Raw genomic sequence first — 52,431 nt, 5'->3', positions numbered from 1 at the left:
ATCTGAATATTTTTAATTTCCATTTTTAGGGTATTGACATATTACCGTGAGTCTTAATTAAATTATTAAAAAAAGAGAATAGGATGTCCCTATTCTCTCTTTTAAACATAATTAAATATTTCCTTTTCAATCAAAACTTCAATAAAAGCCTTCTGGTTAATTTCACAAAGAGACTTTTCCACATGTTCCTTTATTTTATTAAGCACCACCTTCTCTGTAGCTGAATGCCCGGCATCAATTACCGCAATACCCTGCATAAAAGCATCTAATGCGTCGTGATATTTAACATCGCCAGTTACAAAAACATCCGCATTTTTAAATATTGCAGCATTAATTAAATCAGATCCGGAACCTCCACATACAGCTACTTTTTTAACAATTTTTGAAAGTTCTCCTACCACTTTTAAATTAGAAACATTTAATTTATTCTTGACCAATAATGCAAAATCCTCTAAAGGCATCTCTTGGGATAAATATCCCACACGCCCAATACCGTATTTTTCACCTTCATTATCTAAAGGATATACATCATAGGCTACTTCTTCGTATGGGTGGATTTTTAACATTGCGCTTATTATATTTTTAACCCGGCTTTGAGGTGCAATTGTTTCTATTCGAAATTCATTTACTTTTTCCAACTTTCCAATTTTGCCTATAAATGGATTTGCCCCTTCTTCAGGCTTAAAGGTACCTTCGCCCCTTATTTTGAAAGTACAATTGCTGTATTTGCCTATAAAACCTGCTCCGGCATTACCCATAGCCTCTATTATTTTATCTTCATACCCTTCCGGAACAAAAACCGTAATCTTTTTTAATGGCTCTGTATAGGTTTCTCTTAAAACCTCAACCTTTTCCAACCCTAGCAATTGGGCTAAAACATCGTTGACACCATCCTTTGCTACATCTAAATTTGTGTGTGCAGAGTATATTACTAAATCCTTTTGAATAGCTTTATATATAACCCTGCCAATCGTAAGGTCTTTTCTTATAGCTTTTAAAGGTTTAAATATTAACGGGTGATGGGCAATTATCATTTCAAAGCCATTATTTAATGCATAATCTATTACATCTTCAGTCACCGTTAATACTATTAATATTTTATTAACCTCTTTATTATAGTCGCCTAATTGAAGACCCGTATTATCCCAATCAAAAGCCAAATTTTTTGGAGCAAATTTTTCAAGAATGTTAATTATTGTTGCACAGGAAGGCATCTGCGTAAACCTCCATTAAAATCTTTAATTTTTTTAATGTTTCTTCTTGCTTTAGTTTGTTTTGGCCTTTAATACTTAATCTATAATTTTCTTCCAATTTATCAATTCTAAACTTTAAATACTCTTTTATAATCTCTTCCCTTTTATTTTTTAAAATTGGCCCTACTATAATATCTATATCATCAAAGCTCTTACTTTTACCCTTTTTTTCAACTTTCCAAATCTCATAAAATTTTTCTTCTTCCTTAACTACCACTTCATCCTTAAATTCAAAATAATTTTCTAATAAATACTTTCTCAGTTTACATAAGTTTTTCATAGGCTGGAGTATAAAACTTTGTATTATTTCTAATTTTACCTTTGATTCCATTAAAATTTCCTTTATGGTTTCTCCCCCCATACCTGCAATAACTGCTAAATCTATTTCGCCAGGAAGGATAGGCTCCAATCCTCTACCCAGCCTAACTTCTATCTTTTCTTCACATTCATATTTTTGTACATTATTCAGTGCTCTCTTGTAAGGCCCCCATTTTGCTTCTACGGCGATTACATAAGGAGAAATATTGTTTTTTACAAGAAAAATTGGCAAATACGCGTGATCAGCACCTATATCTGCAACTTTTGTATTTAACGGAATGATTTCCGCAATTTTTCTTAACCTTTCCTTCAAAATAATATTTTTCATATTTTGCACCTTATTTTATTTATTTTATTTTAAATTTATGCTTTAACAAAAAAAGGGGAATATCCCCTTTTATTCAAGAAAGTCTTTTAATTTTTTGCTCCTGCTCGGATGTCTTAGCTTTCTTAAAGCTTTTGCCTCAATTTGGCGGATCCTTTCTCTGGTAACACCAAATACCTGCCCTACTTCCTCTAATGTCCTCGGTTTTCCATCATCCAAACCAAATCTTAATCTTAAAACCTTTTCTTCTCTCGGCGTTAAAGTTTCCAATACATCTTCCAATTGTTCCCGCAAAAGTTGAAAAGCTGCCGCATCAGCAGGAGCCTGAGCTTCTTCATCGGGTATAAAATCACCCAAATGGCTATCTTCTTCTTCACCTATAGGGGTTTCAAGAGATACAGGTTCTTGAGCAATTTTCATTATTTCCCTTACCTTTTCAACAGGCATTTCCATTTCTTCGGCAATCTCTTCAGGTGTAGGATCTCTACCTAATTCCTGTAAAAGCTGTCTTGATACCCTTATCAATTTGTTGATAGTTTCAACCATATGCACAGGTATCCTTATAGTCCTTGCCTGGTCGGCTATTGCTCGCGTAATGGCTTGTCTTATCCACCAAGTCGCATATGTGCTGAACTTATAGCCCTTTCTGTAGTCGAACTTTTCCACAGCCTTCATTAAGCCTAAGTTGCCTTCCTGAATTAAATCCAGGAAAAGCATACCCCTACCCACATACCTTTTTGCAATACTTACTACGAGCCTTAAGTTTGCTTCAGCCAATCTCCTTTTTGCTTCTTTATCTCCCTTTTCTATACGTTTTGCAAGTTCTATCTCTTCTTCGGGAGTAAGAAGCGGTATCTTACCAATTTCCTTTAGATACATCCTTACTGGATCATCTATTGCAATCCCTTCCGGTATAGAAAGATCCAATTCCTCTTCCGGAAGGTCTTCTATCAAAGATTCCGGTAGCTCATCAGCGTCATTTACAATCTCAATTCCCATTTCTTCGAAGGATTCATATATTTTATCAATAGCATCCGTATCTAAATCTTCAAATTCACTGAGAGTATCCATGATTTCTCTGTAGCTTAGGACCCCTGCTTTTTTCCCTTTTTCTATAAGTTCTTTTACTGCTTTAATCTTATCATCTTTTTTTTCTTTTTCCTTTGTTTCACCTTTTATCTTGTTTAAATCTTCTTTATCCTCTTTGTCCTTTTTAGCCACAATTGCTTCTTCATTCAATTCACTATTGCTGTTTTCTATTTTTTCCTTTGCCATTTACATTCCCCCTTTCTCAGCAGATTCTTCTTTTAATAGTTCCATTTCCTTTCTAAGTTTTTGGTAGTAGTTTAGCAAATTTATCGCTGTATTGTACTCGCCAATGGTTTCTGCTTTTTTTATCTTTTCCTTGATTTGTTTCATAGCAAATTTAAGATAATTCTGTTTTATTTTTAATACCAATTCTTCTATATGCTCCTCCTTTTTAATAAATTCACCTTCCATTAATAATTTTGTAAAATCTGAAGCGGCTACTTCGTCTTTACTCAAAGCCAATAATACTTTATCCTCTGTTATTACCTCACCCTTTTTTACAAGTTCTAAAATCGCACTAAATATCTTTTTATGGTTTTTATAAAGAAAATATATAGGTGAAAGCTTATAAGCAGCTTTTTTTCCAGATTCAGGGTAATTTATCAGTGCTTTAAGAACTTCTCTTTCTGTTCGAAAAATACCGTTAACAAGGGCCTTATTTGGAGATTGTTCCCTCAATTCTTTATTATTATTTCTAAATTGGCTATTTTTATACTTAAAACCAATCTCTGGAATGTCTTCAATTCTTTTTTTGTGTAAAGCCTTAAGTAATGTATTTTTAGGTATTTCATACTGTCTATAAAGCCTATCTATATAAAAATTTCTCTCTATTTCATCTTCTATTTGTGACAGGATTTGGACCGCTTTTTTGATGAATTTTAATTTATCAACACTTTTATTTAAATCTAATTTCTCCCTTTGCTGATCTAAAAGATATTCTATAAAATTTTTTGCATTATGAAGCTGATTTTCAAAGGCTTCTTTGCCGTATTTCTGTAAAAACTCATCAGGATCTTTGCCTTCTGGAAGTGTCAAAATTCTTATATTTAAGCCTTCCTCTCTTAAAATTTCAAGCCCTCTTAAAGTGGCATTCCTCCCAGCTGCATCCATATCATAGGCTATCACAACTTCTTCCGTGTACCTTCTTAAAAGCTTTGCCTGTGCTTCGGTAAGTGAGGTTCCTAAAGAAGCAACAGCCCTATTAATACCTGATTGAAAAAGGCTTATCACATCCATATATCCTTCAACAAGTATTATCCCTTTTTCATCTTCCCTTGTTATCTTATCAATTCCATATAACAAAGTGCCCTTTGTAAAAACTGGTGTATCGGGTGAATTTAAATACTTTGGTTCTCCCTGGCCTATCACTCGACCTCCAAATCCTACAAAGTGTCCATATACATCTTTTATAGGGAAAATTATTCTGTCCCTAAACCTATCGTAATACGAACCTTTTTGCCTCCCTGGAATAATAAGCCCTGACTTAACAATAAGTTCCGGTGAAATATCTTTTTTTGTTAAGTAGTTAAAAAGGCTATCCCATGAAGGCAGTGCATACCCTAAAAAAAATTCTTCGGCTGTCTTTAAAGAAATCCCTCGTAATTGCAAGTATTCCCTTGCTCTTTCTCCTTCTTTTCTTGACAGATTCTCATGGAAAAATTCTGCTGCCATTTTATTAATGTTATAAATCTCTCTTTTTAATTTAAATGAGTCGCTCAAGCTCTCTTCATTTTCCCTTATTTCTAATCCGATCTTTTCTGCCAAAAATCTCACTGCTTCAGGGAAGCTCAAATTTTCTTTTTTCATTATAAAATTAAAAACATTACCACCTGTTCCGCATCCGAAACAGTAAAAAAGCTGTTTTCGGGGACTAACCGTAAAAGAAGGAGTTTTTTCGCTGTGAAAGGGACATAAAGCTACATAATTTTCTCCCCTTCGCCTAAGTGAGACGTATTCCGACACTATATCCACTATATCAGCTTTACTCTGAACCTCTTTTATAAAGTTTTCAGAAAAAAAAACCATCCTTACACCTGCCTAATTCAAAAAAACTCCTCCAATAACCTTTTGAGAGGAGTCTAGCTGCGAAAAAATAAATAATTAATAAGCTACATTTTTCATAAATGAATATTCTACATCAACATTAAATATTCCTTCTTTATTTATTTGAATCAAAAATTTTTAATAAAAATTTAACCTGCTTTTAATTTTTTAAAGGCCATGATGAAGGGACGAATATTTCCCTAAATTTATAAATGGCATAGCTGTCCGTCATCCCTGCTATATAATCGCAAACCCCTCTCTCCTTTCCTTCTTTTTCTACAATTTTTTTATACTCATCCGGAAGTTTATCAACATTTTTGACAAAATATTTAAACATCAATTCCAGCATTATTTGAGCCTTATCTTCTTGAGATTTTGCCTTAGAACCTATATATACCCTTTCAAACATAAATTCCCGCAATGCATAGGTAGCTTTGTAAACCTCTTCGCTCATTTTAATATAGGGTTTTTCATAACTTTCAAGAATAATATCTTTTATCATTGTATCTATTCTTTTAGCATGCTTATTGCCTAATATATCTATAGGCCATTTGGGGAGGTCTTCTTCTTTTAAAATCCCAGCTCTTAGAGCATCATCTATATCATGATTTATATAAGCAATCCAGTCAGAAATTTTTACTACTTGGCCTTCTAAGGTAGAAGGATTTCCTCTGCTCGTGTGATTTAATATTCCATCTCTTACTTCGAAAGTAAGATTAAGGCCTTTCCCCTGTTCTAATTTGTCAACAACCCTTAAACTTTGTTCTTCATGCTTAAAACCACCGGGCATAAGTTCATTTAAAACCTTCTCCCCTGTATGCCCAAATGGGGTATGCCCCAAGTCATGGCCTAATGCTATAGCTTCAGTTAAATCTTCGTTCAATCTCAAAGCCCTTGCAATTGTGCGTGCTATCTGAGAGACTTCAAGGGTATGAGTTAAACGGGTCCGGTAATGATCTCCCTCAGGAGAGATAAAAACCTGAGTTTTATGTTTCAAGCGGCGAAAAGCTTTAGAGTGAAGGATCCTATCCCTATCCCTTTGAAAATCCGTCCTAACTAAGCACTTCTCCTCGGGAATTATTCTGCCCCTTGAACTTTTACTTTTAAAAGCATAAGTAGAAAGATTTTTTTCTTCAAATTCCTCGGTTTTTTCTCTCAAATTCATATAAAAATCCTTCATTTTTTGTGCCTCCTTTGCTTATTCTTTTACACGAAAAAAGAGGCATCTCCTGCCTCTTTTAACTTTCTATATAACCTGTTCTTCATTTTTTCTTATAATCTCCATTATTTTGGCCGCCGTTTCTTCTACAGCCTTATTTGATACATCTATTTTGGGGCATCCGATTTTTTTCATTATTTCATCAGCATATTCTAATTCTTTTAAAATTCTATCCATACTGGCATAAGCAGCTTCTCCGTTTAATCCCAATGCCTTTAATCTTTCTTTTCTAATTTCATATAATTTTTGTGGGTTAATTGTTAGTCCTATTATTTTTTTGGGAGAAATTTCAAACAATTCCTCTGGAGGGCTTACTTCAGGCACCAAAGGCAAATTTGCTACTTTAATCCTCTTATGGGCAAGATACATCGCAAGAGGAGTTTTTGAAGTTCTGGATACACCTATCAGCACCACGTCTGCTTTTGACAGTCCCCGAGGATCTTTGCCGTCATCGTATTTTACCGCAAATTCAACAGCCTCCACCTTTTTGAAATATTCCTCATCCACCCGTCTTGCCAAACCGGGTTCTAACTTTGGCTTTAAAGGAGTAATCCTACCTATGGTTTCAATGAGCGGACCCATTATATCAACAATAGGTATTTCGTTTTCTCTTGCTTTTTCTATTAAATATTCTCTTACTTCAGGGAGTACAATTGTACAAACTATGGCACAGTTGGTTTGTTTTTTTGCCTCTTCTATGACTTCTGAAGCGTATTCCAAATCGGTTACGTAGGGAAATCTTACAATTTCAATATTTCCGGAATCAAACTGAACCGTCGCCGCTCTTGCGACAAGCTCGGCTGTCTCCCCAATAGAATCTGACACAGCAAATATAATTGGGATTGCTTCTTTCTTTATTTTAAATCCCTCCTTTAACTCAATTACTGCCTAATTCAACAAAAAGTTTTGTTATAATTGTCTTTGTTATTCTACCGATAACTTTATATTTAATTTTGCCATTTATTTCCTCAGCTTTTACTACAGGCAGTGCATCAACTTGATGAGCAACTATTTTTCTTGCAGCGTCATATGCAGATTCTTCAGGAGTACATGTGATTAAATTAGGCATTCTCGTCATTATTACACTTACTGGAATTTGCCTTATATCCGCATTTCCGATAGCTATTTTTAAAAGGTCTTTTCTTGAAATAACACCAGCAAGGCTTCCATCCTCATGGACAACAAAAAGCGTCCCCACATCTTCAACAAATAAAGTGACTATTGCATCATATACCGATGCATCTTCTTTGACAACAACCGGTACAGATTTAATATCATTCACCTTAATTTCGCGTATTTTTTCAGCTATTAGATTTTTTGTATGTTTTCCCGCATAAAAATAGCCCACCCTGGGCCTTGCTTCTAAAATGCCAGCCATAGTAAGGATGGATAAATCAGGCCTTAAAGCTGCCCTGGATATGTTTAATTTTTCGGCAATTTCTTCACTTGTTATAGGTTCATTTTTTTTAACTATATCGATTATTTGTAATTGTCTTGGAGTTAATTCTATCGAACTTCACTCCCTTCTAAATGTTTATGCTGTACTATTAATTTTTAGTATAGCACATTTTTTCTAAAATTCATTATTAAAATTTTTTAGATATATTTAAAATAAATTTGCAAGATAAGGCGTTATAAGGGTTTCAATTACTGCTGCAATATAAAGTATGGGAACCAAAATACCCATAGATAAAACCGAGTTTTTTAAATTTTCTTTTAAAATCTCGAATTTATTTTTATCACGTTTGGGAAATAAAAGGTCGACTCCTGTTTTTAAACCAAAGGATGCACCTAAAATAATTGCAGGAAGTTCTAATATGCCGTGAGGTAGCATGGCGGCTAAGAAAAATCCCAACGACTTCCCTTGGGAAAAAACAATAGCCATCATGATACCAACCAAAAAACCGTTAAAAATCATTCCTATTAGAGGTATAATGCCGAAAAATATTCCACCAAACATCATCAATAACAATGCTTTTACATTGTTTTGAAATATTAACCCAATTGCATAAAGTTTCTTTTTGCCAGCAATTTGCTTTCCGATATTAATAATGTTGCCCATTAATTTTTCTAAATTGGAAAGTATAAACTGTGGATTTTCTTTGAACACAAAATACCCTATAATTACACCCAACATAAAAAAGATAACAGAAATAATTATAAAACCTTTTTTGTCTTTAAAGGAATTTAATATGGGATCCATATTTTTCCTCCTTATGCTTTTAAGTTTCTTACAGCATCTAAAAACTTGTAAGTTCTAATTTTTTTATCAAAAATATCCTCGATAAAACTGGTTAAAGCCTCTTCAATTTCTTTTAAAAAACTATAATCAATTTTCAAAAATTGTGTTTTTTCAATAGGAGAGTATAATAACGCCAATAGAAAAGAAATGGATTCTCTACTCAATTTTTTGCTATTTTTATCCTTTTCCTTACAGTTTTCACAAATAAGTCCACCGAACAATGAGCTCAAATAAAATTGCATAGATTTGTTAGCCCCGCAGGTAACACATTGGGTCAATTGGGGTGTGTAACCTTGAATTGATAATAATTTTACTTCAAAGCATCTTGCTAAAATCTCCAGTTCTTCATATTCCTCTAAAAAATTCAGCATTTTTAAAAAAAAGTTGAAGAGTTTTTCATTTTTATTCCTTTCCGGAGTAGAAATCCTTATGAGTTCACTAAAGTAGGCACCATATGCCATCCTTTTTAGGTCTGACCTAAGCTTAGAATGGGAATCTATTATCTCCGATTGGACAAGGATATCCAAATTTTTCCCTTCAACTATTAAAAAATTGCTGTGGGAAAAAATTAAAGTTCCTGCTATTAAAGGATTACGAGGTCTCCTTACACCCCTTGCCACAGCATGCAATTTCCCCTTTTCCAGTGTAAAAAGGGTTAAAATCTTATCTGTCTCCCCCAATTCTCGATGGTTTAAGACAACTCCCTCAGCTTTATAAAGGGCCATATTTTTTACTCCTTTTTAGTCCTTAATGTATCAAAAAACTTTTACCTTTGCATTTTGTGGGACAACTTGTATCCATATATTCCCTCTTCTTAATTTGAGAACTTTATTGTCCTCTGTCAATAATTCTATGTTCCTATTCTTTCCCTTTTTCCATTTTATTTTTAAAGACTCGCCCTCGGTAATATAAAATCCATTGCCTGTTCCGAAGGTATTAATCTCCAAACGCCCTTCCTTATCCATAACCTTGGCATTCATGTAAAGTATTAAAAGGTTTTTTGTAAAAAGAGGATTTTGGGTATTCCTATCAATGTGAACATCGTCGTTTATATACCTTTTATATACTTTTTGGGAACTTTCATAGCGGTAAGTAACTTTGTAATTATTATTATAAACTATTTCTACTTCCTGTGCTGTTTCAGTTTTATACCCTCCAAAAGATTCTTCATCAGAAAATTCAAAGGTCTTTATATCCACATCCTTATAGTAATTTGATTTATTTGCCGTAGTTAGCAGTCTTTTTATAGAAGTATATGCATTATGAGGCGCCGACCTTTCTTTATCCCTATAAAAGGTTATATTATCATAAATTCCGTCTATATGAGAAAACTTTTTATCTTCTTTAAAATAACTGTAAGCCTGTGGACTACCTCCATAATGTACAAAAATAGCGTTATAATTTTTAGCAAAGTCAATTAAGTAAGGCCTTGCACTTCTTATTGGTCCCACTTCAAAATCTTTATCAGGGTCATAATTCATATATATAGCAAGAAAACGAGTTATTCCACCTTCAGCCAGGACTTCAAATACTACATCTGCTTTGTCCAAACCCGATTGAGGCCTTGCCTTTTTTTCATTTTCCACTACCAAAGCAAAAGGCCTTTTTAATAGGTTTTGCTTTGGTATCAATAACCCAGTAAGCGGATTTAATATAGTTTCGTTTTGTGTATTGTCATTTTGGGCAGTATCTTTTTTCGGTTCAATTGTTTTTTCACTTTTTTCAGCGCTGTTATTATCATAACTTATTTGGCTGCTGCAGGATGCTGATATTGTTGTAATAAAACAAAGTATTAATAAAAATATCATAATCTTTTTTTTGCTAGACATATTTTTTCTCCCCAAAATAAACTTTTTATTTTTAAAACAATACTTTTTGTATTTTTTGAAAAAATACAAAATAAGCAACAATTACGGCATTTATTGCCGTAATCAGTACAGCACCTGCTGCTACATTTTTTGCAATACGTGCAAGGGGATGATAATCCCTTGTTATAAGGTCAATAGTTGCTTCAATAGCAGTATTTATCATTTCAGCAGTAATGACCAAAGTAATGGATAAAATCACTGATAAAAGTTCAAAATTTGTAAGATTTAAATAACGCGAAAAAATTAAAACAACTATGGCGATAAAAAAATGGATGCGGATATTTCTCTGGGTTTTAAAAGCATAAATTAATCCGCTGATTGCATAAAGAAAACTTTCAAACAAATTCCTTGATTTCTTCATCACAAATTATCCTCTCTTTTTAAACCAAGGGCTAATAATACTTCCTCTTCTTTTTGCCTCATTTCCTTCCTTTCTGCCTCTGTTTCGTGATCATAACCCAAAAGATGAAGTATTCCGTGAACAGCAAGATACCCAATTTCCCTATTAAAAGAATGGCCGTATTCTTCTGCCTGAGATTTTGCTTTTTCACAGGAGATTATAATGTCACCCAATAATTCTTCTTCCTCTATTTCTTCAATTTCATCATCAAAATCGCACTCGCCTTCCCGCATTGCAAAAGAAAGTACGTCTGTAGGCTCATCCTTGCCTCTGTAATGCTTGTTTAATTCCCGGATGTATTCATTATCTACCAATACAATACTTACTTCTACCTTATCCTCTCCATGCATTTCTAATGCCTTTTCGACCACTTTTTTTATCATTTCTTCGGTATCTTTATCGATTTCAATTTTATCCTGCAGATTGTTTATTACTACTGTAGACATTTTTACCCTTCCTTTCCAATTCCTTTACTTTTTCCGGATATTCTATACGATTGTGGAATATGCCTGTTAAGACCTTTGAAAAAGCATTGGCAATTTTGTCTAAATCTTTTAATGTCAGGTTGCTTTCATCCAATTGCCCATCAGCTAATTTTTCTTTAATTATCTGCCTAATAAGCCCTTCTATTTTTCCAGGTGTAGGTTTGTTCATAGAACGAACCGCCGCTTCCACCGAATCGGCAAGCATAACTATTGCTATTTCTTTTGTTTGAGGTCTGGGCCCATCATATCTAAAGCTTGCTTCTTCTGCATTTTTCTCCTGGTTAAGCGCCTTATTGTAAAAATAACTCATAAGGGATGTGCCGTGGTGCTGTGCTATAAAATCCATTATTACAGGCGGCAATTTGTACTGTCTTGCTATTTCCAAACCGTCTTTTATATGAGAAACTATTATCAGTGCACTCAAGGTTGGATTGAGTTTGTCGTGAGGATTTTCCTGTGCAAACTGATTTTCAATAAAAAAATAGGGCCTTTTTAGTTTGCCAATATCATGATAAGTAGCGCCAACCCTTGCAAGAAGGGAATCTCCGCCAACCGATTCGGCAGCAGCTTCCGATAAATTTCCAACAATTATTGAGTGGTGGTATGTTCCTGGGGCTTCTACAAGCAGTCTTCTCAGCAAAGGTTGATTGGGGTTGGAAAGTTCCAACAATCTTACAGATGTGGTAACTCCAAAAGCATTTTCAAAAAAGGGCAGGGTACCAACCGTCAATATTGAAGATAATATACCGTTTAGCATACCCCAGAAAATATCCTTTGTAATTTCAATCCACGGCAAATGATCTAAAAGCCCCAAACTTAAAATAACAAGGCTGTTTACAAACCCTACTATACCTCCTGCTTTTGTCAAATCTGGGCGCTGGGAAATCCTGGAGGTAAATAATATGCCTATTATACCTCCAAATAAACCCATTATTGAATAGGTAAATTCATTACCCATTATTATTCCTGTTAGTACGCTCATTATAAACAATGCAACAATGGCTATTTGAGGATTTAATAAAATGGTAATAAGCATTCCACCTGCTGCCAAGGGAACAAGGAAAGGAGAAATATGCTTAAAAATTACCGATATGAACAATGTAGAAAATATTACGATCGTTATCAACATCAAATCTATATTGTTTTCAAAATAATTGCGGAAATAATAAAAAATATAATATCCCAAAAGGAATTCCAATAACAAAATAAACAAACAAATTCCCAATATAATTGTTATATTAACCTTGTTGTCCTGTGCCAAAAGTCCAAGTTCCTTTAAAAGCTCTATCTGTTCAGCAGTAACAGGTTTCCCCTTCTCAATTAAAACTTGTCCCTTAGATATTTTTACGGGTTCAACAGCCTCCATAGCCATTTTTATACCTTTTTCGGTGGCTTCTCTGTCCAATACCATATTTGGCTTTATCACTGTAATAGCTATATCTATTCCTACAGACTTGATATTTTGCGGAAGATTAATTTTTTTAAACTCATCCAATACAAAGGCCTTTGCCCTATCTATGGAGTCATCCTTGATACCATTATCCATCACTGTTTCTATAACAGCCTTTGTTACAGTTTCTAACTCCTTTAATTGAACCGAGTCCATATTTACACAAGTTAAATAGGACTCATTAGATAAAGAAATAGATAAACTATCTTTTAAAACTTTGGCCTTTTCTTTCACATCTAAGTAGTCTTTAGACCGTACTTCCCTTATTGTTTCAAAAATTTCAGTAATTTGATTCTTTACCTCTTTTACAACCGTTTGATCTAAGGTGTACTTTTTGGGCACGGCTTCAGCCGCAGCCTCCTGCAGTTTTTTTGTAGCTATGGTATCTATGGCTTCTTTTTCTGCTACAATATCCTCCTGCAATACATCTCCAACTTTTAGATCATACTTTTTTGGAAGAACATTAGAAATTACAAGGGATGTTATTGAAACAAAGAAAACTAAACCTAATATAATTCTCTGAACCTTTTTGTCTTTAAAAAATTTATATTTTAAAAAACTCCTGCGATTTTCTCGCTTCACCTCAAAGGACACTTATTCTCAGCTCCCTATGAAGTCTTTTTGCTCCCTTCGTATTTTTCATAAGCCTTAATGATCCTTTGAACGACTTCGTGCCTTACTATATCCTTATCATCAAGGTAAATAAATTCTATACCTTCTATACCTTTCAATATTTTTTGAACAACATCAAGACCTGAATCTACACCCTTTGGAAGGTCTACTTGAGTAATATCACCCGTTATAACTGCCTTGGATCCGAATCCCAATCGGGTCAAAAACATTTTCATCTGTTCTGCTGTGGTGTTTTGAGCTTCATCCAAGATTATAAAAGAGTCATCAAGGGTCCTACCACGCATATAAGCCAAAGGTGCCACTTCTATAATGCCTTTTTCCATGTACCTCTGAAAGGTTTCAATACCCAATATATCGTAAAGGGCATCATATAAAGGCCTAAGATACGGGTCAACCTTTTCCTGTAAATCACCGGGCAAAAAGCCGAGCTTTTCGCCAGCCTCGACTGCTGGTCTTGTCAGAATAATCCTGCTTACTTCCTTTTCTTTAAGAGCAGTAATTGCCAATGCCATTGCAAGATAAGTTTTACCCGTACCTGCAGGCCCTATACAAAAAACAATATCATTCTGTTTTACAGCATTTACATAAAGTTTTTGTCCCAAGGTCTTGGGCTTTATATACTTTCCTCTATGAGTTACGCATATTACATCATCAAATAGGTCTTTTATTTTCTCCTCCTGCCCTTCTTTTGCAAGCCTTGAAAAGTATTTAATATCGGCAGAAGTTATATAATTTCCTTTTTTTATTATATTTATCAAATTTGAGAGTAGTTTTTCTGCAGAATTCACATCATCTTTGTCTCCCAAAATAGTTATTTCCCCATCTCTTGTGACAACCCTTACGTTAAATTCTTTTTCAATGTATTTAATATTTTCGTCTCTATTTCCGAAAAGACTCAACATGTTTTGAAAATTATCAATAACAAACCTGGCTTGTGCCAAATTTTTACCCAAAAAAACATTCCTCCCTGATTTAATTAATTTAATTTTAATTTTATTTAATTAAAATCTATTGAATTATTTCCTTTTGGCCAATGTCTTCAATTAGTTCTAAGTTAAGGATCCCAATTACAGAATTATCTTCATTATCCACATAAAATTCCATATTATGTTTTACAATTTCCTTATTTTTTGATAACTCCTTAATTTCCTGTTCGAGTAGTTCCTGTGCTTCCTCCTTTGCCCCTTCTACACCAACAAACTCTTTTTTGTCTTTATATTCTCTATATATTATTAAATCACCTTTTACATCTCCCAAACCCTTTGGCAGAAGCGTTATGCTTTTTAAATTAATTTCATCAAATTTATTAAAATCTATATCCTTAAAATATATATATAACTCATTATTTTTTATTTTCAATCTCAAAATTTTTCTTTCCCTACCTGTATATTCCTTTGTTATTTTCACTATTGGAACCTTTACTGAACGCTGATACCATACCTTAGCTTTAACAATGCCTTCTGCAGGAACTAATATTTCTCCTTTTCCTTCTCCAAGGGGTATTCGTCCTGAAATAAGAATATCCCCTTTTGTGACAAAATCTTGACGCTTGACTTTGGGTTCCCCATTCAATGTAATGACCTCTTCAATTACTCCGTCTTTTGATGCAACTATATTGCAGGGTTTGGTATCTTTCAGTAAAGGTGGTGGTTCTTTGGGCACTACTTCTACAACTACTCTTGTGCCTTTTACATATAACTCTACCCATGAAATATTTTTGTAGTTTAAAAGTATTTTATCAATAACGTATTTTTTGTCAATATTGTATTTGATTACCCCGGGCTTTATGCCCCACTCTTGTAAATCTTTAATAATCTTCTGCTTCAATTCATCGTCGTTTACATTAACCTGAACTGCCCAAATAAAAGAGGATAAAACGTATAACAATATTATGAAAATAACAGTCCCTGCCGCAAAAAGACTTCTTTTTTTTAAACGAAGGATTGAAAAATAAAACCCTACCTTCTTTACAACAATTATCCTGCATTTTACTTTCTTTGAAAGTTTAACAAGCTCAAAAAAACCCCTTACATCTATCTTTGCCTCCAATTCCTGTTCATTTTTCTTTTTAACATCCCAAAGTAAAATATTGTTTAATGAAGCCTGATTTAGAAGCCTTTCTACATACTCTCCCTTTATTTTTATAATAACATAACCGCCGAAACAATTCCACAATCTAAATAAAAACACCGGGTATCCCCCTTATTTTTTCAATCTTTAAAAATTATTTTTTTAACCTTTCCTTCAACCCTTACTTCATCCGAAACCAAATATTTAATAAAAAGGTTTTCACCCAGAATCTCTATTTCTCCTATACTGCTGTTTAAAACTATTGAATCTACTTCATATCTGATAATCCCTTTAAAATTTTCTACGCTCAATGCTAAATCCCCTGTTAAGGTAATAAGGGGAAGATTTATCAACACCTCTTTGGGCAAATCCAATTTTTCCGCTAATTTATCCTTAAAATCGTTATAATTCATGATATTCCCTTCTTTTCTAATTTTTTAAGCCCTCCTCTTTTCTAAATTTATTCTTTGTTTAAACAGAAAATTACAAGAAAAAATAAATAATAAAATTAAAAAACCCCACAGTTTGTTTAACTGCAGGGTTTTATACTTTTTTAAAATTTACTCAAGCAATTTTTTAACTATTTGATTTACTACCCTACCATCTGCTCTTCCTTTTACCTTTGGCATGATGGCGTTCATAACTTTTCCCATATCTTTTATACTGTTTGCGCCTATCTCATAAATTATTTGACGGGCTATTTCCTCTATTTCTTCTTCGGTTAATTGCTGAGGGAGGTAACTTAAAAGAATTTCTATTTCCCTTTCCAGTTGAGCTGCTGCATCGGGCCTATTAAGGCGCTCATATTCTTCTTTATTTTCCTTTAATTTTTTAACTTCTCTTGATAATACTTCTATTACTTCATTATCATCCAGTTCATGCATCCTGTTTTTTTCTTCATTTATTATTGCAGCTCTTGCCATTCTTATCACTGAAAGTTTTTCTTTTTCGCCTTGCTTTAAAGCCCTTTTCATATCTTCATTTAATACATCCTTTATTGACAAATTTTATACCTCCTCAATAAAACTACTTAAATTTTCTGCGACGTGCTGCTTCAGATTTTTTCTTTCTTCTTACGCTGGGCTTTTCATAGTGTTCTCTTTTTCTTAATTCGGAGAGAACACCTGCTTTCTGGCATTCGCGCTTGAAACGCTTCAATGCACTGTCCAGCGATTCATTTTCACCTATGCGCACTTCCGTCATTGAACTTCCCTCCCTCCGCTTAGCGTAAAAAAATCAAAGGCCCTTTATTATCCTGGAGGCCATGTCATGAATCTGCCACCCAGCAAGTGAAAATGAAGATGGTGTACGGTTTGTCCACCCTCATCTCCGGTATTTACTACAACTCTAAAACCTTTATCGTCAATATTATTAGCTTTTGCCAGCTCCTTTATTATCTTTATTATTTCAGTTAAAAGGTAACTATCTTTTTCCTCAATTTCTAACAAGGAAGGTATATGTTTCTTGGGTACAATCAGGAGATGGATAGGTGCTTGAGGATTTATATCCTTAAAGGCAATTACCTTCTCATCTTCGTAAACTATGCTGCTGGGTATTTCTTTGTTAATTATTTTACAAAAAATGCAGTCCAATATTTCCACCTCCTTTGAACGAAAATAGCAAGAGCTATTATTTTCTTATTCCACATAAATTGTCAATTTCCTGCTTGAAACAAAATTTTTTATTTGGAAATTATTTCGCCTAATATATATTCTTCTTCATTATGTTTTAAAATTACATCATGAATTTTATTATGGAGCTCTTCCTTTGAAAAAACTGCCACGCGAATATAATTATCTGTTAGGCCCTCGTATAAATCTACTCCTATTTTTTCTTCAAACAATACCTTTAATATTTTACCTTTAAATTTCTCTCTAAAGCTTCTTTCCAATTGATGGCTCAATGATATTAATCTATGGCTTCTTTCTTCTTTAATTCTTTCAGGTATCTGTCCTTTCATTTCGTATGCAGGGGTTCCTTTTTTGGGAGAAAATTTAAAAACATGAAGCTTGCTAAATCCTACCTTTTTTATAAAATCTTCAGTTTCTATAAAATTTTCATCGGTTTCTCCGGGAAAACCAGTAATAACATCAGTAGTTATGGAAACATCAGGAATCTTTTCGCGAATAAGCTCTACTTTCTCCAAAAATTCCTCAGCAGTATATCGTCTGTTCATTTTTCTTAATATTTCATTGCTTCCGCTTTGAAGGGGAATATGAAAGTGCCTGCAAAAGTTTTCTAACTTCGAAACGGTATCTATAAAATTTTCATCAATCTCAAAGACTTCAATAGAACTCAATCTAATCCTTTCAATACCCGGTATCTTTGAAATCTCTTTAATAACATCTAAAAGATTGGGATTTCTTTTAAAATCTTCACCGTAAAGGCCTAAGTGAATCCCAGTCAAAACCACTTCTTTAAAACCATCTTTTGCAAGTTCCTGTGCTTCTTTTATAATACTTTCCAGTTTTCTGCTCCTCAAAGGTCCCCGTGCATAAGGAATGATACAGTATGAGCAAAACAAATTGCAGCCTTCCTGTATTTTTAAAAAAGCCCTCGTTTTCTGCCTGTAACCCCTAAAAGCAATTTCTTCAAAGGACTTTACTTCCATTATATTCCCAACATCGACTATTTTTTCTTCATTATATAAAGCCTTTTCAACCATTTCTACAATTTTTTTCCTATCTTTGGTCCCTATTACCACATCTACCCCGGGAATTTTCATTATTTCATCCGCAGCAAGCTGGGAATAGCACCCTACTACAGCAATTACCGCTTGAGGGTTTTTTCTGATGGCTCTTCTTATAATTTGACGAGATTTTCTTTCACTCTCATTCGTTACCGCACAGGTATTTATTACATAAATATCCGCAATTTCATCAAAATCTACGGTTTGATAGTGCTTTTCCCTGAAAAGCTCCATCATTGCTTCCGTTTCCGCCTGATTAACCTTGCAACCCAAGGTATAAAAAGCCACTTTTGGCATTCATTAACCTCCTAAGTCTGAAAGTTCATACATCAATACCGCATTTACTACAAAACCCGCAGTTTCAGTCCTTAATATCCTCTTTCCCAAAGTTAAGGGTATAGCTCCTTTTTTGATACAAACTATTATCTCCTCTTCTTCAAAACCACCCTCAGGACCTATAAAAACCGCAATATTTCTTGCTTTATTATTTTTAAGCTTATTCATCATATCTTTTAATGTCATGCTCTTCTCATCTTCCCAAGGAATTAAAAAAGCATCAAAAAGGTTTATCCGGTCCAATAGCTGAAGAAAGTTCAGTGGCATTTCTACTATAGGTATATCCTTTCTCATGCACTGTTTTGCTGCTTCTTTTGCTATCTTATTCCATCTTTCAATTTTGCTTTTAATTTTTTCCTCTTCAAAACGAGGAATAGATCTTTTAGTAAAAACCGGAACTATTCTTTTCACTCCAATTTCAACATTTTTCTGTATAATCAGGTCGAACTTCTGTCCTTTTGGTATACCTTGAAATAAAGTAATTTCAGGAAAAGTCGATTTTTCTATTTCTTCTTTTATTATTTTTATCTTAATTACATTTTTTTTATAATCAATATCTTCTATTTTCCCCTCTCCTGAGGAAAAAAAACCATCTGATATCTCTATAATATCCCCAACTTCATATCTTAAAACCTTTGATATATGATGAGCATCTTCACCGGTAATTTCGATTATTTTCCCCTTCTCAAGTTTTTCATTTATAAAAAATACGGGCATACAATATCACCCCCATCCTTAAGCGACGGGGGCCTTATTAAAAACAAACGCGACCCAGTCTCCTTTAATTTTTTCTTCAAGGACCACAAACCCTCTTTCGCTCATGGCTTTTTCTACCAATTCTTTTTTATCTTTTACAATTCCTGATGCTATAAAAATACCATCATCTTTAAGCAAAGTCAAAGCATCCTCTGAAATATTTATTATGACTTCTGCAATGATATTTGATACCAATATATCCACCTTTTCCTTTACTATTTTCAGCTCATCTCCTAATATTACCTCTATAATATCATTTAGATGGTTTCTCTCCACATTCTCTTTTGCAACTTTTACTGCCAATTCATCCTTATCAATTGCGATTACTCTTTTTGCGCCTAACTTGGCAGAGGCTATGGAAAGTATTCCAGAACCGCATCCGAAGTCAACAACATGAAAGCCATTTCTAACAAATTTTTCGATAAACTCCAAACACATAGCCGTTGTTTCGTGCGTCCCCGTACCAAAAGCCATTCCAGGATCTAATTCTATGACTACTTCTCCTTCTTTTTCGAAGTACTCCTTCCATGAAGGTTTTATTACTATTTTCTTGCCTATATGAATTATATCGTAATATTTTTTCCATTCATTAGCCCAATCAGCTTCTGATACAGAATTAATTGTAATCTTCCCCTTTCCGATATTTAAACCGTATTCGGGGAGTTTTTTAATTTTATTTTCTATCTCGTTTATAATATCATAAATTCCTACTGTTTCCGGTAGATATGCCGTAACAACTGCCTCCTCAAAATCCAAGCCCTCCGGGATTTCTAAATAATCCCAATCACTTTCTTCCTTAGGCCGTATAAAATCCTTTGGATCCTCAATGACAACGCCCTGTGCGCCTTTTTCATAAAATATTCCGGTAATTGCCTCTACAGCCTCGGTTGAAGTTTTCACTTTAATTTCTATCCAATCCATTATTTTCCTCCTTAAATTTTATACACCAAAGGCATCCTTCATTTTATCAAAAAAGCTTTTTTGCTGTTTTGTCAGCTCTTCACCACTAATCTCGGCAAATTTTCTCAAAAGCTCTTTTTGTTTTTCATTCAACTTTTTAGGAATAACCACGTTAACCTTTACATGCAAATCCCCTCTACCATAACCTTTGAGATGGGGTATACCTTCACCTTTTATCCTAAATTTAGTATTGGGCTGGGTGCCTTCCGGTATTCTCAATTTTACCTTGCCGTTTAAAGTAGGAATTTCTATTTCATCTCCTAAAGCAGCCTGGACAAAGGATATTTGTGCTTCGTAGATTAGGTCATCACCCTGCCTTACAAAAAGCTTGTGCGGCTTTACGTGAATTACTACATATAAATCGCCCGGAGGTCCTCCCCTAATTCCCGGTTCGCCTTCTCCGCTAATCCTTAGTTTAGATCCTGTATCCACTCCCTGAGGAATTTTGATTTTTACTTTTCGCGGGACTTTGACATAACCTCTTCCATGGCATACCGTGCAGGGCTCTTCAATTATTTTACCACTTCCACCACATCTTGAACAGGTAGTGATATTTATATACCTTCCAAAAGGAGTAATTTTTTCTTGTTTTATTTGACCCGATCCATTACATGCAGGGCAGGTTCTCAATGAGTTGGCTTTAGCACCCGTGCCGCCACATTTTGCACATGTTTCAGTGCGTAGAATTTCTATTTCTTTTTCCGCACCAAAAGCAGCCTCTTCCAGTGTGATTTCAAGGTCGTATCTTACATCCGCCCCGCGAACAGGCCCTTTGTTTTCCCTTCTGCCAAAACCTCCAAAGAAACTTTCAAAAATATCTCCAAAAATGTCACTTCCAAAATCAAAGCCTTTAAAATCTCCAAAATCAAAATTGCCTTGGCTAAAATCAGTACCAAAACCACCCGCAGAATTCGGATCAATACCCGCATGCCCGAATTTGTCATATAGGGCTCTTTTTTCAGGATTGCTCAGAACCTCGTAAGCCTCGTTTATTTCCTTAAACTTTTCCTGAGCATCCTCGCTTTTATTTACATCAGGATGATACTGCCGCGCAAGCTTCCTATATGCCTTTTTTATTTCTTCTTCCGTAGCATCCCTTGAAACCCCAAGTATTTCGTAATAATCTCTTTTTGTCAAAGGCATCACTCCAACAAAAGTCAGCCCTTTAAAGGGCTGACTTTATTATTTTTTATCGTCATCGTTTACAAATTTATAGTCTGCATCGAAAACCTTTTCGTCTTTTTTATTTTCATTACTACTGTTATAACCAAAGTTTTGACCAAAACTTTGGTTTGTTCCTGCTTGAGTTTGCGTATCAGCCTGGCTGTAAAGCCTTGAAGATATGTCATAAAATGCTTTTGTTAAATCATCAGTGGCTTTCCTTATTCTATCTATATCATCGCTTTCAATAGCCTTTTTCACATTCTCAATTTCTTTTTGTATCTTTTCCTTTTCTTCAGGACTTATTTTGTCCTTTAGATCATTTAACATTTTTTCAGACTGATATATTAAGGAATCAGCGTGATTTTTAGCTTCTGCTTTTTCCTTCCTCTTCCTATCCTCTTCAGCAAATTTTTCTGCTTCTTTTATCATTCTCTGAATTTCCTCTTCTTTAAGATTGGTAGTCGAAGTTATGGTAATTTTCTGTTCTTTACCCGTTCCTAAATCCTTTGCAGAGACATGAACAATACCATTGACATCTATGTCAAATTTTACTTCTATTCTCGGTACCCCCCTTGGAGCAGGCGGAATACCTGTGAGCTGGAACCTGCCTAAGGTAACATTATCAGCAGCCATAGGTCTTTCTCCCTGCAAGACGTGAATATCAACAGTAGTTTGGCCATCAGCAGCAGTAGTAAAAATCTGACTTTTTGAAACAGGTATTGTGGTATTTCTTTCTATTATCTTTGTAAATACACCTCCAAGGGTTTCAATACCTAAGGAAAGTGGGGTAACATCGAGCAATACTATATCCTTTACCTCACCGGCAAGTACACCAGCTTGTATTGCTGCTCCCATTGCAACCACTTCATCGGGATTTACGCCTTTGCAAGGTTCTTTCCCTATGAACCTTCTTATTGCCTCTTGAACTGCAGGAATCCTGGTAGAACCACCAACAAGAATAACTTTATCAATGTCTTGCGGGGTTAATCCGGCATCTTTCAAGGCTTGCTGTGTTGGGCCCAATGTAGCTTCTACCAAATCCCTCGTCAATTCCTCAAATTTAGCCCTTGTTAAAGTCATTTCAATGTGTTTGGGACCTGTAGCATCAGCTGTAATAAAAGGTAAGCTTATAGTGGTTTCAAGCATGCTGGAAAGTTCAATTTTTGCCTTCTCCGCAGCTTCCTTCAATCTCTGTAATGCCATTCTGTCCTTTCTAAGATCAATTCCATGTTCTTTATAAAATTCATTGGCGATATAATCAATTATTCTCTGATCAAAGTCATCTCCACCCAAACGATTGTTACCGCTGGTTGCTTTTACCTCAAATACTCCATCTCCAAGTTCAAGTATAGATACATCGAAAGTACCTCCACCTAAGTCAAAAACAAGTATTATTTGATCTTCTCCTTTGTCAAGACCGTACGCCAATGCGGCAGCCGTTGGCTCGTTGATAATCCTTAATACTTCAAGGCCAGCTATTCTTCCGGCATCCTTTGTTGCCTGCCTTTGGCTGTCGGTAAAATACGCAGGCACCGTTATAACAGCTTGGGTGATTTTTTCGCCTAAATAGCTTTCCGCATCCTGTTTTATTTTCTGCAAAATCATTGCTGAAATTTCCTGAGGTGTATAAGCCTTTCCGTCTATATAAACTTTATAATCAGTCCCCATATGCCTCTTTATAGAAAGGATAGTCCTTTCTGGATTGAGTATTGCCTGGCGTTTTGCAAGCTGTCCTACCAATCTTTGACCGTCTTTTGTAAAAGCTACAGCAGACGGTGTTAGCCTTGAACCCTCTGCATTAGGGATTACAACGGGTTGCCCTCCTTCCATGTAAGCAGCTACTGAGTTTGTAGTACCAAGATCGATACCTATTATCCTACCCATATCATGCCACCTCCACAATTAATTATTTTTTACTACTTTTACAAGGCACGGCCTTATAACCTTAGAATGTAATTTATATCCCTTTTGAAGAACTTCTAAAACAATATTATCGTCATAGTCGGGATTTTGTACCTGCATCACAGCTTCATGGTAATAGGGATCAAAAGGCTTTCCCTCTGCTTCTATCTCAGAAACGCCGTATTTTACTAGAAGGTTTTTCAATTGATTGTAGATCAGTTTTATACCTTCTACGGTAGAATTTGGGTCATTATCAGCTGATTTCAGGGCTCTTTCGAAGTTATCGAGAATCGGCAAAATTTCTTTTATGAGTTGCTCGCCCGCATACAAATTTGCCTCTTTTATTTCTCTTTCCATTCTTTTTTTAAAATTATCGTAATCAGCTAAAGCTCTAAGCCATCTTTCTTTATAATCCTGAATTTGCTTTTCTTTTTCTTCTAACTTAATAATCATATCCTCATTATCGGATAACTGATTGTTTTCCTCCGAAATCTCATTTTCTTGTTCTTCCGCATTATCTTCTTTTTGTTCGGCAATCTCCTCTTTTAATTCAATTTCTTCTTTTACCTCTTTTTCTTCTTTTTTTTCCAACTCTTCCACCTTCTTTCTAAAAGTCCAAATCCTTTAAGCCTTGGGAAGCTTCTGCACTCATTTTCCCACTATCTTCATCTTTTTTCTTAATTATGGTGTCAATCCTTAAAATAGCCTCGGCAATTTCTCCCGCAGCTTTTATTGCATGAATTTTCACTGCTGCAGGATCAAGTACCCCGAGTTCAAACATATCTGAAAGTTCACCGGTATCACAGTTGACACCAATAGAATCAATGTTCTTTTCTGCTTGAGTAAATATTACCTCCTCTACCTTTTCAAGAGGATTAAATCCTGCATTGTAGACAATTTGGCCAAGTGGCCTTTTTAACGCAGAAATAACACAGTCTATACCGTAAGATGCCATGCCCTTTATCTTTTCTTTTTCTCTTTCCAATTCTCGTGCAACAGCAATTTCTACTGCTCCCCCTCCTGCAACAATACCTTCTTTTATAGCTGCCTGGAGTGAAGACGCAGCATCCTTTGCTATTCTTTCCCTTTCACCCACAATCTCAGAGGTTGCTGCCCCAACTAAAATTGTTGCCATTCTCTTTCCACTTCCGCCAATTATTCTAATATGCTCTAATTTTTCATCTTCATACACCTTGTTTGCATAACCTATATAATTTTGTATTTCTTCTACAGACTTTTTAAGTCCTGTTCTTTTTATAACTCTTGCTCCCGTATGTTCTGCGATCTTTTCTAAATCCCTTGCAGACACCCTCTCTACAGCTATTATCCCGGCATCAACAAACATCTCTTCCGCTTCATCACAAATGTTTTTCCCAACAAATACCACATTTATTCCCATCTCAATAATCTTTGCAATATTTCTTTTAAATTCCTCCCGTAGCTCTAAATAGCGCGCAAAACCTGCTTCTGTTCCGAGAGCTTCTTCTTCGATTTGCTCAGGTTCCAGTGCATCATCAATTAACAATATTTTTGCATCACATATTTCCTTCGGCATTTGCTTATTTAATTTTTCCCTATCAATTATTAATCCTAAAAATACTTCGTTTTCAGCTCCTGCTTTTGCAATGATAATATCCCTCAACTTAAAATTCTTTTCTTTTAATTTTTCCTCTCCGATCAATTTAGCAGCTTCAGTAACCAAATCTGCAATATCATCATGCTCCCTGCCTGCAATAAAAGCAATTTTCCTTAAATTTTCATCATTTATTCCCTTTACAGGTATAGCTTTTGATTTCATTATTTCTTGAGCCTTTTTTACCCCATATTTTATTCCTTCGATTACCCTTGCAACCGGAACACCTCGAATTATTTGATTTACACCTTCTGTCACCAAAGCACCTGCCATAATAGTAGCAGTAGTTGTACCATCACCAACTTCTTCTTGCTGTGCTTTAGCGATGTTAATAAGCATTTTTGCTGCAGGATGATTGATATCCATCAATTTCAAAATAGTAACACCATCGTTTGTTATAGTGACTTCTCCAAATCTATCTACAAGCATTATATCGAGGCCTTTAGGCCCTATCGTGCCTTCCACTGCTGACGCTACTGCTCTTACCGCATTAGCATTTGTTATATATGCGGCAAACCTTTCATCAATTTCTTGCCCGCTGTTGTTTTTATAGCTCAATATTAAAACCTCCTTTATTTTCTTAAAAAATATTTATAAGCCTTTCTCTTAAAGATTCTACTATCTCCTTTAATATGGTTACTACTCTTGAATAGTCCATTCTCGTCGGTCCGAGAACTCCTAATATGCAAAGATTATTATTGTCTATAGCAAAATTTGTCGTAATAATACTGTACTCCTGAAGTTCCTTCCATGGATTCTCATTACCAATGCTAATTGTTATTTTATTAGGCTTTGTAATAGATTTAAGAATATTGGAAATAAAATCTTCCTCTTCCAATAGAGAAAGAAAATTCCTCGCCTTTTCTAAGTCCCTAAATTCCGGAAAATCCAGCATCTTAGAACTCCCGAAATAATATACCTTTCCTCCATCTTTAAATTGGTTGAGAGTTTCTATTAATATATTTATGAGTATAGATATAACCTCTTCATGCTCTATCATCTCATGTTTAATATTTTCCATAAGTTCGGGAGTTATTTCCTCTATGGTTTTGTACTTTAAAAAGGTATTTAGCAAATTAGTAATCCTGATAAGATCCGAATCCTTTATGCCTTCAGGAATTTCAATTATTTGATGAACTACATTTCCTAAATTAGTAATAATAACCACAAGCCCTTTTTTGTCTTCTATTTTGATAATCTCAATGTGTTTTAAATAGCTTGAAGTAAGCTCCGGGCCTAAAATCAGTGCCGTATAATTAGTAAGGTTTGAAATGGTTTTGCTGGTTTCTTCAATAAAATCTTCAACCTCTCGTATCTTTTTCTTTAATAACTGATTTATCATAAATATATCAGATTCATTTAATTTCTTACAGTTCATAAGAAAATCCACGTAAAACCTATAACCTTTGTCGGAAGGTATCCTCCCTGCAGAAGTATAAGGCTGTGAGATGTATCCCAATTCCTCTAAATCCGCCATTTCATTTCTTATAGTCGCAGGGCTAATACCCATCCTGTATTTTCTGGCTATAGTTCTCGAACCGACAGGCTCTGCAGTCGCAATATAATCATCAACTATTGCCCTTAAAATTTTAATTTTCCTTTCGTCGAGCATGACAAACACCCCTGTATTAGCACTCTCAGTTGGAGAGTGCTAAAATCCTACTTTAAAAAATAGCACTCCCAATTTTCTTTGTCAAGATAAGGCTACTTTATGAATTCCATAAAAACAAGGTTTGCAAAATCAAGCCCCTTTGTTGTAAGCCCAATACTTTGGTCATCTTCAAAAATAAGGCCCTGCTCTTTTAATTGTTCTATTTGTATAGAAAAAATCTCTTTTATATCCCTATTAAATCTACTTTTGAATTCATCTTTTGATACCCCTTTAAGCATTCTTAGGCCCATAAACATAAATTCTGACATTTTTTCTTCTACATTAAGAATATGAATCTCATCATATCTTATAGAATCTCTATTATATAAACTTTCAATATATTCCTTTATGTCCCTTTTATTGCTAAATCTTAAATTTCCAATAAAAGAATGGGCTCCCGCTCCGAAGCCCAGATATTCATCACACTTCCAGTAAGTAATATTATGTTTGCACTCTTTACCGGGTTTTGCAAAATTTGATATTTCATAATGAACGTAACCTTCTTTTTCAAGCAGTTTTTTTGCGGTATGATACATACATCTTTCTTCATCTTCATCCGGCAGTTTAATTTCTCCTCTTTCTTTTTTTTCATAAAGGACTGTGTCTTCTTCGAGGCTTAAACTGTAACAGGATATATGGGTAGGTCCTAACTTTATTAATTTTTTCAGCTCGTTTTCAAATTTTTCCTTTGTTTGGCCGGGAATACCGAATATCAGGTCCACATTTATATTTTCAAAACCCAATTCTTTTGCTTCAAAGAAGGTTTGTTCAAATTTCTTTACATTGTGGATTCTTCCTAAAACCTTTAAAAGTTCATCATCGTAAGTCTGCAAACCTAAACTTAATCTATTTACTCCAGTCCTTTTAAGCACCTTAATTTTTTCTTTCGTCATAGTCTCCGGATTTGCTTCCACCGTAAACTCCGCATCTTTAATTATCTTAAAGTTTTTGTATAAAGTATCTATAAGTTGATACAATTTTTTTTCACTTAAAACTGTAGGCGTACCGCCACCAATATAAAGGGTTTTAATAGGCCTTTTTAAATCCTTATAACGCCTTATTTCAAAAAAAAGTGCATCCAAATAATCATCTACCATATCTAAATAAGGGTAGGAATTAAAGTCGCAGTAAAAACATTTCTTTAAACAAAAGGGAATATGAATATATATTGACAAATCTTTTATATCTCTCATACCCTTTTACTCCATTTTTAATACTGACATGAAGGCCTCTTGTGGAAGTTCTACCTTCCCGAACTGCCTCATGCGTTTTTTCCCTTCCTTCTGCTTTTCTAACAATTTTTTCTTTCTCGTAACATCGCCACCATAGCATTTTGCTAAAACATTTTTCCTTAAAGCTTTTATGTTTTCCCTTGCAATTATTCTTCCACCAATTGCTGCCTGAATGGGTATCTCAAAAAGCTGCCTTGGGATAACCTCCTTTAGCTTTTCAACTATTTGCCTCGCTCTGTAATAAGCTTTATCTTTATGAACGATAAAAGAAAGAGCATCAACAACCTCACCATTGACAAGGATATCAACTTTGCATAAGTCGGATTTAAAATACCCTATAAACTCATAATCGAGGGAAGCATAACCTCTGGTCCTTGATTTTAACTGGTCAAAAAAGTCGTAAATGATTTCAAGCAAAGGCATATGATACCTTAATATGACCCTTTTTTCATTAATATACTGCATGTCTTTAAAAACTCCCCGCTTATCTTGGCAAAGTTCCATTACTGGCCCCACGTATTCAGTAGGAAGCATTATCTGGGCTTCAACATAGGGTTCTTCAATGTATTCAATTTTTGAAGGATCTGGGAAATTAGTAGGATTGTCTACCATTATCTCCTCGCCATCGGTCTTTTTTATCTTGTAAACAACACTTGGTGCGGTCGTAATCATGTTTATACCATACTCTCGTTCTAATCGTTCCTGAATTATCTCCATGTGTAAAAGTCCCAAAAATCCGCACCTGAAACCGAATCCTAAGGCTGCAGAGGTTTCTGGCTCAAAGTAAAGTGCCGCATCATTCAACTGGAGTTTTTCCAAAGCTTCTTTTAATTTTTCGTAATCTTCTCCATCTGCAGGGTACATGCCTGCAAAAACCATTGGCACCGCTTTTTTATAACCGGGAAGGGGATTTTGTGCAGGCCTTTCTGCATCCGTAATGGTATCTCCTACCCTTGTATCCTTGACATTTTTTATACCTGCAACCACATACCCTACTTCTCCTGCTCTAAGGCAGTCCGTGCTTACCATATCAGGGCTGAATATCCCTACCTCGGTTACTAAAAACGTTTTACCTGTTGACATCATTTTTATGGTCTGCCCTGGTTTGATATTGCCTTCCATTACTCTCACAAAGGCAATTGCACCTTTATAGGAATCATACAGTGAGTCAAAAATAAGGGCTCTTAAAGGCTCCTCTTCTGACCCTTTGGGCGAAGGTATCCTTTTAACAACAGCTTCTAATACTTCTTTGATTCCTATTCCTTCTTTAGCAGATATCAAAAGGGCATCATCTGCGGGAAGACCTATTACCTCTTCTATTTCCTTTTTAACCTCTTCGGGATGTGCGCTGGGCAAATCGATTTTATTAATAACCGGGATTATTTCTAAATTATGCTCTAAAGCAAGATAAGTATTAGCAAGGGTTTGAGCTTCTATTCCCTGCGTTGCATCTACAACCAGGAGAGCACCTTCACAGGCTGCAAGGCTTCTTGATACTTCATAATTAAAATCTACATGTCCCGGAGTATCAATAAGGTTAAGCAAATACTCAAGACCATCCTCGGCTTTGTAAATCATCCTGACGGCTTGAGCTTTGATAGTAATTCCTCTTTCTCTTTCTATATCCATTCTGTCTAAAATCTGTTCTTTCATTTCTCTTTGTGAAATAGTTCCGGTATATTCCAATAGTCTATCTGCCAAAGTAGATTTACCATGGTCTATATGTGCTATAATACAAAAATTTCTAATCCTCTCCTGGGGTATTGGCATCCATTCTCCTCCCTCATTAACACAAAATCAAAATAAATATTATAACAGTTAGTTTAATTATACATTCACTTATTTTTTTTATCAACCTGCTGAGAATCTCAGTCGCATTATCTAAATCACATATGTTAATGAGGGGTGAAAATGAATATTCCTTTCCTCCCTTTGAAATAATTATATTTTTATTTTCAGTATAAAAATCACAGATTTTTATTTTTTTATTGAATTCAAGATCTTCTCCTAAAATTTCTATTTTATAATTTCCATTACCATATATTTTGAAATCAAAGGTTTGAGGAGAAGAATAAATACCCATAATGTCCATAACACCTTTTTCTGCAAATCTCAAAAACATTATTAATAAGATTACAAAAACAATGATTATTAATTTAACATCATCATACATAATGTACCACCCTAAAGGTTTTAAAACTTTTTATTATTTTTTCATAGGATGGCTTTTATTATTCCAAACTAAAGAAATTATGTTTTTTTTGATATTGATTTTATTACTTCGCTCAATACCTTTGCAAAGGCTTTAGCAGATTCTATAGATTCTTCCATAGTATTACCATGACTTCCTATTTCTACTAATATAGCCTTTTTTGAGAGGTGCTGATTAAATCTCTGTTCTCTCAAATCTATATCCCTGCTAAGCCCCGGGAAAAGTTCTTCCATTTTTTCCTGAATTAAGAGTGCAAATTTATAATTTTCTTTCCAATTGGGATGAGGAAACATTTTATCAGTTCCCACAACCAGCATTATTCTCGAGTAAAGTTTTCCGTTTATTTTAACAGTAGTCAATTCTCTTGATTTATTAGGATCCGAATAAGGAGCATCCCTATGTAAATCTATCAATACCTGAAGGGTGGGATACTTTTTTAATAATTCCTCTACAGTATTTAAGGAATTAGAATAAGAATACATATATGTCGGTACATCATGGACGGTTTTATTGTGCAAAGCCTTAATGCCATATTTTTCTAATTCCTTTGCCAGAACTTCTCCTACCCTTACAACGGTATAATTTAAATCATTTGAGTGATAAGCTTTATCCCGTGGTTTATAATTATAGCCCTTTGATGGCATATAGGACTCGGTAGTATGTGTATGATAAATCAGCACTATGGGAGCACCCTTTGCCGGTACAACTTCTTCAATTTGCTCGGGTTCCACCTCAGGAGGCTCTATATTCTCGCTATTATTAGTATTTTCCGGTTCATGTTCGTTTTCAGGGATTTGCTCTATGGGCTCCTCTTTTTCTTGTTTATCTTGATTAAGTTCCACACCAGGGGTGTATGAAGTTTCCAATCCAATTTGCCCGAATAATGGTATTTGATAAGCTATAATATCCTTACCTGTAAAAGAATCAATATTTAAAGCAAGTTTTAAAACACTTCTTGCTATAAAATTCGGCCCTCTATTTTCGGATTCTTTACTCATTTGCATTTCTTCGCTTAAAACTTTATAAGCTGGAATCGACTGTGAAAAAATATACTCAAAAAAGCCATTGTCAAAGGTTTTAACATTTTCTAAAATATCAATTTGCCCTCTACTACTGAAAGTAGGGACCGTTTTGGAATATAAAACACTTCTATAAATAAAAAGACTTATGAAAATTATAACTAAACAAAAAATTATTCTTTGAAAATTTTTTAATTTTAATATTTTTATTATTTTTATGTGCTGCATTAAATCACCCTCCGATTAAAGATATTCATCAAAGTAAAAAAAAATGAGGCTTTTTTGCCTCAATGCATTGTTAAATTGCTTAATTCTTCAAACTTAATTCCCGGATGCAAAGCCATATTAATTCCATAGGCTAATACCCGTGAAGCATCTTCGATTAAAGAATCAATCTCCTTAGGAGTCACCACAAGTTCTCCCACATAAGGAGACAAAACCTCTTTTATCATTTCATATTTTTCTTCTCTGCTCAAATTTGCCACCATTTTAAATAATTCTGTACCTGGTTTTACTTCTCTTTCGATTGAGTCAAATACCTTTTCCAATGTGTCATTTGCAATTGTTGCCGCATCAACAACTGTAGGCACTCCAATGGCTATTACCGGAATCCCTATTATTTCCTTAGTTATTCCCATTCTCTTATTCCCAACTCCAGAACCCGGATGAATGCCAGTATCGGATATCTGAATGCTCGTTCCTATCCTCTCAAGGCTTCTTGATGCAAGGGCATCAATTACAACAATGGCAGAAGGCTTGACCCTATTAACAACCCCCATAATGATTTCACTTGTTTCAATGCCGGTAATACCCAATACACCCGGCGACAAAGCGCAAACGGGCCTTATTCCTTCTTTTGGGTTATAGCTTTCAGGCATGTATTCTATAAGATGCTTTGTAACAAAAATTTTTTCAATCACCTTAGGGCCTAAGGAATCCGGTGTTACATTCCAGTTCCCAAGACCAATTACAAGGACCATAGAGTCTATTGATAAATTCAACATTTTACTTAATTCCTCAGCAATTACTTCACATATCCTTTTTACAAATTTAATTTCTTTATTTCTTATACCATCTGTTTCAATGGTGATATAAGTACCTATGGGTTTCCCAATTGCTTTCATGCCTTCTTCATTTAAAACCTTGACCCTGCTTATCCTCAAACTTAAAGTTCCCTCTTTTTCAAACAAAACCCCGGGAACCTCTCCTTTTCCCACCATTTCCCGGGCTTCAATAGCCAAATCGGTGCGAATGTTTATCTTACATCCCTCCTACCTTAATTCAGTAGGAACAAAGGCATCGATAATGCCTATTACAAATGAAGCAAGTAAGGCGCCCCACCATGTTACTCTCATCGCTGGAACTAAAAACTGGGCAAGGTATATAACAACTGCTGCTGTAATAAATCCTACAATTCCACGGCTTTGCGGAGAAATTTTTTTACCCATTAAGCTTTCTACTATAAATCCTAACACAGCAATGACAATAGCTGCAATCAAAGCTCCCGTAAAACCTGCAACCTCAAATCCGGGTATAAGGAAACTCACCAACATCAATACTAAAGCAGACACTATAAACCTAATTATCATACCTATCATACAAATTTTCACCTCTTTTATTTTATTTTTTTAGCTCTTTTTATATAATAACCTATAAAAATATTAAATATACTAATTTTAAACGGTCTTTTCTCTTGCAATTTAATTTTTGAAATGATAAAATAGGTTTAGTGTTTTCAAGGGGGTGAAAAATTGCCTAATACTGCATCTGCTAAAAAGAAACTTCGTCAAGCAATAAAAAGGACAATTCGAAATAGAATTGTTAAAGCCAGTATAAAAACAGCAGTTAAAAAATTTAACGAGGCTCTAAAATCAAAAGACGTAGAAGCAATAAAAATCGCCCTTAGAAATGCAATAAAGGCTTTGGATAAGGCTGCAGCAAAAGGCGTTATACATAAAAACGCCGCTGCCAGGAAAAAATCAAGCCTTTACAGAAGATTAAAAGAACAAAATATCGCAATTTAAAAAACGCGTAAGATATGTCTTACGCGTTTTTTATTTCCAGTCTAAAAAAAATTATTAGAGGAACGATATTAATGAAAAACAAAAAAATATTTTTATCTGGAGGTGTTTTCATGGATACGAGGGTTACCCAGCTTCAAAGTCAACTTCAGAATTTACAGAAAAATATTGATAACTTTTCCCAGCTTGTAAATAACCTCCAGCGTGTAGAAAGTTCTCATGTTTCTCAGCTTGCACAGATTGTTAACGAAGAACAGACTGTAGCTCAAAGATTGCAACAGATTCAGAAAGCGGAGCAGCAAGCTACTGATCAGTTAAATCAAATGCAGAGAATGTTCAGCGACATGGTAAGGCAATTGCAACAGTTAAATAATTTAACAAGAGATTTAGCTACCCAGATGGGCACTCAGTATCAAACACCCCAGTATAAATCTCAAGAAGTTCCTCCCGTGAGGCAAAATTTCAATGAATACAGGCAGCAAGCATACAACAAGGAATTCGGACAGCATACTGCAAAAGAAGTACCCCCAGCTAAGCAGCAACAGCAACCATGGTGTTAATGTAAATATTTCCGATGTTCCTTAATGGTATTCTAATTTACCGCCTTCTAAATAGGTGGTATTTTTTTATATGTATTTAATAACTTACAATCGACTTATTAATAGTTCTAAACCGGTTTTATCGTCAATCCTACCCTTTTTTATATCATAATCCAATTGTTGACTTAAATTCAAAGCATATTTTAATTTTTCAATAGAAAAATTGCGGGCTTGTTCTATGAGCTTTTTAACAACAAAGGGATGCAAGCCCAATTTTTCTCTAATTTCTTCTTCATTATCTCCTAACATCTTCACCCAGCATAAATTCATAAAATGTTTTGATATCATATATAAAATTAAAATTCCTTTTTCCCCTTTTTTGAAAAGCTCTGCTAATTTTAACAGCGCAATATTCTTTTTATTTTCCATAATACAGTCTATAAGTTCAAAAATATTTGCTTCTTCATTTCTAGACATTATTTCTTCTATATCTTCTTTTTTAATTAATTTTTTTTCTTCTAAAGCAAAAACAATTTTTTTTATCTCATTGTCAGTTTGATATAAATCTCCCGTATTATACGCAATATAAGCCGCTGCGGATTCATCCAAGTTTTTATTGTAAAGCAAAGCTCGTTTTTTTATCCATTGAATTTTCTCTTTATAATTACTTATTTTAAATTCCTTTACGTATCCTACTTTTTCAATTGCTTTGTAGACTTTTTTTCTTTTATCAATTTTTTCTGCAGTTAATATTAAACAGGTGTAATCAGGAAACTCCTTTTCAATAAAATTTGCTAATTTTTCTTCCTCATTTTTCTTGCTGCTTTTAGTTTCACTTAAAAAATTAGCATCTTTTACATAAATAACCCTTTTTTCACTTAATAAGGGCACAACAAGGCATGAATCTATAATATCAGCAAAATCAACCTCTTCTCCATCAAGCTTTACAAAATCCAAATCTACTGTGATTTTATTTAAATATTTTAATTTAATCTTTTCTACAGCTTCCTTAATTAAAAGCCCCTCGCTCCCATAAAGAAGAAACACATTTTTATTAATGTAAATCACCCCCGCCTTTTATTGTAATTTTTATGGGTGATGAAGTAAAGGATTTAAATAATATTTTAATAGCCATCCTGAACACTAGGATGGCTATACTTATTTCATTTAGTTAGCAATTTTTTAACAATATACAAGTTTATTAAAACTCCATATAATAAGGCTTTCTCATCAAAATCAAAATAATTGTTATGATGGGGAGCTGCTATAGGGCAAAGAATTTGAGAATAAATAGCTTTTCCTCCCTTTTCTTGAACTCGCTTTATAAAATATGTCGCATCATCACTGCCATTAAAATTATATTCTATAAATATATCCGGTATATCTAATTCTTTACCTGCTTCTAACAATAGCGGAACCAATTCTTCACTTCCTTCTGCTGATATTGCGCTACCTACTTCAATTATTTCGTACTTTACATCATACATCCTTGAACTTCCATCAATTATTCGCTCTGTACAATTCTTCATATAAGCAACTAAATTATCGGTTTCTCCCCTAATTTCCATTTGCATAAAAGCTTTATCAGGAATAATATTTCTTGAATTTCCTGCATGTAAAACTCCCACATTTATTCTTGTTTGTCCTTCTGAATTTGGCGGTATTGCGTATAAATTTATTAAGGCATTTGATGCGGCTAATAAAGCATTTTTACCTAAATGAGGGTAAGCTGCTGCATGGGATGATTTTCCTTTAAAAGTCACATCTAATTTTGTTGTTGCAAAAAATCCCTTACTTTTTGCCACCAATCCAATATTATTTGTACTACCGAATCCTATATGAATAGTAAAAAAATAATCCGCATCATCCACAATACCTTTTTCTACCATTGCTTTCGCTCCACGTACGCCTTCTTCCGCTGGCTGGAAAATTAGAATGACTTTACCCTTTAATTCATCTTTTAATTTTGCAAGATATTCAGCAAAAACTAAACCTATTGCTGCATGAGCATCATGGCCACAAGCATGCATAACACCTTTATGCCTTGAAAAATAACCATATTTATAAGGTTTATGATTAGGATCCTCCGGTTCTTCCAGTTCCAATGCATCTATATCAAATCTAAAGGCTACTGTAGGACCTTCTTTTTTAGTATCTAATATTCCAACAACGCCTGTTAGGTTATCCATTTTTTTTAATATCTCTTCATCTGCACCTTCATTAATTGCCCTAATAATATTCTCTTTAATAACTATTTCATTCGGTTTTCCCATTATGTAATTTTCATTAATTATTTCCTTCCCTAATAATATTTCATATCCTAATTGGGATAAAATTTTTGCAATAATAGAAGTTGTCCTAAATTCTAACCATCCAGTTTCGGGGTACATATGAAAATCTCTTCGATAATTTATAGCTTTCTCTAAAATCTGATTATATTGGTTTACCATATTTAATATTTTCTCCCCTTTTTTAATAGCTCTAAAACAAGGTTGGATAAAACACTAATTCCAAAAGGAATACATTCTTCATCAAAGATTATCTTACTATTGTGTAATGGATAAATATTAGTTTTATCGGAAGAAGTCCCTAATTTCAAATATAAAGACGGTATTTTTTGCGAAATAAAGGAAAAATCTTCTCCTCCTAAATCAGGATTAATTTTAACAACTGAATCTTGCCCATATAAATTCTTTAAAGAGTTTTCCGCCCAAACTGTTAATTTTTCGTCATTAAATGTCATTGGATAACCTTTTACATAATCGACATATCCCTCTGCCCCGCATATTTTTGCTGCATTTGATACTGTATCACGAATTAAATTCTCTATTTTTAGCTCCTTGTTATCAGAAAGAATCCTTACCGTACCTTCGATTTCCACTCTATCGCAAATAACATTATATCTATCTCCTCCGCATATTTTACCTAAGGATAAAACAATATTATCTAAAGGATTTATTCTCCTGGCTATCATAGTTTGCAAGGCAACAATCACATGCCCTGCTGCCACTATCGAATCGTATGTTAAATGAGGAGTTGAAGCATGACCAGATTTACCTAATATTTTAATAAAAATCCTATCTGACTGAGCTGAAATCGGTCCACTTCGTAATCCTATTTTTCCAACTGGAAGAAATGGCCAAACATGTAAAGCAAAGGCATAGTCTATCTTCGGATTTTCTAAAATGCCTTCTTCTATCATTTTATTTGCCCCACCAATTGGGCTACATTCTTCTGCGGGTTGAAATACAAAACGGATAAATCCGTTTAACTTGTCTTTTAACTTTGACAATACTGTTGCAGTCCCTATTAGAATTGCAGTATGAATATCATGACCACACGCATGCATTTTCCCGTCAATTTTTGATGCAAAGGGTAAACCCGTTTCTTCTTTTATAGGAAGCGCATCCATATCTGCCCTTAATAAAATTGATATACCTTCCTTGGAACCACATAAATCGGCTACAACTCCAGTTTTAGCAACACCGGTTTTAACCGATAATCCCAAACCATTCAATTTTTCTGCAACCATAGTAGAAGTTCGATACTCTTCATAGCCTAATTCAGGATACTGATGTATTTCTCTTCGTATCTTGATTATCTCGTCTATATTATTTTTAATGAGTTCATTTATGCACAAATATATTCCCCCCTAAAATTACAGTTATTGGCGGGCTTAAGATAAATTATTATATAAGCCCGCCAAAAAAATCTATTTTTACATAAAAATTCCCGCACCCGGACCGAGAGGAAGGTTTAGAGCCATCCAAACAAAAAGTTGCAGTATCCAGACGATCATAAAAATCAATGAATAGGGTATCATTAAAGAAATTAAAGTGCCCACACCAATGTTTTCATCATATTGCTGAGCAAAACCTAAAAGTATCGGGAAATAAGGGAACAATGGAGTAATCGGATTTGTAGAAGAATCACCAATTCTATAAATTACCTGTGTAAAAGCGGGAGAATATCCTAATAACATCATCATTGGCACAAAAATGGGAGCTAATATACTCCACTTTGCCGAACCGCTACCAATGAATAGATTAATAAAAGTTGATAGTATTATAAGCCCAATTGCTAAAGGGATCCCTGTAAAACCGATATTCTTTAAAAATTCTGCGCCTTTTACTGCCAGTATAACACCTATATTGCTCCAGTCAAAGAAAGCAACAAATTGACCAATAATAAAAACTAAAACTATGTAACCTGACATTTTCTTTACCGCTTCTGCCATCAATTTAGGAACATCTGCTGAATTTTTTATACTTCCAATTTTTTTACCATAAACAACTGAAATTGTAATAAAAAAGAACATAATTATCGGAATAATGCCAGATAGAAACGGTGAAGGAATTAATCCACCAGTCTTGGGGTTACGCAAAATTGCACCTTTTGGTACAACTAATAATGAAAGTATAATTAAATAAATAATTGCTGCAATTCCTGCACTTCTCAAAGCTTTATTTTCTTCAAGAGTTAATTCTTTATTTTCCAGATATTTTATTTTTCCTTTATATTCTCCCAAGCGTGGAGCAATAATCTTATCTGTAATCCATGCACCCACAAAAGTGAATAATATTGTTGAAGTGATCATAAAATACCAATTCATTGAAGGATTAACCTGAAATTTCGGGTCAAGTATTTTTACCGCTTCTTGGGTTATACCGGCAAGTAAAGCATCGGTTCCCACTATAATAAGATTTGCTGAAAATCCCGCACAAGTAGCTGCATAGCCTGCTACAAGGCCTACTAACGGATTTTTACCTAAGGATAAATATACGCTTGCTGCTAATGCCGGAATTATAATAACCGAAGCATCTGAAGCGATATTACCATTAATTCCGATGAACATTACTGCTAAACTAATAGCCCAAGCAGGTACTCCCAGCATAGTTTTTTTCATAAATGCTGACAATAGACCAACTTCTTCAGACAAACCTATTCCCATCGTCATTGCCAAAACCAAACCTAAAGGTGCAAAACCCGTAAAGTTTTTAATCATATTTTGCAAAATCCATCTAATACCTTCAGCATCCAATAGATTTTTTACTTTAATTGCCTCTTTTGTTGCTGGATTTGTAACCGTAACTCCAGTAAAAGATAAAATTGCTGAAATGATCATCAGAAATACCGTTAAATAAATAAACAGGATAAAAGTGTGAGGGATCTTATTTCCTACCCTCTCAACCCAGTCCAAAAATCTCTCAAACCGTCCTTTCTTTTTTGTTAAATTGGTTTTTACTTCTAACAAGATTATACCTCCTTTTTAGGACATATTGCGGTCATATGTCCTTATTTTAATCTAATATATATTCGTTAAATTCATTAAAATTCCTTCTTTTTCATATAAATTCCCCAAATAAATTTTTATTAAAAACAAAAACCCCCTGAAATAAGGGGGGGTAGTAAATCTTTATTGTTCTTTAAAGATTTATTTTATATACCCATAAAGGGCGACCTTTTACTCCACTTTTGTTTAAAAAACTATTAGTGCCTACAACTTTAGCATAGCCTTTTTTCTCCAATTTATTTAAAATTCTTCTTGCGCTTCTTTCAGATATATTTAATTCTAATGATAATTCTCGAGAAGAAATTTCGTTCTTATTTAAATTTTTTAAGGCCTGTTTTATTCTACTTAAATTTATAGCTGAAATACCTACTTTTTTAGCAATTTCTAATAAATCATTTGAAAACAGCTCTCTCTTTTTAGATTCCTCAGGAATTAGCGGTCCTATGATCTTTCCATATTCAGTAGTAATAAAACAATTCCCATTATTCAATTTTGAATAATTTAATGCAATATAAGCGTTATTTCTTGCGGTTTTCGCCGTTTTGCCAAAACCAACACCCATTGTAACTAAAAAGGGAAAATTTTCCTTAATATCTTTATACAGCGGGAATTTAGAATAATCATCGGTAATATTTTCTATGGTACCTCTTGTAGCGAAAATTGCATATTCACCCTCTCTTAATTTAACCATTGTCCCTTCTAATAGTTCAGAATAATCTATTATAATTTTTTCAAGTTCTAATAAGATTTTTTGCATTTTATAATTTAAATTATTATTTTCGTAAATTTCCCTTAGCACATCTTCTACTCTAACAACTATAATGGCAAATTGTGTCTCTTTAAATTTAGTGCTCTCTCCGTATAATAAACCTTTAATAAAGGTTTCTCTTATTATAGATTTGGTAGGAAAAATTCTATAGGTTCTTATACCTTTTTCCTTTAAAATATCATAAGGTTTTTGTAAACACGTAGCGACCGCTATTACTTTACCATCATTTATTAACTTCAGATGATAATCAATTATTTGTTCATAGGGCAAATATTTGTTGTATGCTAATGTATATATTTTTGTAATGGGAATATTTAATTCTTTATAAGCTTCTTTAATATCTTCTTCCGATATAGTATCAAAACTCACCTTATTAAAATCTACTTTATCTAAATGTATATTAAATAACGTTCTATATAAACAAGTTCCATTTCTTGGAATGTAAAGCATCGGAATTTCGATATTTTCACGTTCTTTTACCCAATAATAAGGCGCTTGACCGCTAAACAATAATACATCCAAAATATTTTCTTCGCAAAATTTTTTTACATCATACAATTCATCAAAAGTTTGGTAGGGCTTAAAATATATTGTTACATTATTATTGAAATCTTCTACAATACTTTTTATTATTTCAAGGGAATCTGTCGGACCAATTATACCCATTTTAATTTCTTTCATTTTTAAGCCTCCAAAAATTTTAATTGTAAAAATCATTAAAAGGAATTTTCTATATGTTTTATCATTCTTCATCAGTTATTTTTTTCCTTCTTTTAAAAAATTTTAATGTTATTTTTATGAATATTTATAATTTATGATTAAAAGAATTATAATATATCAATTTTCCATTACTGTCCTTATAAATTACATTTCCCTTTTCTATTTTAAAACTAATAGCCCCTTTTTCATCGGTCCTCAAAATGGTAATTTTTTTATTTTTTAACAACTCAAGCACCTCAGGTGAAGGATGTCCAAAATTATTATACTTTCCTACAGAAATAACTGCGTAATAAGGGCTTACTGCATCGATAAATTCTTCAGAGCTTGATGTTTTGCTGCCGTGGTGGCCAACTTTCAAAACATGGGCTTTCAAATCTTCTTTTTGCTGTAAAAGTAATTTCTCCCCTTCTTTTCCTAAATCCCCAGTAAATAGTATTTTTAACCCCTTATAATCCATTTTTATCACAAGAGAGGCATCGTTTTCATCTCCATAATTTTGGCCTTTAATGGGATTTAACACTTCAAACTTTAAATCTTTATACCCAAAATTGTCCCTGCCATTTAACTTTATTATTTTTACATTTTTTTCTTTTACAGCATCTAAGATCTCCCGATAAAGTACTGTAGCACTTTCTCTGCCGTAAATTAAGTACTTCACTTCGTAATTTTTTAAAATATATAAAAGCCCTCTTGCATGGTCATCATCGAAATGACTTATAATTACCGCTTCAATCTTTTTTATGCCTTTACTTTTTAAAAAGGGGTCAATAATATCCTTTCCCGTATCAAAATCACCCTTAATATACGGAGGAATTCCACCTCCGTCAATTATAAAAACCTTGTTATCTTGCGTTGTAATAACCGCGCAGTCCCCCTGTCCTACATCGAGGAAAGTCACTTCAAAAGGATTTTTGTTAAGATATATTATGAATATTAAACATAAGCAAAAAGCAACAATAGGTATTTTTAGCTTTTTATAATAACTTTCATAAGAAAAATTAAGCTTTTTCATAGCTTTCTCGGGTAAATTAAACAAAATAGCCACAATTATATAGTAAAGTATAAAGGGGAAAATGCCCCTCTCCGGGATATATAAAATCGAAAAGGGCATATTTATGGCAAATCTATTAATTATTAATGCCAGATTTAGAAACAGTTTACACATTTGTAATAAAATAGAAGTTAAAAAAGGTAAAATACCAATCCCTGCAATCAATCCTAAAACAAGACACAAGCTAATGATAGGAACAACTATTATATTTGTTAATACGCCAATAAGGGATATAAAATGAAAATAATAGGACAAAAAAGGTAGTAAGATAATTTGCGCAGCAATAGTAGAAGAAATGGTTGTATTTAAAAATTTAGGAAGAAAACCGAAAGTTTTAGTTAAAGAACCATAAAATAATACCAAACCCAGAGTTGCTAAAAACGAAAATTGAAAACTGATTGAAAAAAGTATTAGGGGATTTAAAATAAGCAGAATAAAGGCAGAAAAGGAAAGACTATTTAAAGGGTCAGATTTTCTACCTATTAATTCTCCAAAAACTACAACAAAAAGCATTATAAAAGCCCTAATGACAGGAGGTGAAAAATTGGAAATTATTGTATATAAAAATACAATAAATAAAGAAATAATTTTACGCTCAATATTTAATAAATCTAAAAAATAATAAAATGAAACATAGATAATACCAACATTCATTCCAGATGCTGCAAGAACATGCATTATACCCCCTCTGCTGAACTCCTCTAATATAGCTGAGGGGAGGTTTTCTTTTACACCGAAAATTATACTTATAAGAAGGGATGAAAAATTTAAATCCAAATATTTTTCAAAATTGTTTTCATAATGCTTTTTTATTATAAAAGCAACCTTATAAAAACTTGTTTTTAAAAAACCTCCATTATATTCCCCAATTTTATCTATTTCCCGGGAAAAAACCGCAGCCGTTATCCCTTTTTGAAGCATCAAAGCTTTAAAATCCAAATTTCCTGGATTGGTTTTTCCCTTGGAAAGTTTTATTTTACCTTTAAACCTTAATACATCGCCGTATTCAAAAATTTTTTCGCTTTCATAAGTTGTTAGTTTCACGGTGGATTTTAATTTTTTAAAAGTATCATCATCTTTTATGTAAAAGGTATTTATCTCGTAAATAACCTTTTCATTTTCTAATTGTGGGAAATCTTTTACATATCCTATTATTTCTACTTCCTTCCCATCGTATATGGTAAAATCCTTTTGCAGTCTTAAGCAGTAAAAATGAAAATACAGTATTGCAAAAATGTAAATAAATAAAAACAATAATATTTTTTTGTTTTTTATTGTTTGATCCTTAAAATAGAACAATATAAATAAAAGTAGAAAAGAAAAAATTCCAGCAAAGTAATAAAAAAATCTCCTGGCGTTTGGGAGATAATAAGCCGTTATAAATCCCATTATTATTAAAATTGTAATGTTTAAAAAAGTTCGGTGCAAATTCCTCAATCCTTTAATTTTATTTTTTTATTCTCCGCAATCTACATATCTTATGGTCCTGTACCAACGGAAGTTACTACCCATAATCCGACAGCATTTTTTCGCAGGTAAAAGAAACATAATTTTTCGCCTGTTTCACGATCATTATAGCCTTCCACGATATACTGCCAGCCACAATCCAAAAAATACCCCGGAATAATTATTGCTTTTACTGCTGCAAAAGGATTCCCATGAAAAGCTATATAAAATCGAATAGCTCCACCGGGAGTAAGGTGAAAAACAATTATCATACTTAAAATTAATATAAAAATAACAGCAATATATTTTGGTTTTAAAGCCATGTTGTTAACTCCCTATTATTATAGAATAATCCGGCTATAAAACGACAACTAAATAAATTTTACCAGATAACGGTATTTTTATATCATTTTAAATAAATTATATTAAATTATCAATCCCTTTTACTTAATATGTATCATCCGTCTGTGATATTATCAGGGTGAAATCCATCTGAGAAAATGTCGGTATGAGCAGGGAGATGATTGTTTTGTCACAGATCGCCATACTCTGTTCTTTTCCTCTAAATTTGCAGAAAAGTGCCCTTCTATCCAGGAAGAGTTTTTAGGGCAACTTCGGTTTTTAACCCAAATTGGCCGGATATTGAATGAGCTCGGTATCCAGCATATACCCGCTTTCCGCCCATCCCCTCTCATCTTATACGGATCATCCACGCCTAAACCATGGAAACTTATCCAGCGTAATTATACCACTTCTACCCTGACAAATTCACAGACGAGTTTTACCTGATATTTTCATTGACGCTTGACATATTCAACTGAATGGTGCAAAATTTCGGAATCAGTGGTAATATTATATTGTAAAATACGGAAAGTAGCTACATACCGGATGATAAGGGAACCAAAAATTCAGATATTTGAATTAATCATGTCTTTATCCAAAGCTATGGATTTGGTCAGTCCAGTGGTGGTCAATCATCATATGCAGGTGGCCTACATAGCTTTCAGCATAGGGAGAGAGTTAAACCTGCCGGTGGCACAGCTTAACGAACAGGTGATGGCGGGGGCGTTGCATGATATTGGTGCTTTCTCCCTTAAAGAAAGAATAGCCACTCTGCAGTTTGAACTTGAAAACCCTCACCAGCACGCGGAAGCAGGCTATCTGCTTCTCAAAAACTACAAACCTCTTTCCCATGTGGCTGACATCGTGCGATTTCACCATGTTCCGTGGAATGAGGGAAGCGGATCCGAGTTTAATGGGAAAAAAGTGCCGATGGGCAGCCACATTTTACATCTGGCAGACCGGGTAGCTGTGCTTATAGGCAAACATCAGGAAGTACTGGGGAAAGCCGGGAGAATTTGTGAGATGGTCGAGGAACAGTCGGGGAAAATGTTTATGCCGGAACTGGTGGACGCCTTCAGGAGTTTGGCTGCTAAAGAGAGTTTCTGGCTCGACGCTGCTTCTCCATCGATAAGCTCAGTTCTGCCTCTGAGGTTGGCATTGCCGACCGTCGAGCTGGATATGGAGGAACTGCTCAATCTAGCCAGGCTGTTTTCTCACATCATTGACTTTAGAAGCCGCTTTACCGCCACCCACTCCAGTGGTGTTGCAGCCAGTGCGGAATTGTTAGCCAGATTTATGGGGTTTTCTGAAAGAGAGTGCCGGATGATGAGGATCGCGGGTTACCTTCACGATTTGGGGAAACTGGCTGTGCCGGCGGAGATTTTGGAGAAGCCGTCGGAGTTAACAGAGACGGAGTTTAATGTAATTCGCAGTCATACCTTCTACACTTACTGCATCCTCGAGCCCATCACCGATCTCTATGAAATAAACACCTGGGCCTCCTTTCACCACGAACGCCTGGATGGCACCGGTTATCCCTTTCACCACAAAGTTCAGGATCTGCCTCTAGGGTCCCGGATCATGGCGGTGGCGGATGTGTTCATTGCTCTAACAGAAGACCGCCCTTATAGGAAGGGAATGCCTGAAGAGAAAGCACTGCAGGTTCTCCAGCAGATGGCTGACGATTCAGCCTTAGATTCAAATATTGTATCCCTGCTGAGACTTCACTTTGATGAGATTAATTCCTGCCGTATAGAGGCCCAGGCAGGTTCGGCTGAAGAATATAAGAAATTTCTGCAGCCGGTGGATTAATATTGATAAAGAAAGTTAGCACCGTTCTGGGCACCATGCAGGGCCGAAATTTTGGGTACCGCCGCTTTTCAGTGCTTATGCCCTAGCGAAAGTGCCCTTTTGCAGCAAAATAGGATATATTTTACTCCATGATAAAAGCCCCCGTGATAGCCTCTATAATTTTTTGTCATCCTTTAAAGCCATTGTTATATACTTTATGTATATGTATTCCCATGCCTCCTCCCATAATTTTTCTACTCTTTCTCCATCATATACCCCTGAAAAATACTTGGGATTTATCAATTCATTCCTATCTTTTACCGAGTGCTTCTTTCCTTCATGAACGTATACTAATTTTATTATCCCTGATCTCTCGTTTTGATAATGAATGTGATCTTCATCAGCTTCTATATAAAGCGCCTTTATTCTTTTCTTTTCAACAGCTTTTCCATAGGTTTTATTGTATTCATTACCGTCTAGCAGCTTATATGACATTCAGCCCCGTCTCTCTTAATTTCCTGAGTACTTCTTTCAATATGTCATCCCTGTTGAGCTTTTTAACTCATCATCCCGTTCCCTGGCAAAATTCAATAGACGTGCCATAGCAGGTTCCTTCTGATATCCAGGCCACTAATCATCGAAGGGCGCACCAGCATCAATACCGTGCTTTGCTGCTCCTCTAATTCTCTACGGGTAATCTTATACCTTAGTAACCAATCGATCAATATTCTGTCCCGAAGAACAAACAAGGCATATATCATTTCTACTATCAATAACCTGCACAAGATTATCCTCTAATTCTTTTTCTGTAGCAATCTTTTCCTTCGAGCGTCCAAACATTGCGCCCTCCAGCAGCATAACATCTACTGGTTTACCTGAGAGTGCTTTAATAATGGCCTGCAAGGCACTGGTTTTTCGTCCATGCTCACGAAAGTCTCCAGAATAAAACACACTTTTACCTTCTGCCTCTATCAGGAATGCTTAAACATCAAATGCAGAATGGTCCACCAGAAAGGGAGTTACTCTGAACTCACAGATGTACACTGGGACTCCGTCAACAAAAGTGCTTGGCTTACCACCAACTCCCCCAAAAGGACAAAACATCATAGTAAGTTCAGTGTAGTTTGCTGCTGTCAAAGCTGGAACCATATTTTTCCACCAGAGGTAGGCCTAAATCTATAAGAACCGCCTATCTCATGGATGCCACGATAGATCCTGGCCCTCATAGCAATACCTCCTCTACTGTGAATGTCGAGCCTGACTCTTCCATTAAGAAGAATGTGATATCCAAGGAGTCCACCAATTGCTTCAGCATGGGACGTTTCCCGTCTTTCATTTCTTTAATTTCCTCATGCTGCGACTGTTCCTTAAAGATAAGCACTGCTTTACGAATACAATCGGTGCTAAGGTTACCAAGCATATCCTTATGGGACTCAATAAATCCTTCTTTATCAAGCAACTGATAATAGGTTGCAACCTCCAGCATACAACGTAACAGTGTATCCTTATTGTCTTTTCTTTTTAATTCTACCAGCCATACTGTATTTGTGTCCTGGTTAAATGACACCAGATCAATCTTTCCCACCTTATCATCCTTAGTGCTTTTCAGGGACACCTGATAATCAAAGACCTCCTCCCTTGATCTGCACTGTAGATGCCAGAAGATAAAGGCTGGCGTAAGAGAGTTTTTGACCCTTAGTATGCTGTGTGCGTATTAAAATTGTGACCTCCTCCTTACTTACTTCTTCAGGGACATAGGAGGAGGTCAGAGCAAAGTAAAAGGCAGAAAAGAAACCTAATTCTTACTGGCTAACATTTACCCATCTATTACCAGTTAGCTCCGATAATTCTTTCACAGTCATAGCTACGGCGGCGTTAATGTCGCCAGCGGCAGGATACACTATTTCATAATTTTTCAAAGACTCGTCCAGATATACATCAATATGGTTTTTAAGGCCAAACGGGCACACGCCTCCCACCGGATGTCCGGTTACTTCCTCCACTTCTTTTGGGTCAGACATCCTGGCTTTGCAAGAAAAGGTCTCCTTGAATTTTCGGTTGTCTATTTTTCTGTCACCGGCCATTACGATCATTATGTAACCTTCCTTTGTTCTAAAAAGCAATGATTTGGCTATCTCTCCCGGGGTAACTCCCAGCGAGCGGGCTGCCTTATCAACCGTACTTGTATCCTCTAACAACATTATATTTGCTTGTATATTTTTACGCTTAAAGTATTCCCTCACGGATTCAACAGACATAGATTCTCACCTTGATTCGTTTTTGATTTATTAATTATACCAAAAGTTCTGTGAAAACACTATTTTTGCACGGCGTTCGGTTAAGCTTAGTGCGCCTACTGGAAAACAGCACTGAACTTTCATAAGTTTACTGTTTTCCCCTTCTCAGGCCACAGTCCTTTGCAAAGTCCGTCGTAACAGGAAAAGCAAAGTATGTAGCTTTCGGGGTGTTTTTTTACGTTGTCCGCCGAAACCGTTTTTGAAGGACTGAATCGGTTGAGGAGGGCGTCTGCTGTTACTGAGCGAGCATTAACAAGCTCTCTTTTTAATTTGTACAAATAGTTACCAGTTATGTAGTGATCATTTTCACCCGCTAATAACAAGACGTCCTGTCTGATTAATTGATTTTCATATGGGACTTTGAAGTGCTCTAAGGCATTTTTACCTGTAGCCTCAAAGAAGTTTTTCTTAAACGCTTTGTAACAGGTGTTTTTCTCTTCTTTTTCCTCTGTTAAGAAGAATTCTGCCATTCTATAATAATATGCAGCATGGAGATATCGTCCTTCATTTTCTGCTTTCTTAGCTAATGCAACTCGTAATTTTTGCACCCATTTGTATTTTTGTGATATGATATACTTGCAAATGTTTGATTATTAGATAATTGTTTGGGAGTGTATTGATGTGGCCCTGACACAAAGGGAAAAAGAGATATTGAAATTTATAAAGAAAAACCCCATGATTTCCCAAGAAGAATTGGCTCAATTGATGGGTATTAGCAGGTCGGCTGTTGCAGGGCACATAGCAAATCTCATGAAAAAGGGTTTTATATTGGGAAGAGGCTATGTTGTAAGGGACTTTAAAGGTATTACTGTAATTGGAGGAGCAAATATAGATATAAAAGGGAAACCCTATTGTGAACTTAAAAAACACACTTCAAATCCTGGTTACATAAACATAGCACCCGGTGGTGTAGGAAGAAACATTGCTCACAACCTTGCACAGCTTGGTTTACCTGTTACGCTTTTAAGCGTTGTGGGAAATGATGATGAAGGAAAAAGGCTCATTGAGGAGACAAGGCAAGCGGGTGTAAATGTAGAACAGGTTGTAGTTTCAAATACAAGACGCACAGGAATATATCTTGCTATTCTTAATGCAATTGGCGACATGGATGTCGCACTTTCAGGAATGGACATTTTAGAAGAATTAAACATAAAATATCTGGAGTCCAAGACAGAAGTTATAAAAAATAGTGAGATTGTGGTTTTTGATACAAATATTCCTGAGGAGAGTATCAAATATATTGTAGAGCTTTGTTACAATCACAATATTCCTGTAGTTGCAGAACCTGTTTCAATAGACAAAGCAAAAAAATTAATAGGTGTACTTGACAAAATTGATTATATAACACCCAACAAAGAAGAACTTGAATCAATATCTAGAATTAAAATAGCAAATGACGAGGATATGAAAAAAGCGGTCAAGTATTTAAGACAAAAAGGTGTCCAAAATGTCATAGTAACTTTAGGAGAGAGAGGTGTGTATATAGTATCTCAACAGTTTGAAGAATTCATCAAACCATATAAAGCTGAAATTGTTGATGCCACAGGTGCAGGAGATGCTTTAACGGCCGGGCTTGTTTATGGTATTTTTAATGACTATCCTCTGGACGTATCGGTAAAATTTGGTCTTGCTGCAGCATCCCTTACGATATCATCCCCCTATACAGTAAATCCATTTTTAAATGAAAATCAATTAAAAAATATAGTAAAGGAGATTGAAAAATGAATAAGTTCATTGATTTGTCACAAGAAGTAAAAAAGGCAATGGAGGAAGGAAAACCAGTTGTTGCACTTGAATCCACTATCATATCCCACGGAATGCCTTATCCTGAAAATATTGAAACAGCTGAAACTCTTGAAAATATCGTAAGAGAACATGGGGCTATACCTGCGACAATTGCAATTATAAACGGAAGAATAAAAATAGGTTTAAACAAAAAAGAGCTTGAATTTATGGCGACCTCAAAAGAAATATTGAAAGCCAGCAGGAGAGATTTACCTGTAGTTTTGGCCAAAGGGCTTAGTGCAGCGACTACAGTTTCCGCAACAATGATTTGTGCAAATCTTGTGGATATAAAGGTCTTTGTTACAGGAGGAATAGGAGGTGTCCACAGAAGAGCAGAACATACTTTTGATATATCAGCTGATTTGCAGGAACTTGCAAAGACGAATGTGGCGGTTGTATGTGCAGGTGCAAAGGCAATACTTGACCTTCCACGTACTCTTGAGTATCTTGAAACCCACGGAGTGCCTGTGATAGGGTTTAAAACGTCAGAATTTCCAGCCTTTTATACAAGAGAAAGTGGATTGAAAGTTGATTACAAAGTTGAAAACGAAATAGAGGCTGCAAAAATTATAAAGACTAAATGGGATTTAGGACTACGTGGCGGACTTTTGATTGCAAATCCTATTCCAAAAGAATATGCTTTGAATAAGGCTTATATAGATAAAGCAATAGAAGACGCTCTTTATGAGGCAGAAAAGCGAAATATAAGAGGTAAAGAGATAACACCGTTTTTGTTAGATAAAATAAAAGATTTGACACAAGGTAAAAGTCTAAAAGCCAATATTGAGCTTGCTAAAAACAATGCCCATGTAGGCGCAAAAATTGCTATTGAATTAAATAAATTGTATAAAGAGGCGTGATGCGCCTCTCGAGCTGGCCCCCTAATTCAGGATACTCGATGAGTAATTTCTTAAACTCGCCCCGCTCGGCCGCCTTCAGCACCCGCTACAAGCCTCTTCGCCTGTGGTTAAGTCCTGCTTCATCGTCTGACCAGTCCGTCTACCTTTTGCTGGGGGGCCCCACATCTTCCCGGTTCGGGCCTCTGACTGACGGGCTGCTTCCCGACGTTTCCCGTCCCTTGAGCTTTCACCCTCAGGCCCATATCGGAAGGGGGAGTGGAGTTACCCTACCTGCCTGCCACTCACCTTGTCTCCCTCATAACCGTTGCCATAGTTCCGGGCCATCATACATAATACGTCCCAATCCTACTGCTTGAAAACAGTGACATAGATGTGCTACCACGCCCCCACCTGGCGTATTGTTATTCGAAATTGGCTCTAAGTTTGATGACAAATTCAGCTCCTTCACCTTTTTTACTGTAAGCTTCAATCTCTCCATGGTGCATGAGAATTATCTCTTTTGCTATGGATAAACCAAGACCTCCTACTCCTTTTTTTGTATTGGTGCTAAAAAATCTATTAAATATATAAGGCAAATCTGCCTCATCAATTCCTTCACCGTCATCTTTGATTGATATTTTCACAAGATCGCCTTCCTTATTGGCTCTTATATAAATATTTCCTGATTCATTTGTATGGTGAATTGCATTTATTATAATATTGCTGAAAGCTCTTTTTAAAAGCTCCCTATCACCTTTTAAACTAACATTTTCAGTAAATGACCAAAACTTTCTATTTTCTTTAATTATATTTACTTCATTGATAATCTCATCAAAAAGTTCCTTTAAATCTATTGTTTGAATCTTTAATTGAATAACACCGGATTGTAATTTTGATAGTTCAAGTATTTCATTTATAAGTTTGTTTAAGTGTTCAGATTCTTCCATAATTGAATAGGAGTATTCCTTTACACCTTCTTCATCTAAAATCCCATCGTAAATGGCCTCAGCATAGCTTTTTATGATGCTAAGAGGAGTTCGTAATTCATGGGTTATATTAGCTATAAAATCCCTTTTAAGCTTTTCTGTTGTTAAAAGATTTTGAGCCATATGATTGATTGTTTTTGCAAGCTCACCAATTTCATCTTTATTTTTAACATCAATTTTAATATCATAATTCCCCTTTGATATAGCCTTTGCAGCTTCATTGATTTTAAGAATAGGTTCTGTGAATGTACTGCTCAGCACATATGCACCAATAACCGAAACAAAAAGGGCTGCAAGAAAAAGTATAAATATCTGATTTTTGATATTTTTAACATCATTTTGGATGTCGCGCAAAGGAAGATGAATAAATATTGCCGCTATAATTTTATTATTGTCAATTATAGGCATTCCGAATGTAATAAGTGTACTTCCTTGAAATGTTTTTTGGTCTGTTTGATATATAATTTTGCCTGACAAAACATCTAAAATTATTTGTCTTTCAATGTTCCTTGTTCTTCCAAACATGAATCTACCGTAAGATTCTATCAAACCGCCATTTGAATCATATATTGATACCCTGCCATTGATAATATTAGCTATATTATTTGCTTCACTTGAATAATCAACGTTATTTTTAAATCTCTCAGAAATGTCTTTTGCATACTGAATCATTTTATTTTTTAGATTGGTTTTAAAACCACTTGTTATGATATTACTTTGCAGAAAAAAATTTAATCCTAACATACAGAAGAGCAAAATCAGGGTGTAAATCAATAGTTTAAAACTTATCTTTTTCATTTTTTCACCTCAAACTTATATCCATAACCTCTTACTGTTTTAATGTAATCTCTGACCTCTCCAAGCTTCTCTCTGAGGTTTTTAATATGTGTATCCACGGTTCTAAAATCACCATAATATTCATAACCCCATACTCCATTGAGAATCTGTTCTCTTGAAAGGGCAATGTTTTGTCTTTCATATAGGTACAATAAAAGCTCATATTCTTTTTGAGTTAGATTCACTCTTTGACCTTTTACATATACCTCCCGTGCTGCTTTATCAATAAATAAAGTATCGTCATGTTTGTCTTTTCTTGTTCTTTTAATTATTGCCTTTACTCGTGCAACTATCTCTTTAGGGCTAACCGGTTTGACAACATAATCATCGGCACCTAATTCAAAACCAAATATCTTATCGTCATCCTCACCACGTGCTGTTAGCATAATAACAGGTGTATCATTTTTTTTTCTTATTTCTCTCAATACACTCCAACCGTCTTTTTGAGGCAACATTACATCTAAAATGACTACTGAGTAAATTAAAGGCTGAAATTTTTCAATTGCTTCATTTCCATCAGTTGCCTCTTCTACGTCAAATCCTTCTTTTTCAAGGTATAACTTTATTACCCTTCTAATTTTTTCTTCATCTTCCACCAGTAATATTTTCAAATAGATTTCACCCCTTGAGACTCTTACGTTTGAGTTAAAAAGAATGTACTAAATTAATTTTAGCAAAAATTCAATAAGAAATCTTCATTTTATATAATGGATGATCGCGTCAAGTATTTTTAGGTTTTTTTAAAACTCACCATCTCACCACAAGA

The 52,431-nt window shown here is 34.7% G+C and carries 52 protein-coding genes and 1 pseudogene; 5 read left to right on the top strand and 48 right to left on the bottom strand.

What is annotated here, in order from left to right; all coding sequences use genetic code 11:
• Positions 1–101: 101 nt before the first annotated feature.
• The 33 genes from ACPLVF_RS06490 to ACPLVF_RS06330 form a co-directional block, all read right to left on the bottom strand.
• Positions 102–1,214: a Nif3-like dinuclear metal center hexameric protein gene (locus tag ACPLVF_RS06490; RefSeq protein ID WP_424907014.1), complete on the bottom strand. Its 1,113-nt coding sequence runs from the start codon at positions 1,212–1,214 to the stop codon at positions 102–104.
• On the bottom strand, positions 1,189–1,899 hold the full coding sequence (locus ACPLVF_RS06485; RefSeq protein WP_424907013.1) for a tRNA (adenine(22)-N(1))-methyltransferase: 711 nt from the start codon (positions 1,897–1,899) through the stop codon (positions 1,189–1,191). Before ACPLVF_RS06485 ends, ACPLVF_RS06490 begins: the two co-directional genes overlap by 26 nt.
• A gap of 69 nt (positions 1,900–1,968) precedes the next feature.
• Positions 1,969–3,171 (bottom strand): RNA polymerase sigma factor RpoD, encoded by a 1,203-nt coding sequence (gene rpoD, locus ACPLVF_RS06480; RefSeq protein ID WP_424907012.1) that lies wholly within the window; start codon positions 3,169–3,171, stop codon positions 1,969–1,971.
• Entirely contained in the window at positions 3,172–5,010 is a 1,839-nt protein-coding gene (dnaG, locus tag ACPLVF_RS06475; protein WP_424907011.1) for a DNA primase, read from the bottom strand.
• A 178-nt stretch (positions 5,011–5,188) separates the two neighbouring features.
• Positions 5,189–6,193 (bottom strand): deoxyguanosinetriphosphate triphosphohydrolase, encoded by a 1,005-nt coding sequence (locus ACPLVF_RS06470; protein WP_424907021.1) that lies wholly within the window; start codon positions 6,191–6,193, stop codon positions 5,189–5,191.
• Between the two features lie 81 nt (positions 6,194–6,274).
• Entirely contained in the window at positions 6,275–7,084 is an 810-nt protein-coding gene (locus ACPLVF_RS06465) for a pyruvate, water dikinase regulatory protein (RefSeq protein WP_424907020.1), read from the bottom strand.
• A 40-nt stretch (positions 7,085–7,124) separates the two neighbouring features.
• Positions 7,125–7,757 (bottom strand): helix-turn-helix transcriptional regulator, encoded by a 633-nt coding sequence (locus ACPLVF_RS06460; RefSeq protein ID WP_424907019.1) that lies wholly within the window; start codon positions 7,755–7,757, stop codon positions 7,125–7,127.
• Positions 7,758–7,853: 96 nt separating this feature from the next.
• On the bottom strand, positions 7,854–8,450 hold the full coding sequence (locus tag ACPLVF_RS06455) for a stage II sporulation protein M (protein ID WP_424907010.1): 597 nt from the start codon (positions 8,448–8,450) through the stop codon (positions 7,854–7,856).
• 11 nt (positions 8,451–8,461) lie between these two features.
• On the bottom strand, positions 8,462–9,214 hold the full coding sequence (recO, locus tag ACPLVF_RS06450) for a DNA repair protein RecO (RefSeq protein ID WP_424907009.1): 753 nt from the start codon (positions 9,212–9,214) through the stop codon (positions 8,462–8,464).
• Positions 9,215–9,244: 30 nt separating this feature from the next.
• The gene (locus ACPLVF_RS06445) at positions 9,245–10,318 is read right to left on the bottom strand and encodes a DUF3048 domain-containing protein (RefSeq protein WP_424907008.1); all 1,074 of its coding nucleotides are present in this window, start codon (positions 10,316–10,318) and stop codon (positions 9,245–9,247) included.
• Positions 10,319–10,349: 31 nt separating this feature from the next.
• On the bottom strand, positions 10,350–10,718 hold the full coding sequence (locus tag ACPLVF_RS06440; protein WP_424907007.1) for a diacylglycerol kinase family protein: 369 nt from the start codon (positions 10,716–10,718) through the stop codon (positions 10,350–10,352).
• Positions 10,718–11,203 (bottom strand): rRNA maturation RNase YbeY, encoded by a 486-nt coding sequence (gene ybeY / locus ACPLVF_RS06435; RefSeq protein WP_424907006.1) that lies wholly within the window; start codon positions 11,201–11,203, stop codon positions 10,718–10,720. Before ybeY ends, ACPLVF_RS06440 begins: the two co-directional genes overlap by 1 nt.
• Positions 11,169–13,286, bottom strand: a complete 2,118-nt coding sequence (locus tag ACPLVF_RS06430; RefSeq protein WP_424907005.1) for an HD family phosphohydrolase — start codon at positions 13,284–13,286, stop codon at positions 11,169–11,171. The genes ybeY and ACPLVF_RS06430 overlap by 35 nt, the downstream gene beginning before the upstream one ends.
• A gap of 14 nt (positions 13,287–13,300) precedes the next feature.
• Positions 13,301–14,227, bottom strand: a complete 927-nt coding sequence (locus tag ACPLVF_RS06425) for a PhoH family protein (protein WP_424907018.1) — start codon at positions 14,225–14,227, stop codon at positions 13,301–13,303.
• A 106-nt stretch (positions 14,228–14,333) separates the two neighbouring features.
• Positions 14,334–15,515, bottom strand: coding sequence for a sporulation protein YqfD (gene yqfD, locus ACPLVF_RS06420; protein ID WP_424907004.1), 1,182 nt, complete (start codon positions 15,513–15,515; stop codon positions 14,334–14,336).
• A gap of 20 nt (positions 15,516–15,535) precedes the next feature.
• Positions 15,536–15,808 carry a sporulation protein YqfC gene (gene yqfC / locus ACPLVF_RS06415; protein WP_424907003.1) on the bottom strand — a complete coding sequence of 91 codons (273 nt, stop codon included), beginning with the start codon at positions 15,806–15,808 and terminating at the stop codon, positions 15,536–15,538.
• Between the two features lie 147 nt (positions 15,809–15,955).
• Positions 15,956–16,399 carry a GatB/YqeY domain-containing protein gene (locus ACPLVF_RS06410; RefSeq protein ID WP_424907002.1) on the bottom strand — a complete coding sequence of 148 codons (444 nt, stop codon included), beginning with the start codon at positions 16,397–16,399 and terminating at the stop codon, positions 15,956–15,958.
• A gap of 22 nt (positions 16,400–16,421) precedes the next feature.
• Complete coding sequence (gene rpsU, locus ACPLVF_RS06405) at positions 16,422–16,598, bottom strand: 30S ribosomal protein S21 (protein WP_068748869.1); 177 nt, start codon at positions 16,596–16,598, stop codon at positions 16,422–16,424.
• A gap of 47 nt (positions 16,599–16,645) precedes the next feature.
• Positions 16,646–16,990 (bottom strand): histidine triad nucleotide-binding protein, encoded by a 345-nt coding sequence (locus tag ACPLVF_RS06400; RefSeq protein ID WP_424907017.1) that lies wholly within the window; start codon positions 16,988–16,990, stop codon positions 16,646–16,648.
• Positions 16,991–17,076: 86 nt separating this feature from the next.
• The gene (mtaB, locus tag ACPLVF_RS06395; RefSeq protein WP_424907001.1) at positions 17,077–18,381 is read right to left on the bottom strand and encodes a tRNA (N(6)-L-threonylcarbamoyladenosine(37)-C(2))-methylthiotransferase MtaB; all 1,305 of its coding nucleotides are present in this window, start codon (positions 18,379–18,381) and stop codon (positions 17,077–17,079) included.
• A gap of 3 nt (positions 18,382–18,384) precedes the next feature.
• Positions 18,385–19,137 (bottom strand): RsmE family RNA methyltransferase, encoded by a 753-nt coding sequence (locus tag ACPLVF_RS06390; protein ID WP_424907000.1) that lies wholly within the window; start codon positions 19,135–19,137, stop codon positions 18,385–18,387.
• 18 nt (positions 19,138–19,155) lie between these two features.
• Positions 19,156–20,097 carry a 50S ribosomal protein L11 methyltransferase gene (gene prmA, locus ACPLVF_RS06385; protein WP_424906999.1) on the bottom strand — a complete coding sequence of 314 codons (942 nt, stop codon included), beginning with the start codon at positions 20,095–20,097 and terminating at the stop codon, positions 19,156–19,158.
• Between the two features lie 18 nt (positions 20,098–20,115).
• Positions 20,116–21,273, bottom strand: a complete 1,158-nt coding sequence (dnaJ, locus tag ACPLVF_RS06380) for a molecular chaperone DnaJ (RefSeq protein ID WP_424906998.1) — start codon at positions 21,271–21,273, stop codon at positions 20,116–20,118.
• Positions 21,274–21,318: 45 nt separating this feature from the next.
• Positions 21,319–23,184, bottom strand: coding sequence for a molecular chaperone DnaK (gene dnaK / locus ACPLVF_RS06375; RefSeq protein ID WP_424906997.1), 1,866 nt, complete (start codon positions 23,182–23,184; stop codon positions 21,319–21,321).
• 18 nt (positions 23,185–23,202) lie between these two features.
• Positions 23,203–23,793 carry a nucleotide exchange factor GrpE gene (gene grpE / locus ACPLVF_RS06370; RefSeq protein WP_424906996.1) on the bottom strand — a complete coding sequence of 197 codons (591 nt, stop codon included), beginning with the start codon at positions 23,791–23,793 and terminating at the stop codon, positions 23,203–23,205.
• A 16-nt stretch (positions 23,794–23,809) separates the two neighbouring features.
• Positions 23,810–25,393 carry a TCP-1/cpn60 chaperonin family protein gene (locus ACPLVF_RS06365; RefSeq protein WP_424906995.1) on the bottom strand — a complete coding sequence of 528 codons (1,584 nt, stop codon included), beginning with the start codon at positions 25,391–25,393 and terminating at the stop codon, positions 23,810–23,812.
• Positions 25,394–25,415: 22 nt separating this feature from the next.
• Positions 25,416–26,447 carry a heat-inducible transcriptional repressor HrcA gene (gene hrcA / locus ACPLVF_RS06360; RefSeq protein WP_424906994.1) on the bottom strand — a complete coding sequence of 344 codons (1,032 nt, stop codon included), beginning with the start codon at positions 26,445–26,447 and terminating at the stop codon, positions 25,416–25,418.
• 92 nt (positions 26,448–26,539) lie between these two features.
• Positions 26,540–27,679, bottom strand: a complete 1,140-nt coding sequence (gene hemW / locus ACPLVF_RS06355) for a radical SAM family heme chaperone HemW (protein WP_424906993.1) — start codon at positions 27,677–27,679, stop codon at positions 26,540–26,542.
• Positions 27,680–27,685: 6 nt separating this feature from the next.
• Positions 27,686–29,488 (bottom strand): translation elongation factor 4, encoded by a 1,803-nt coding sequence (lepA, locus tag ACPLVF_RS06350; RefSeq protein WP_424906992.1) that lies wholly within the window; start codon positions 29,486–29,488, stop codon positions 27,686–27,688.
• A 16-nt stretch (positions 29,489–29,504) separates the two neighbouring features.
• A complete protein-coding gene (locus ACPLVF_RS06345; protein ID WP_424906991.1) occupies positions 29,505–29,891 on the bottom strand; it encodes a hypothetical protein in 387 nt (128 codons plus the stop codon).
• A 77-nt stretch (positions 29,892–29,968) separates the two neighbouring features.
• Entirely contained in the window at positions 29,969–31,177 is a 1,209-nt protein-coding gene (gene spoIIP, locus ACPLVF_RS06340) for a stage II sporulation protein P (protein ID WP_424906990.1), read from the bottom strand.
• A 59-nt stretch (positions 31,178–31,236) separates the two neighbouring features.
• Complete coding sequence (gpr, locus tag ACPLVF_RS06335; RefSeq protein ID WP_424907016.1) at positions 31,237–32,208, bottom strand: GPR endopeptidase; 972 nt, start codon at positions 32,206–32,208, stop codon at positions 31,237–31,239.
• 12 nt (positions 32,209–32,220) lie between these two features.
• Complete coding sequence (locus tag ACPLVF_RS06330) at positions 32,221–32,547, bottom strand: phage holin family protein (protein ID WP_424906989.1); 327 nt, start codon at positions 32,545–32,547, stop codon at positions 32,221–32,223.
• Positions 32,548–32,700: 153 nt separating this feature from the next.
• Here ACPLVF_RS06330 and rpsT point away from each other — a divergent pair, with 153 nt between their 5' ends.
• Both rpsT and ACPLVF_RS06320 read left to right on the top strand, forming a co-directional pair.
• Complete coding sequence (gene rpsT, locus ACPLVF_RS06325; protein WP_424906988.1) at positions 32,701–32,973, top strand: 30S ribosomal protein S20; 273 nt, start codon at positions 32,701–32,703, stop codon at positions 32,971–32,973.
• A 110-nt stretch (positions 32,974–33,083) separates the two neighbouring features.
• A complete protein-coding gene (locus ACPLVF_RS06320; protein WP_424906987.1) occupies positions 33,084–33,530 on the top strand; it encodes a hypothetical protein in 447 nt (148 codons plus the stop codon).
• Between the two features lie 84 nt (positions 33,531–33,614).
• Here the strand turns inward: ACPLVF_RS06320 and holA are convergent, their stop codons facing one another.
• The 7 genes from holA to ACPLVF_RS06285 form a co-directional block, all read right to left on the bottom strand.
• Positions 33,615–34,577 carry a DNA polymerase III subunit delta gene (gene holA / locus ACPLVF_RS06315; protein WP_424906986.1) on the bottom strand — a complete coding sequence of 321 codons (963 nt, stop codon included), beginning with the start codon at positions 34,575–34,577 and terminating at the stop codon, positions 33,615–33,617.
• A 95-nt stretch (positions 34,578–34,672) separates the two neighbouring features.
• Positions 34,673–35,959 carry an amidohydrolase gene (locus tag ACPLVF_RS06310; protein ID WP_424906985.1) on the bottom strand — a complete coding sequence of 429 codons (1,287 nt, stop codon included), beginning with the start codon at positions 35,957–35,959 and terminating at the stop codon, positions 34,673–34,675.
• A 2-nt stretch (positions 35,960–35,961) separates the two neighbouring features.
• A complete protein-coding gene (locus tag ACPLVF_RS06305) occupies positions 35,962–37,149 on the bottom strand; it encodes a M20 metallopeptidase family protein (protein ID WP_424906984.1) in 1,188 nt (395 codons plus the stop codon).
• Positions 37,150–37,227: 78 nt separating this feature from the next.
• Entirely contained in the window at positions 37,228–38,763 is a 1,536-nt protein-coding gene (locus ACPLVF_RS06300; protein ID WP_424906983.1) for an AbgT family transporter, read from the bottom strand.
• A 172-nt stretch (positions 38,764–38,935) separates the two neighbouring features.
• Positions 38,936–40,252 (bottom strand): HTH domain-containing protein, encoded by a 1,317-nt coding sequence (locus ACPLVF_RS06295; protein ID WP_424906982.1) that lies wholly within the window; start codon positions 40,250–40,252, stop codon positions 38,936–38,938.
• Positions 40,253–40,376: 124 nt separating this feature from the next.
• A complete protein-coding gene (locus tag ACPLVF_RS06290) occupies positions 40,377–42,731 on the bottom strand; it encodes a DNA internalization-related competence protein ComEC/Rec2 (RefSeq protein WP_424907015.1) in 2,355 nt (784 codons plus the stop codon).
• Between the two features lie 89 nt (positions 42,732–42,820).
• Positions 42,821–43,111: a hypothetical protein gene (locus tag ACPLVF_RS06285; RefSeq protein ID WP_424906981.1), complete on the bottom strand. Its 291-nt coding sequence runs from the start codon at positions 43,109–43,111 to the stop codon at positions 42,821–42,823.
• A 565-nt stretch (positions 43,112–43,676) separates the two neighbouring features.
• On the opposite strand from ACPLVF_RS06285, the gene ACPLVF_RS06280 reads away from it, so the two are divergent.
• A complete protein-coding gene (locus ACPLVF_RS06280) occupies positions 43,677–44,942 on the top strand; it encodes an HD-GYP domain-containing protein (RefSeq protein WP_424906980.1) in 1,266 nt (421 codons plus the stop codon).
• Between the two features lie 189 nt (positions 44,943–45,131).
• Here the strand turns inward: ACPLVF_RS06280 and ACPLVF_RS06275 are convergent.
• From ACPLVF_RS06275 to ACPLVF_RS06250, 6 genes and pseudogenes are all read right to left on the bottom strand, one after another.
• Positions 45,132–45,454 (bottom strand): annotated as a pseudogene (locus tag ACPLVF_RS06275) (UPF0236 family transposase-like protein); the annotation flags it as partial.
• A gap of 166 nt (positions 45,455–45,620) precedes the next feature.
• A complete protein-coding gene (locus ACPLVF_RS06270) occupies positions 45,621–45,824 on the bottom strand; it encodes a hypothetical protein (protein ID WP_424906979.1) in 204 nt (67 codons plus the stop codon).
• 78 nt (positions 45,825–45,902) lie between these two features.
• Positions 45,903–46,070 carry a hypothetical protein gene (locus ACPLVF_RS06265; RefSeq protein ID WP_424906978.1) on the bottom strand — a complete coding sequence of 56 codons (168 nt, stop codon included), beginning with the start codon at positions 46,068–46,070 and terminating at the stop codon, positions 45,903–45,905.
• 73 nt (positions 46,071–46,143) lie between these two features.
• Complete coding sequence (locus ACPLVF_RS06260) at positions 46,144–46,536, bottom strand: hypothetical protein (protein WP_424906977.1); 393 nt, start codon at positions 46,534–46,536, stop codon at positions 46,144–46,146.
• A 187-nt stretch (positions 46,537–46,723) separates the two neighbouring features.
• Positions 46,724–47,179, bottom strand: a complete 456-nt coding sequence (locus ACPLVF_RS06255; protein ID WP_424906976.1) for a YbaK/EbsC family protein — start codon at positions 47,177–47,179, stop codon at positions 46,724–46,726.
• A gap of 119 nt (positions 47,180–47,298) precedes the next feature.
• Entirely contained in the window at positions 47,299–47,766 is a 468-nt protein-coding gene (locus tag ACPLVF_RS06250; protein WP_424906975.1) for a hypothetical protein, read from the bottom strand.
• Between the two features lie 73 nt (positions 47,767–47,839).
• Here ACPLVF_RS06250 and ACPLVF_RS06245 point away from each other — a divergent pair, with 73 nt between their 5' ends.
• The gene (locus tag ACPLVF_RS06245) at positions 47,840–48,943 is read left to right on the top strand and encodes a carbohydrate kinase (RefSeq protein ID WP_424906974.1); all 1,104 of its coding nucleotides are present in this window, start codon (positions 47,840–47,842) and stop codon (positions 48,941–48,943) included.
• Positions 48,940–49,863: a pseudouridine-5'-phosphate glycosidase gene (locus ACPLVF_RS06240; RefSeq protein WP_424906973.1), complete on the top strand. Its 924-nt coding sequence runs from the start codon at positions 48,940–48,942 to the stop codon at positions 49,861–49,863. The genes ACPLVF_RS06245 and ACPLVF_RS06240 overlap by 4 nt, the downstream gene beginning before the upstream one ends.
• Positions 49,864–50,264: 401 nt before the next feature.
• On the opposite strand, the gene ACPLVF_RS06235 is transcribed toward ACPLVF_RS06240, so the two are convergent.
• Positions 50,265–51,626: a sensor histidine kinase gene (locus ACPLVF_RS06235; RefSeq protein WP_424906972.1), complete on the bottom strand. Its 1,362-nt coding sequence runs from the start codon at positions 51,624–51,626 to the stop codon at positions 50,265–50,267.
• Positions 51,623–52,276, bottom strand: coding sequence for a response regulator transcription factor (locus ACPLVF_RS06230; RefSeq protein ID WP_424906971.1), 654 nt, complete (start codon positions 52,274–52,276; stop codon positions 51,623–51,625). Before ACPLVF_RS06230 ends, ACPLVF_RS06235 begins: the two co-directional genes overlap by 4 nt.
• Positions 52,277–52,431: the final 155 nt, after the last annotated feature.

Source organism: Thermovenabulum sp., assembly GCF_049701175.1.
Taxonomy (GTDB): Bacteria; Bacillota; Thermosediminibacteria; order Thermosediminibacterales; family Thermosediminibacteraceae; genus Thermovenabulum.
This window is presented reverse-complemented; position numbering and strand designations above follow the sequence as displayed.

What these genes read in the sequence shown, in the direction of transcription:
- hemW (WP_424906993.1), bottom strand. Translation starts at nt 27,679, where the DNA reads ATGAGAGATATAAAAGATTTGTCAATATATATTCATATTCCCTTTTGT.
- yqfC (WP_424907003.1), bottom strand. Translation starts at nt 15,808, where the DNA reads ATGAATTATAACGATTTTAAGGATAAATTAGCGGAAAAATTGGATTTG.
- rpoD (WP_424907012.1), bottom strand. Translation starts at nt 3,171, where the DNA reads ATGGCAAAGGAAAAAATAGAAAACAGCAATAGTGAATTGAATGAAGAA.
- recO (WP_424907009.1), bottom strand. Translation starts at nt 9,214, where the DNA reads ATGGCCCTTTATAAAGCTGAGGGAGTTGTCTTAAACCATCGAGAATTG.
- ACPLVF_RS06490 (WP_424907014.1), bottom strand. Translation starts at nt 1,214, where the DNA reads ATGCCTTCCTGTGCAACAATAATTAACATTCTTGAAAAATTTGCTCCA.
- ACPLVF_RS06455 (WP_424907010.1), bottom strand. Translation starts at nt 8,450, where the DNA reads ATGGATCCCATATTAAATTCCTTTAAAGACAAAAAAGGTTTTATAATT.
- ACPLVF_RS06320 (WP_424906987.1), top strand. Translation starts at nt 33,084, where the DNA reads ATGGATACGAGGGTTACCCAGCTTCAAAGTCAACTTCAGAATTTACAG.
- ACPLVF_RS06345 (WP_424906991.1), bottom strand. Translation starts at nt 29,891, where the DNA reads ATGTATGATGATGTTAAATTAATAATCATTGTTTTTGTAATCTTATTA.
- dnaG (WP_424907011.1), bottom strand. Translation starts at nt 5,010, where the DNA reads ATGGTTTTTTTTTCTGAAAACTTTATAAAAGAGGTTCAGAGTAAAGCT.
- dnaK (WP_424906997.1), bottom strand. Translation starts at nt 23,184, where the DNA reads ATGGGTAGGATAATAGGTATCGATCTTGGTACTACAAACTCAGTAGCT.
- ACPLVF_RS06470 (WP_424907021.1), bottom strand. Translation starts at nt 6,193, where the DNA reads ATGAATTTGAGAGAAAAAACCGAGGAATTTGAAGAAAAAAATCTTTCT.
- ACPLVF_RS06485 (WP_424907013.1), bottom strand. Translation starts at nt 1,899, where the DNA reads ATGAAAAATATTATTTTGAAGGAAAGGTTAAGAAAAATTGCGGAAATC.
- prmA (WP_424906999.1), bottom strand. Translation starts at nt 20,097, where the DNA reads ATGGATTGGATAGAAATTAAAGTGAAAACTTCAACCGAGGCTGTAGAG.
- mtaB (WP_424907001.1), bottom strand. Translation starts at nt 18,381, where the DNA reads ATGCCAAAAGTGGCTTTTTATACCTTGGGTTGCAAGGTTAATCAGGCG.
- ACPLVF_RS06280 (WP_424906980.1), top strand. Translation starts at nt 43,677, where the DNA reads ATGATAAGGGAACCAAAAATTCAGATATTTGAATTAATCATGTCTTTA.
- ACPLVF_RS06310 (WP_424906985.1), bottom strand. Translation starts at nt 35,959, where the DNA reads ATGGTAAACCAATATAATCAGATTTTAGAGAAAGCTATAAATTATCGA.
- lepA (WP_424906992.1), bottom strand. Translation starts at nt 29,488, where the DNA reads ATGCCAATACCCCAGGAGAGGATTAGAAATTTTTGTATTATAGCACAT.
- ACPLVF_RS06445 (WP_424907008.1), bottom strand. Translation starts at nt 10,318, where the DNA reads ATGTCTAGCAAAAAAAAGATTATGATATTTTTATTAATACTTTGTTTT.
- ACPLVF_RS06265 (WP_424906978.1), bottom strand. Translation starts at nt 46,070, where the DNA reads ATGGTTCCAGCTTTGACAGCAGCAAACTACACTGAACTTACTATGATG.
- ACPLVF_RS06285 (WP_424906981.1), bottom strand. Translation starts at nt 43,111, where the DNA reads ATGGCTTTAAAACCAAAATATATTGCTGTTATTTTTATATTAATTTTA.
- ACPLVF_RS06295 (WP_424906982.1), bottom strand. Translation starts at nt 40,252, where the DNA reads ATGAAAGAAATTAAAATGGGTATAATTGGTCCGACAGATTCCCTTGAA.
- ACPLVF_RS06235 (WP_424906972.1), bottom strand. Translation starts at nt 51,626, where the DNA reads ATGAAAAAGATAAGTTTTAAACTATTGATTTACACCCTGATTTTGCTC.
- spoIIP (WP_424906990.1), bottom strand. Translation starts at nt 31,177, where the DNA reads ATGCAGCACATAAAAATAATAAAAATATTAAAATTAAAAAATTTTCAA.
- ACPLVF_RS06440 (WP_424907007.1), bottom strand. Translation starts at nt 10,718, where the DNA reads ATGAAGAAATCAAGGAATTTGTTTGAAAGTTTTCTTTATGCAATCAGC.
- ACPLVF_RS06290 (WP_424907015.1), bottom strand. Translation starts at nt 42,731, where the DNA reads ATGGGATTTATAACGGCTTATTATCTCCCAAACGCCAGGAGATTTTTT.
- ACPLVF_RS06255 (WP_424906976.1), bottom strand. Translation starts at nt 47,179, where the DNA reads ATGTCTGTTGAATCCGTGAGGGAATACTTTAAGCGTAAAAATATACAA.
- hrcA (WP_424906994.1), bottom strand. Translation starts at nt 26,447, where the DNA reads ATGCTCGACGAAAGGAAAATTAAAATTTTAAGGGCAATAGTTGATGAT.
- ACPLVF_RS06240 (WP_424906973.1), top strand. Translation starts at nt 48,940, where the DNA reads ATGAATAAGTTCATTGATTTGTCACAAGAAGTAAAAAAGGCAATGGAG.
- rpsU (WP_068748869.1), bottom strand. Translation starts at nt 16,598, where the DNA reads ATGACGGAAGTGCGCATAGGTGAAAATGAATCGCTGGACAGTGCATTG.
- ybeY (WP_424907006.1), bottom strand. Translation starts at nt 11,203, where the DNA reads ATGTCTACAGTAGTAATAAACAATCTGCAGGATAAAATTGAAATCGAT.
- ACPLVF_RS06425 (WP_424907018.1), bottom strand. Translation starts at nt 14,227, where the DNA reads ATGTTGAGTCTTTTCGGAAATAGAGACGAAAATATTAAATACATTGAA.
- ACPLVF_RS06390 (WP_424907000.1), bottom strand. Translation starts at nt 19,137, where the DNA reads ATGCCCGTATTTTTTATAAATGAAAAACTTGAGAAGGGGAAAATAATC.
- ACPLVF_RS06330 (WP_424906989.1), bottom strand. Translation starts at nt 32,547, where the DNA reads ATGATAGGTATGATAATTAGGTTTATAGTGTCTGCTTTAGTATTGATG.